At 37.9% G+C, this 49,370-nt stretch carries 46 protein-coding genes, 1 tRNA gene, 1 other RNA gene and 1 other annotated feature; of the genes, 7 read left to right on the top strand and 41 right to left on the bottom strand.

Annotation, left to right across the window (positions count from 1 at the left end; translation table 11 throughout):
- Window positions 1-535: 535 nt before the first annotated feature.
- Complete coding sequence (gene murG / locus IEV74_RS17815) at window positions 536-1,606, bottom strand: undecaprenyldiphospho-muramoylpentapeptide beta-N-acetylglucosaminyltransferase (RefSeq protein WP_188456723.1); 1,071 nt, start codon at window positions 1,604-1,606, stop codon at window positions 536-538.
- Window positions 1,607-1,724: 118 nt separating this feature from the next.
- On the opposite strand from murG, the gene IEV74_RS17810 reads away from it, so the two are divergent.
- Entirely contained in the window at window positions 1,725-3,095 is a 1,371-nt protein-coding gene (locus IEV74_RS17810; RefSeq protein WP_188456722.1) for an MATE family efflux transporter, read from the top strand.
- A gap of 452 nt (window positions 3,096-3,547) precedes the next feature.
- Here the strand turns inward: IEV74_RS17810 and IEV74_RS17805 are convergent, their stop codons facing one another.
- The 13 genes from IEV74_RS17805 to IEV74_RS17750 form a co-directional block, all read right to left on the bottom strand.
- Window positions 3,548-4,738 carry a NupC/NupG family nucleoside CNT transporter gene (locus tag IEV74_RS17805; RefSeq protein WP_188456721.1) on the bottom strand — a complete coding sequence of 397 codons (1,191 nt, stop codon included), beginning with the start codon at window positions 4,736-4,738 and terminating at the stop codon, window positions 3,548-3,550.
- A 267-nt stretch (window positions 4,739-5,005) separates the two neighbouring features.
- Window positions 5,006-6,295 (bottom strand): NCS2 family permease, encoded by a 1,290-nt coding sequence (locus IEV74_RS17800; protein WP_188456720.1) that lies wholly within the window; start codon window positions 6,293-6,295, stop codon window positions 5,006-5,008.
- A 301-nt stretch (window positions 6,296-6,596) separates the two neighbouring features.
- On the bottom strand, window positions 6,597-7,856 hold the full coding sequence (gene odhB, locus IEV74_RS17795) for a 2-oxoglutarate dehydrogenase complex dihydrolipoyllysine-residue succinyltransferase (RefSeq protein WP_188456719.1): 1,260 nt from the start codon (window positions 7,854-7,856) through the stop codon (window positions 6,597-6,599).
- On the bottom strand, window positions 7,843-10,707 hold the full coding sequence (locus IEV74_RS17790) for a 2-oxoglutarate dehydrogenase E1 component (protein WP_188456718.1): 2,865 nt from the start codon (window positions 10,705-10,707) through the stop codon (window positions 7,843-7,845). The genes odhB and IEV74_RS17790 overlap by 14 nt, the downstream gene beginning before the upstream one ends.
- A gap of 489 nt (window positions 10,708-11,196) precedes the next feature.
- On the bottom strand, window positions 11,197-11,670 hold the full coding sequence (gene trmL / locus IEV74_RS17785) for a tRNA (uridine(34)/cytosine(34)/5-carboxymethylaminomethyluridine(34)-2'-O)-methyltransferase TrmL (protein ID WP_188456717.1): 474 nt from the start codon (window positions 11,668-11,670) through the stop codon (window positions 11,197-11,199).
- A 43-nt stretch (window positions 11,671-11,713) separates the two neighbouring features.
- On the bottom strand, window positions 11,714-12,559 hold the full coding sequence (locus IEV74_RS17780) for an amidase domain-containing protein (protein ID WP_188456716.1): 846 nt from the start codon (window positions 12,557-12,559) through the stop codon (window positions 11,714-11,716).
- Between the two features lie 63 nt (window positions 12,560-12,622).
- Window positions 12,623-12,910, bottom strand: a complete 288-nt coding sequence (locus IEV74_RS17775) for a DUF5316 domain-containing protein (protein ID WP_188456715.1) — start codon at window positions 12,908-12,910, stop codon at window positions 12,623-12,625.
- 120 nt (window positions 12,911-13,030) lie between these two features.
- Window positions 13,031-13,249, bottom strand: coding sequence for a hypothetical protein (locus IEV74_RS19805; RefSeq protein ID WP_229683245.1), 219 nt, complete (start codon window positions 13,247-13,249; stop codon window positions 13,031-13,033).
- Window positions 13,250-13,262: 13 nt separating this feature from the next.
- Window positions 13,263-13,778 carry a methylated-DNA--[protein]-cysteine S-methyltransferase gene (locus IEV74_RS17770; protein ID WP_188456714.1) on the bottom strand — a complete coding sequence of 172 codons (516 nt, stop codon included), beginning with the start codon at window positions 13,776-13,778 and terminating at the stop codon, window positions 13,263-13,265.
- Between the two features lie 26 nt (window positions 13,779-13,804).
- Complete coding sequence (gene queG / locus IEV74_RS17765) at window positions 13,805-14,950, bottom strand: tRNA epoxyqueuosine(34) reductase QueG (protein WP_188456713.1); 1,146 nt, start codon at window positions 14,948-14,950, stop codon at window positions 13,805-13,807.
- A 20-nt stretch (window positions 14,951-14,970) separates the two neighbouring features.
- A complete protein-coding gene (locus IEV74_RS17760) occupies window positions 14,971-16,677 on the bottom strand; it encodes an ABC-ATPase domain-containing protein (protein ID WP_188456712.1) in 1,707 nt (568 codons plus the stop codon).
- 146 nt (window positions 16,678-16,823) lie between these two features.
- Window positions 16,824-16,897 (bottom strand) — tRNA-Gly (locus tag IEV74_RS17755).
- 224 nt (window positions 16,898-17,121) lie between these two features.
- Entirely contained in the window at window positions 17,122-17,811 is a 690-nt protein-coding gene (locus IEV74_RS17750) for a Crp/Fnr family transcriptional regulator (protein ID WP_188456711.1), read from the bottom strand.
- 176 nt (window positions 17,812-17,987) lie between these two features.
- Between IEV74_RS17750 and dat the strand changes: the two genes are divergently transcribed.
- The 3 genes from dat to IEV74_RS17735 all read left to right on the top strand — a co-directional run bounded on the left by dat (window position 17,988) and on the right by IEV74_RS17735 (window position 21,724).
- Window positions 17,988-18,863 (top strand): D-amino-acid transaminase, encoded by an 876-nt coding sequence (dat, locus tag IEV74_RS17745; protein ID WP_188456710.1) that lies wholly within the window; start codon window positions 17,988-17,990, stop codon window positions 18,861-18,863.
- Between the two features lie 261 nt (window positions 18,864-19,124).
- On the top strand, window positions 19,125-19,631 hold the full coding sequence (locus tag IEV74_RS17740; protein WP_188456709.1) for a DNA topology modulation protein: 507 nt from the start codon (window positions 19,125-19,127) through the stop codon (window positions 19,629-19,631).
- A gap of 95 nt (window positions 19,632-19,726) precedes the next feature.
- The gene (locus tag IEV74_RS17735) at window positions 19,727-21,724 is read left to right on the top strand and encodes a S9 family peptidase (RefSeq protein ID WP_188456708.1); all 1,998 of its coding nucleotides are present in this window, start codon (window positions 19,727-19,729) and stop codon (window positions 21,722-21,724) included.
- 128 nt (window positions 21,725-21,852) lie between these two features.
- Here the strand turns inward: IEV74_RS17735 and IEV74_RS17730 are convergent, their stop codons facing one another.
- From IEV74_RS17730 to IEV74_RS17665, 14 genes are all read right to left on the bottom strand, one after another.
- Window positions 21,853-22,809 carry an alpha/beta hydrolase gene (locus IEV74_RS17730; protein ID WP_229683244.1) on the bottom strand — a complete coding sequence of 319 codons (957 nt, stop codon included), beginning with the start codon at window positions 22,807-22,809 and terminating at the stop codon, window positions 21,853-21,855.
- Window positions 22,810-23,000: 191 nt separating this feature from the next.
- Window positions 23,001-23,540, bottom strand: coding sequence for a DinB family protein (locus IEV74_RS17725; protein ID WP_188456706.1), 540 nt, complete (start codon window positions 23,538-23,540; stop codon window positions 23,001-23,003).
- A 6-nt stretch (window positions 23,541-23,546) separates the two neighbouring features.
- A complete protein-coding gene (locus tag IEV74_RS17720; protein WP_188456705.1) occupies window positions 23,547-25,721 on the bottom strand; it encodes a YhgE/Pip domain-containing protein in 2,175 nt (724 codons plus the stop codon).
- Window positions 25,722-26,305: 584 nt separating this feature from the next.
- Window positions 26,306-27,418, bottom strand: coding sequence for an ABC transporter permease (locus IEV74_RS17715; protein ID WP_188456704.1), 1,113 nt, complete (start codon window positions 27,416-27,418; stop codon window positions 26,306-26,308).
- Window positions 27,415-28,683, bottom strand: coding sequence for an ABC transporter permease (locus IEV74_RS17710; protein ID WP_188456703.1), 1,269 nt, complete (start codon window positions 28,681-28,683; stop codon window positions 27,415-27,417). The genes IEV74_RS17715 and IEV74_RS17710 overlap by 4 nt, the downstream gene beginning before the upstream one ends.
- Window positions 28,684-28,697: 14 nt before the next feature.
- Complete coding sequence (locus IEV74_RS17705) at window positions 28,698-29,630, bottom strand: ABC transporter ATP-binding protein (protein WP_188456702.1); 933 nt, start codon at window positions 29,628-29,630, stop codon at window positions 28,698-28,700.
- 174 nt (window positions 29,631-29,804) lie between these two features.
- Window positions 29,805-30,443, bottom strand: coding sequence for a response regulator transcription factor (locus IEV74_RS17700; protein ID WP_188456701.1), 639 nt, complete (start codon window positions 30,441-30,443; stop codon window positions 29,805-29,807).
- Between the two features lie 12 nt (window positions 30,444-30,455).
- Window positions 30,456-31,535, bottom strand: coding sequence for a sensor histidine kinase (locus IEV74_RS17695; RefSeq protein WP_188456700.1), 1,080 nt, complete (start codon window positions 31,533-31,535; stop codon window positions 30,456-30,458).
- A gap of 19 nt (window positions 31,536-31,554) precedes the next feature.
- The gene (locus IEV74_RS17690; RefSeq protein ID WP_188456699.1) at window positions 31,555-32,853 is read right to left on the bottom strand and encodes a M20 family metallo-hydrolase; all 1,299 of its coding nucleotides are present in this window, start codon (window positions 32,851-32,853) and stop codon (window positions 31,555-31,557) included.
- Window positions 32,854-33,055: 202 nt separating this feature from the next.
- Window positions 33,056-33,913 (bottom strand): SAM hydrolase/SAM-dependent halogenase family protein, encoded by an 858-nt coding sequence (locus tag IEV74_RS17685; protein ID WP_188456698.1) that lies wholly within the window; start codon window positions 33,911-33,913, stop codon window positions 33,056-33,058.
- 59 nt (window positions 33,914-33,972) lie between these two features.
- Window positions 33,973-34,247: a binding site (T-box leader), on the bottom strand.
- A gap of 1,138 nt (window positions 34,248-35,385) precedes the next feature.
- Window positions 35,386-35,886, bottom strand: a complete 501-nt coding sequence (locus tag IEV74_RS17680; protein ID WP_188456697.1) for a DNA-deoxyinosine glycosylase — start codon at window positions 35,884-35,886, stop codon at window positions 35,386-35,388.
- Window positions 35,887-35,919: 33 nt separating this feature from the next.
- Window positions 35,920-36,495, bottom strand: coding sequence for a histidine phosphatase family protein (locus IEV74_RS17675; RefSeq protein WP_188456727.1), 576 nt, complete (start codon window positions 36,493-36,495; stop codon window positions 35,920-35,922).
- 32 nt (window positions 36,496-36,527) lie between these two features.
- Window positions 36,528-36,716 carry a hypothetical protein gene (locus IEV74_RS17670; RefSeq protein WP_188456696.1) on the bottom strand — a complete coding sequence of 63 codons (189 nt, stop codon included), beginning with the start codon at window positions 36,714-36,716 and terminating at the stop codon, window positions 36,528-36,530.
- Window positions 36,717-36,904: 188 nt separating this feature from the next.
- Complete coding sequence (locus IEV74_RS17665) at window positions 36,905-37,276, bottom strand: cytochrome-c oxidase (protein ID WP_188456695.1); 372 nt, start codon at window positions 37,274-37,276, stop codon at window positions 36,905-36,907.
- Window positions 37,277-37,439: 163 nt separating this feature from the next.
- On the opposite strand from IEV74_RS17665, the gene IEV74_RS17660 reads away from it, so the two are divergent.
- On the top strand, window positions 37,440-38,396 hold the full coding sequence (locus IEV74_RS17660) for a DMT family transporter (RefSeq protein ID WP_188456694.1): 957 nt from the start codon (window positions 37,440-37,442) through the stop codon (window positions 38,394-38,396).
- Between the two features lie 136 nt (window positions 38,397-38,532).
- On the opposite strand, the gene IEV74_RS17655 is transcribed toward IEV74_RS17660, so the two are convergent.
- The 3 genes from IEV74_RS17655 to IEV74_RS17645 all read right to left on the bottom strand — a co-directional run bounded on the left by IEV74_RS17655 (window position 38,533) and on the right by IEV74_RS17645 (window position 40,917).
- Complete coding sequence (locus IEV74_RS17655; protein ID WP_188456693.1) at window positions 38,533-39,378, bottom strand: deoxyribonuclease IV; 846 nt, start codon at window positions 39,376-39,378, stop codon at window positions 38,533-38,535.
- Between the two features lie 18 nt (window positions 39,379-39,396).
- Window positions 39,397-40,206, bottom strand: a complete 810-nt coding sequence (locus IEV74_RS17650) for an Fpg/Nei family DNA glycosylase (RefSeq protein WP_188456692.1) — start codon at window positions 40,204-40,206, stop codon at window positions 39,397-39,399.
- A 147-nt stretch (window positions 40,207-40,353) separates the two neighbouring features.
- Window positions 40,354-40,917 carry a beta-class carbonic anhydrase gene (locus tag IEV74_RS17645; RefSeq protein ID WP_188456691.1) on the bottom strand — a complete coding sequence of 188 codons (564 nt, stop codon included), beginning with the start codon at window positions 40,915-40,917 and terminating at the stop codon, window positions 40,354-40,356.
- A 217-nt stretch (window positions 40,918-41,134) separates the two neighbouring features.
- On the opposite strand from IEV74_RS17645, the gene IEV74_RS17640 reads away from it, so the two are divergent.
- Complete coding sequence (locus tag IEV74_RS17640) at window positions 41,135-41,317, top strand: aspartyl-phosphate phosphatase Spo0E family protein (RefSeq protein ID WP_229683243.1); 183 nt, start codon at window positions 41,135-41,137, stop codon at window positions 41,315-41,317.
- Between the two features lie 49 nt (window positions 41,318-41,366).
- Here IEV74_RS17640 and IEV74_RS17635 read toward each other — a convergent pair whose 3' ends face one another.
- From IEV74_RS17635 to IEV74_RS17615, 5 genes are all read right to left on the bottom strand, one after another.
- A complete protein-coding gene (locus IEV74_RS17635) occupies window positions 41,367-41,765 on the bottom strand; it encodes a hypothetical protein (RefSeq protein WP_188456690.1) in 399 nt (132 codons plus the stop codon).
- 70 nt (window positions 41,766-41,835) lie between these two features.
- On the bottom strand, window positions 41,836-42,207 hold the full coding sequence (locus tag IEV74_RS17630; RefSeq protein WP_188456689.1) for a VOC family protein: 372 nt from the start codon (window positions 42,205-42,207) through the stop codon (window positions 41,836-41,838).
- 157 nt (window positions 42,208-42,364) lie between these two features.
- Window positions 42,365-42,551, bottom strand: a non-coding RNA gene (gene ssrS / locus IEV74_RS17625) — 6S RNA.
- A 51-nt stretch (window positions 42,552-42,602) separates the two neighbouring features.
- Complete coding sequence (locus tag IEV74_RS17620; protein WP_188456725.1) at window positions 42,603-42,851, bottom strand: sporulation protein; 249 nt, start codon at window positions 42,849-42,851, stop codon at window positions 42,603-42,605.
- A gap of 25 nt (window positions 42,852-42,876) precedes the next feature.
- On the bottom strand, window positions 42,877-43,017 hold the full coding sequence (locus tag IEV74_RS17615) for a small, acid-soluble spore protein L (RefSeq protein ID WP_188456688.1): 141 nt from the start codon (window positions 43,015-43,017) through the stop codon (window positions 42,877-42,879).
- A 121-nt stretch (window positions 43,018-43,138) separates the two neighbouring features.
- Here IEV74_RS17615 and IEV74_RS17610 point away from each other — a divergent pair, with 121 nt between their 5' ends.
- Complete coding sequence (locus tag IEV74_RS17610) at window positions 43,139-43,315, top strand: glycine zipper domain-containing protein (RefSeq protein ID WP_188456687.1); 177 nt, start codon at window positions 43,139-43,141, stop codon at window positions 43,313-43,315.
- A gap of 159 nt (window positions 43,316-43,474) precedes the next feature.
- Here the strand turns inward: IEV74_RS17610 and IEV74_RS17605 are convergent, their stop codons facing one another.
- From IEV74_RS17605 to IEV74_RS17585, 5 genes are all read right to left on the bottom strand, one after another.
- The gene (locus tag IEV74_RS17605) at window positions 43,475-45,085 is read right to left on the bottom strand and encodes an acyl-CoA synthetase (RefSeq protein ID WP_229683242.1); all 1,611 of its coding nucleotides are present in this window, start codon (window positions 45,083-45,085) and stop codon (window positions 43,475-43,477) included.
- A 383-nt stretch (window positions 45,086-45,468) separates the two neighbouring features.
- A complete protein-coding gene (locus tag IEV74_RS17600) occupies window positions 45,469-45,678 on the bottom strand; it encodes a hypothetical protein (RefSeq protein WP_188456686.1) in 210 nt (69 codons plus the stop codon).
- Between the two features lie 746 nt (window positions 45,679-46,424).
- Window positions 46,425-47,369, bottom strand: a complete 945-nt coding sequence (gene rbsB / locus IEV74_RS17595; protein WP_188456685.1) for a ribose ABC transporter substrate-binding protein RbsB — start codon at window positions 47,367-47,369, stop codon at window positions 46,425-46,427.
- A 60-nt stretch (window positions 47,370-47,429) separates the two neighbouring features.
- Complete coding sequence (rbsC, locus tag IEV74_RS17590) at window positions 47,430-48,365, bottom strand: ribose ABC transporter permease (RefSeq protein WP_188456684.1); 936 nt, start codon at window positions 48,363-48,365, stop codon at window positions 47,430-47,432.
- Complete coding sequence (locus tag IEV74_RS17585) at window positions 48,362-49,258, bottom strand: sugar ABC transporter ATP-binding protein (RefSeq protein WP_308419013.1); 897 nt, start codon at window positions 49,256-49,258, stop codon at window positions 48,362-48,364. The genes rbsC and IEV74_RS17585 overlap by 4 nt, the downstream gene beginning before the upstream one ends.
- Between the last annotated feature and the right edge of the window lie 112 nt (window positions 49,259-49,370).

Here is a 49,370-nt window from a genome sequence, read left to right as displayed (position 1 = left end):
ATGTAAATTTGTTCATCAAAGCACCCCCATTTGTCAGTTGAGTGTCCAACAATTGGGGGCCAGTGCAACGCGCTCCGGGGTCTCACCGATGCCTCATCTCCCACAGGAGTCTCCGTGTATACGGGCTGCTAGTAAGTGTATTTATAACGTAATCATGATTTCTTAAAGATATTATAGATACTTTATATTTAATAATTACAATCTATGCATGTACCGATAATATTAATTCCACTTCACTAGTCCGGCATCGCTGCGGGCGGTGACTCCTGCTCAGAAAAGCACGAGTCCGAAGACACCAAAGAGTGGTTTTCTCGAGGAGGCTGAGGCCGTGCCCTAAGGTGCGCATCCGCCCGCAGCGATCCCGGACGGCGACCCGAGAATATTACGTCGCAGTTTACGTCAACTACATATTAAGATCCTGCCGTGGAAAACGTAACGTTCTACCCATTTTATTCTGTAATTGTTCTTCTTTTGAGCCAACGTTTTAGTTATGTCCCAGTCCCTTTTTTAATGGTGCTGCTTTATCCCATAATGTCTATTTACCCGTTTCTTTTATGATTTCAATCACACGCTCTTTTGCTTTTTCACTTTGATACTTTTTCATATGATCTCTCATAATTGGTGCACGTTCCTTAAGCTTGAACACTTCTTTTACTAAGCTATCTCGCGTCAAAGCTTCCTCTTCTAAAACACTTGCATACTGTTTTTCCGCAAACGATTCTGCGTTAATAATCTGGTCACCCCTGCTTGCCTCTTTAGACAATGGAATCAGCAGCATCGGTTTCTGTAATGCCAAAAATTCAAATATAGCATTGGATCCGGCACGAGACAACACTAAGTCAGTTGCAGCTAAAATATCTTTTAACGCTTCATTTACATATTCAAATTGTGTATATCCTACCCGATTAATCGTATCGTCTACTTTCCCATTTCCACAAATGTGGACAACTTGAAAAACTGTCAATAGTTCGTCCAGGCTTGAGCGAACAGTTTCATTAATTTTTTCAGAGCCTCCACTTCCACCCATAATGAGCAGCACAGGCTTTACATGGTTAAAGCCACAAAGCGCAAGACCCTTGTCACGATCACCTTGGAACAACTCTTCACGAATGACAGCACCAACATATTCAGCTTTTTCTTCCGGTAAATATTGCATCGTTTCTGGAAAGGTTGCTAATACTTTTCTTGCTAACGGAATTGCCAGCTTGTTTGCAAGACCGGGTGTATAATCTGATTCATGAATTATTGCCGGAACGCTGCGCATTTTAGCTGCCATTATAACAGGTACAGAAACAAAACCGCCCTTTGAGAATATAATGGAAGGCTTGCGCTTACCAATTATACGCCATGCCTGCATCGTTCCCTTTACTACTTTAAACGGGTCTTTTATATTTTCCTTTGAGATGTAACGGCGGAGTTTACCTGTTGAGATAGGGTAATAGGTTACATTTTCTAATTGCTCAATTAATTTACGTTCGATACCATTTTCTGAACCAATATAATCGATTTCCCATCCTTCATTTTGAAATACTGGAATTAAAGCCAAATTCACAATCACATGACCAGCAGTTCCACCACCAGTAAAAAGAATACGTTTCTTTTTCATTAAATAAAATTCCTTTCTATCTTAATACCGTATAAAACGGTATAATTGCTTTTATAACCCTTTAGAATGAATTATCTTCTCTATCCTATTAGAAAAACATAAAAAAAGGAAGAGTATTATGTATGAAACAACGACATTAAAAGAAAAACTAAAGCTATTTTCTATCATTTTAATTCCTATTCTTATTACCCAAATTAGTATGTATTTAATGAACTTTTTTGACACGGTTATGTCTGGACAAGCGGGTGCACAGGATCTTGCCGGTGTCGCGATAGGTTCAAGTCTTTGGGTTCCGATTTTCACAGGAATTAACGGTATACTGCTCGCCATAACCCCTATTGTTGCGCAATTAATTGGTGCAAAGTCAGATGAAGAAATACCAAAAAAGGTGCAGCAGGGAATCTATCTAGCAATCGCACTTGCATTGTTTGTCACAGCGGTAGGGGCGATTTTGCTTAACCCTATTTTACAGGCAATGGACTTGGAAACGGAAGTAAGACACACCGCAAAATTTTATCTTATATGGCTGGTAACTGGAATTGTACCATTATTCATTTTTAATACTCTAAGATGCTTTATTGATGCGCTTGGTCAAACACGTATATCAATGCTTATCATTTTAACTTCCTTACCACTAAATATATTATTTAACTACATTTTCATCTTTGGAAAATTTGGTGTACCGGCTTTTGGGGGAGTTGGATCAGGTATTGCAACAGCGATTACGTATTGGTTAGTTTGCGGAATTGCTTTAGCCGTTATTTACAAGATACGCCCATTTAGCGGATATCGTGTTTTTTCAAATTGGGTCAAACCATCATTAAAAGCATGGTTGGAACAATTGAAAATTGGAATTCCGATTGGCTTTGCGATATTCTTTGAAACAAGTATATTTTCTGCAGTAACATTACTGATGAGTGTATACAGCACATATACGATTGCGGCCCATCAAGCAGCAATCAATTTCGCTTCCCTATTGTACATGATTCCACTAAGTGTAGGGATGGCGTTAACGATTGCTATTGGCTTTGAAATCGGCGGAAAACGATTTGCGGATGCCAGAACGTATGGATACATTGGAATAAGCGGAGGATTGTTTATCGCAGCATTTGCCGGCCTCGTTTTATATGTATTCAATGACACGGTTGCAGCGCTGTATAACTCAAACCCTGAAGTAATTGAGCTTACAAAGCATTTTATATATTATGCAATTTTCTTCCAATTGGCAGATGCATTCGGTGCACCAATACAAGGAGCATTACGTGGCTATAAGGATGTAAATATAACATTAATTATGGCGCTGGTTTCCTATTGGATTATTGGATTGCCTACCGGATGGCTGCTAGCTAATTATACTGCATTGGAACCATTTGGCTATTGGGTAGGAATCATTGTTGGCTTAAGCTGTGGTGCAATAGCATTGTTGTTACGGCTATTGTATATACAGAAAAAATATATGCGAATTGATAAAGCAGTAAAAACTCACTAGCAGCACTAGTGAGTTTTAATTTGCTTTTTAGTTAACTCGTATCTGTAAACAAATGGCTGTAATACAAAGATACACAAGAGTACCCAAATAATCATCATTACCCAATTGAGCGTAAATGTATTTCGCAAAGCTATTAATGGAACAATGCATATTACTGTGAAGAGTACTTTAGAAAATCCCGTGGGGCGTAAATTGGCTGAACAATGCGGACAAGTAACATGATTAAAATTACCCTGCTTCATCAGGAAAGTAAACGAAAATTTATTATCACAATTACTGCACCTCTTGGTTAACACATGATCACACCTCATTTTCTTCATGATAGCATAATTTGGTGGGAAAGGGCAGATTTTCAAGCTCTTCCTGCTCTCCTGCCGATGTTTCTGCTCTCTTGCCTAATCTATAATGCCCTACAACAAAAGAACCGCCCAACATGGCGGTTCTTCCATTTCTTATAAAAATATTCCTGCAACGGTCGCAGACAAAATAGATGCTAAGGTTGCACCGATAAGAAGCTTCATACCAAATTTTGATACAGCAACTGCTTTTTTACTATCAATAGCTTGTACAGATCCAGCGATAATCCCAATTGATGAGAAGTTAGCAAAGCTTGTTAAGAAAACAGATACGATTCCGATTGTCTTCTCTGACATACCGCCAAGAATTTTTTGGAACTCAAGCATTGCAACAAATTCGTTTGTAACAATTTTCGTACCCATGATTCCACCAGCTTTTATTACTTCTCCAGGTGAAATCCCCATTAATATACCAATTGGAGATAGAATATAACCTAGGATTTCTTGCAATGTAACACCTGCAAAAACAAACTGGATTAGCCAATTAACCAGATTTAGAGATGCGATAAATGCAACCAGCATAGCAGCAACGATTAGTGCTATTTTACCACCATCAAGTGCCCCATTTCCCATCGCTTCAAAAATACTTTTATCCTGGGAAACGTCTTTTATGTCAACATGATCTTCCTCTTTTGGAACACGTACTGGTGCGATAACAGACGCAATCATTAATGCACTAAACATGTTTAATGGTAGGGCAACTAATACATATTCAGGCGGCAGTATCTGAATATATGCACCAACAATTGATGCTGAAACTGATCCCATTGCAGACGCACTAACGATATATAAACGATTTTTATCTAAATGATGAAACTGTGTTTTAATTGCAAGCAGTGCCTCTGATTGTCCAAAAAAGATACTGTTTACCGCATTAAATGATTCGACCTTTGGTAATCCTGTTATTTTTGATAAAAATCCGCCAAAATACTTTATAATTATTGGCAAAATTTTTAAATATGTCAACACGGACAGGATTGTTGAGAAAAAGATTATTAAAAGTAACACATCAAAGAAGAATACACTTCCACCTTCTTTAACTGCTATCCCGCCAACAATGAAATTTATACCTTCTGAACCAAACTCAATTAACTTGTTAAAACCAGCGGAAATACCATTAATAATATCTTTTCCTATTTCTGTACTAAACATGAACCAAGTTACTAAAAACTGTCCAACTAACATAACGATAATGCCTTTATAATTTATATTCTTTTTATCATTAGACATTAAAAATGCCAGCCCGAGGACAACAATGATTGCAACAATTCCTAGAAGAATATCCACGGATGAAGCCTCCCTTTAATTTTCATTTCCCATTGTAAATGCTTACAATATTATCGATTCCACAAGTGATTGTACCAGGTTGTCTGACGTCTTGCAAGTGGAAATTTTTCCTCGCTGCATTTAATGTTCCCTATTACGTATCGTTTTAACATAAAGACTCAAGCAGAACATCAAGCTTTACGACCACCTGATTCTCGTCAAATGTTCCTATGCAATTGAAAAAGACCACGGTATGGATAACCGTGATCTTTCAACTTTTATAACTCTTTAATGTGCTGGAAAAAATATCATCTGCAAAACAAAAATCACTCCAAATAAATATAAAATCCAGTGTACATCTTTCCCCTTGCCACTGACCAATTTAAGCAGTGGATACGTAATAAAACCGATTGAAATACCTGTTGCAATACTGGATGTCAATGGCATTGTCAAAATGATTGCAAATGCTGGAAATGCTTCATCAAATGTTTTCCAATCAATCCTTGCCAGCCCTTCCATCATAAAACAGCCAACAATGATAAGAACAGGTGCAGTAATTGCTGATAAATTTGAAATAGCACCGATAATTGGTGTAAAGAAGATGGATAGACCGAACAATACTGCTACAACCACTGAGGTTAGCCCCGTTCTTCCCCCTGCAGCTACACCGGATGTTGATTCGATATATGCGGTTGAAGGACTTGTCCCAAACATAGATCCAACAGTAGTTGCGGCTGCATCTGCCATTAGAGCTGATTTAGCACGAGGCAGCTTCCCATTTTTCATAAATCCAGCCTGTTCCGAAACGCCAATTAATGTTCCTGTCGTATCAAAAATTGTAACAAGTAAAAATGCGAATACAACCGTGTAAAGTCCATTACTGAATACTCCAGCTACATCGATATCAAAGAAAATTGGAGCCGGAGGTGCTGACATAACACCATCAAACTGTAATTGACCAGTGAAAAAGCCAATCATCCCTGTTATAATCATGCCTAGAAATAATGCACCTTTTACATTCCAAGTCATTAATATTAATGTAATGAATAATCCGGCTAATGTTAAAACCGTTACTGGTGCATGCAAATCGCCAAACCCGACCATGTTTGCTTCATTTGGCACAACAATTCCAGACATCTTTAATCCTAAAAATGCAATAAACAGTCCTATTCCAGAGGTAATTCCAAATTTTAATGAAGCTGGAATTGCCTCTATTAATGTTTCTCGCAAAGTAGTGAGACTCAATAAAATAAAAGCAATACCCGCTATAAATACTGTCCCAAAAATAACTTGATAGGATAAACCTTGTGTTGCAACAACACTGGCGAAATACGCATTCATCCCCATTCCAGGAGCAATCGCAATTGGATAATTAGCAAAAAACGCCATGTAAAGTGTTCCGACAACTGCAGAGATAACAGTAGCCATAAACACCTGATCAAACGGAACACCTGCCGAATGGAGTATGACAGGATTTACGATGATAATATATACCATCGTTAAAAATGTAGTAGTCCCGGCTAGTAACTCTGTTCGGATATTCGTGTTATTTTGTTTTAAACCGAAAAATTTATTCATATATTACACCTTGCTTTCCGAATCTTAAAATCAACATTTACTATATTATTCGTTTTTAGGTGTTTTTGCAATAAATAAATCTGCACTTTAAGTGATTTTGCCAGGCTTATAGGCGGTGGCTCCTTGAAATACTACACCCTTTTCTTCGTGTGATGTATCGTTCCCTAAGTACTCATTGTCCAGCGCAGTACCTTAAGTGAACATCTAAATGACTAAATTTCTCCAGTAAATAAATTATCAAACAAAAAACCCCGCAATGATAGTATTTCATCAAAGCGAGGTTTCATTAAGTTTCTATTTATTATCCCTCTAGTAATAAATCATACGGATCTTCAAGTAATTGTTTAATGCGTACTAAGAACTGCACTGCCTCTTTTCCATCAACAATACGATGATCATACGACAATGCCAGGTACATCATTGGGCGGACTTCGATTGAATCGTCTGGCATTACCATTGCACGTTTTTGAATGTTGTGCATGCCTAGAATACCTACTTGTGGAGCATTTAAAATTGGTGTAGACATCATAGAACCAAATGTTCCGCCATTTGTAATTGTGAACGTACCACCTTGCAAATCTTGCATGGTTAGTTGTTTATTTTTTGCCTTTACACCCAGGTTTCCAATTTCACGTTCAATACCTGCGAAATCTAAACGGTCTGCGTCTCGAACTACTGGAACTACTAATCCATCATCAGTTGAAACTGCAATACCGATATCATAGAATTTTTTCAATACTAGTTCGTTATCTTGAATTTCTGCATTAAGCAATGGGAATTCTTTTAAAGCACCCACTACAGCTTTTGTAAAGAACGACATAAAGCCGAGTTTCACATCATGTTTTTTAATAAAGTTTTCTTTGCGCTGACTGCGAAGTTTCATTACTGCCGTCATATCCACTTCATTAAATGTTGTTAGCATTGCTGCTTCATGCTGTACTTCAACTAGGCGATTGGCAATAGTTTGACGGCGACGTGTCATTTTCACACGTTCAACCGGTTTATCAAACTCGGTTTTCTCTGCTTTTTTAGTTTCGTCCTTCTTAGCAGGTTTTTCAGCTTTTTTATCATTTCCACCCTTAGCAGCTGCTTCCACATCTTCTGGACGAATTCGACCTAAAGGATCACGTGGACTAACCGCACTTAAATCGATATTTAATTCACGGGCACGCTTTCTAGCTGCAGGCGATGCAATAATATCCTGTTTGTTATCTTCTTTTGTCTCTTCTAGTTTTTCTGCTTTCTTAGGGTCTTCTTGTTTTTCTTCTTTAGGCGCTTCTTTTTCTTCTGCTTTTGGAGCATCAGATACATCTCCGCCAGATTCCCCGTTCTCATCTACCTTAGCAATAACATCACCAACTTCAACATCATCGCCTTCTTGTGCAACAACTTCCACAATAACACCAGCATAGTCAGTATTAACTTCAACATTTACCTTATCCGTTTCAAGTTCAACTACTGGGTCACCTTTTTCAATCTTGTCACCTTTTTTCACAAGCCATTCAGCAATTGTACCTTCTGTGATGGACTCTGCTAATTCTGGAATTTTAATTTCTTTCACTGGAATCTCCTCCTTTTGACTGATTTATTGCTCCGCGTATAATTTGATTTTGTTCTGTCTTATGAACATTCGGCTCTCCAACTGCAGGGGAGGAACGATCTGGCCGACCAATATATCTGAGTGTTTGACCTTCTTTTAATAATTCGTTTAAGTAATCATCAACAAAATTCCAAGCACCCATGTTTCTTGGCTCTTCCTGAACCCAAACAATTTCCTCTAAGTTAGGAAGTTCTTTCATCACTTTAGCCAATTCCTCTTTAGGGAATGGATAAATTTGTTCAAGACGCAATACCCTTAACCAATCCAGCTTTTCTTCGGATTTATCGATTGCCTCTTCAATATCTACCATTACCTTACCACTTCCAATTAACAATCGTTTTGCATTTTTCTTGCTAATTTTCAGGTTAGGCTGTGAACGTAATGCTTGAAACTTTCCTTCCGTAAATTCTTCCGCTGCTGAGGCAACGCGTTGATTTCGCAATAAACTCTTTGGTGTCATCAATACAAGCGGTCTAGCTTCCTCGCGGCCACGCATTGCTGCTTGTCTACGGATCAAATGGAAAAATTGAGCCGATGAAGTTACATTTGCAACAATCCAGTTATTTTCTGCTGCCAATTGTAAATATCGTTCCAAACGTGCACTTGAGTGCTCTGGTCCTTGACCTTCATAGCCATGCGGAAGAAGCATTACCATATTCGATTTCTCGCCCCATTTCGCACGAGCGGCGGCAATAAACTGGTCAAATATAACCTGAGCAGCATTTGCAAAGTCACCAAATTGTGCTTCCCAAATTACTAATGTATTTGGTGATTGTACACTATACCCATATTCATAACCCAATACTCCCGCTTCTGAAAGCGGACTGTTCCGAACATCAAACGATGCTTTAGCTTCATCTAAACCATGCATTAGACAATAGGAGTCATCTGTTTTTACATCATGTAATACAACATGGCGATGTGCAAATGTTCCTCGTTCAGAATCCTGTCCAGTCAACCGAATTGGAATGCCATCCTGTAATATAGATGCATAGGTTAGTGCCTCACCAGCACCCCAATCCGCCTTATTTCCTTCTTCTAGAACATTTTCACGGCGTTTCAGGATTTTTTCCAGTTTTTTAAATCCATTAAATCCATCTGGACGTTTTGTTAATCCTTTATTTAGTGCTTTCAATTGATCTAATGGTACGGCTGTATCAAACTTATCAATGCTATTTGTTAATGCTTTAGGCATTCCTTTTGCCTCTGCCTCACCACATTGATTTTCTTTCATACTATCGTAAATTCCGCGCAGGGTTTCTTCTACTTGCTCTTTGATCTTATCGAAATCCGAGCTTTTGATTACACCATTTTCTTTCAATACTTCTGCAAACACATTTGCTGCAGTAGGGTGATTGTCAATATCTTGATATAGCTGGGGCTGTGTTGTTCTTGGCTCATCCATTTCATTATGGCCGTAACGACGATATCCAACTAAATCTATGAGAAAATCTTTATGGAATGATTTCCGGTATTCATAAGCTAATTTAATAGCGGATACACAAGCCAATGGATCATCCGCATTCACGTGAACAATCGGGATTTCGAATCCTTTTGCTAAATCACTGGCATAACGGGTTGATCTTCCATCTTGTTGATTCGTTGTATAACCAACAAGGTTGTTTGCTATAATATGAAGCGTTCCACCCGTATTAAATCCTGGCAGGCCGCTCAAGTTTAATGTTTCAGCGACAACACCTTCCCCAATAAATGCTGCATCACCATGAATTAACACACCAAAAGCCTTGTTTACATCCTGTTTAGGGTAACCTTTTTCCGAACGGTCATCCTGTGCAGCACGTGTAAATCCTTCTACAACCGGGTTTACAAATTCCAAATGTGATGGATTGTGTGCAAGTGTGATGCGTGTTGATACGTCATCGCCTTCTTTAACATCTTTTGTTGCACCAAAGTGGTATTTAACATCACCAGTCCAGCCGTAATTAATTCCTGTAGAACCTTCTGAAGGAATTAATTCCTTATCTGGCGAATGGTGAAATTCCGAGAATATTTTATCAAATGGTTTTCCTAGAACGTGTGCCAGCACGCTTAGGCGACCACGGTGGGCCATCCCCATCATAATATTTTCAATTTTATCATTTGTCGCATGCTTTACGATTTGATCAAGCATTGGGACCATGGCTTCAAGGCCTTCGATAGAAAAACGCTTTTGCCCGACAAATGTTTTTTGTAAAAATCCTTCAAAACCTTCTACATGGGCAAGACGTTCCAATAGTTGCTTCTTTTCTTCATTTGAAAATGATAAGTAAAGCTTTCCAGATTCAATTCGCTCCAGCAGCCATTTACGCTCGTCATCATTATTAACATGATCATATTCAAACGTAATTGTTCCAGAATAATACTTTTTCAATTGCTGAATAACATCATATCCATTATCAACACCACTCGGGGCTTCCTCCCATAACCATGATGCAGGAATGTTCTTCAAATCCTCGTCGGTTAGTCCGTATGAATTAGGATTTACTAATTCCGACTTACGATTTTTATTACGCCCAACTGGATAAATGTCGGCTTCCAAGTGTCCATAACGACGAATAGCCTCAACAAGTTTCATCGCTGAGGTTAGCTTTTTAACATCGTTTATTGAAGTTGTACTTGATTGTGGTTGCACTGCACCGTTTGTTTGGTACATCCAGTTTGGGGCTCCATGCTCGTCAAAAATATTTTTTAAAGATGAATCTATAGCTTCTGGGTCCACTTTGTACAAATCATATTGTTCTTCAATATACCCCATATTGGGACCATGAAATTTACTCCAGAATCTAACGTTCGATTCTTCATTTTGTGCCACGTCTTATACCCCCATTAGAAGTTAACTTTCTCCGTTATGTAACGGTTATTTTAAAGTCCAGTATCCATTATAGAACTGTCGAATGACTTCATCAACTAATATACCCTATTTTATGTGTATAAACAATATTGTGTATAGTCTTTTGCGTTGAAAAAGTCCAAGTGTGAAAAGTCAAAAAAATGTAAGCGTTTCATTACGTCGCAGTATACAGACTACGGATATAACAAGCCGATTTTATGACATTTTGGCTAATTTACATTCTAACAGTTCACAATCGGAATTTTTTTCGGTATAATGAGGACATAATAATAGAAAAGAACTTTTTACATATAGTAATTATAAGGAGGCAACACACGTGGGATTAGCATTATTAATGGGAGTAGTTGTTGTATTTATCGTATCTATGTTCACTTCAGGCTATGAAGCAAAACCAGGAAAACCAACAAAACAATAACATTGAAAAAAGCTGACTAACGTACGTCAGCTTTTTTATGTTAAGTTTGGAAACGATTGTTGTCGTAACACCTCATAAATTAGAATTGCAGCCGTATTTGACAAGTTTAATGATCTAACCTTATCATTCATATGAATTCGTAAACATTTATCCTCTTTTCCGACCAATAGCTCCTTTGGGATTCCATCAGTCTCCCTGCCAAAAACAAAGAATAAATCTTCTTCATTGTTGCTATAATCATAATCTGTATAATACTTTGTACCGAAATTTTCAATGTAATAATAATTTCCGTTTGGATAAGTATTATATAATTCATCAATTGATTCATACTCACGAATATCTACATGCTTCCAATAATCAAGCCCTGCTCGGCGAACCATTTTGTCATCGGTTGAGAATCCAAGCGGGTGAATTAAATGAAGTGTAGTATCTGTCGCTAAACAGGTTCGTGCAATATTCCCTGTGTTTGCTGGGATTTCTGGTTGAAATAAAACAACATGTAAACTCACAATTCATTCTCCTTACTATATTAATACGAAGATAATTATACCACTACTCGCCAATTCGAAAAAACTTATACTGTATATTTGGTGTGTATGCTGTTGAATCTTCATACGACCAATAACGATTTCTGCTATTATACGTATGGGCATTTACAAGTGGCATTCCATATGCGTCTTTAGCAACTACGATTGTATTATGATTCCATCTGCCATCCCCTTCAAAATCATAACAAATTACGTCACCAGGAATAAGATCGCTTGCTTCTTGCATTTCTTTTCCCTTTAAGCCTTGAGTAGATCCACTTAAATACCACCTAAGCGAATGTGCTACTGCCCAGCTGTAACTCCAATTATCACCTTGATACCACCAGCCATTACCCCTGTTTGGTGCCCCCCTCATTGGCGCTCCTCCTGCATAAAGACACTGGGAAATATAATTGGTACAATCCACTTCGAATTTTCGGAATGCTGGATTGTAGCTATTCCACCAGCGTTCAGCGTATTTCACTGCCGCCAAACGGTCGTAGCTAAACCGCGATTCATCTTTGTTTCGGGGCTCATTCGGAGTAAATACACCTTTCTTATCCGCTATATCTGGCAGTTTAACCTCGATATGATCCGTAATCTTTCCATTTTCCAATCTAAATTGTATTGGAATGACTTGCTCTTCCACATAAAATTGATCCTTCTGTTTCATTAGCAGCGATAAATGGAGTAAATATTGATATGTGGATATATTGTCATATCGCAGTTCTTGATAGACATGTCCATTCCCTTTTATTCGAGTAATTTCAATACCCCGCTCATTGCAAAGCTCTTTTTTTCTTTCCCACCATTCCGATTCATTACGTTCCGATTGAAAAAAATCCAGCCACCAATCCGTTAATTTATTCATAAAAAATCCCCTCCACTAAAAATATATGGAGAGAAGTTTGTCTCAATGTTCCTGTGTATAATTTCACACCATAAATAAGAGTACACCAGCTGCAAAATTCGGTATTGCTATTACCCCCGAAATTAAGATTATTTTTTGCCTTTTGCCCCGATCCTCCTTTGTTTCAGTATGAAAATTTGCACGAAGCTGATTTCCATCTATAAATGCTCCACCTGACAAACCGCCAATAGCGAAAAAAATAAGACCAATTCCCATTGCGATCGAGCCAAATAAATGTGCATTTTTTAGAAAATATCCTAAAATGAATAGCAGAGAAGCAATACCAAATCCAAAATAAATAGCTTTTTTCATTTTTGGAAGCCCCCTTCAGTTCATAATGCGAAAGAACATTCCGAAAAGTTTCATCATTTAGTTTTCAGTATTATCCATATTATGTTATATCTACAAAATACGCTATATTTACCTTCCTGTTTATATTTTTTTAAATGTAATAGGATTTTTAAACCACAATGATTTTACACTACTCAGTATGGTGTGGGCCCAATCGAGTTCGGTGGGGCCTTGCTCGAATTCGGCTCGTTCCCGCTCGAGTTCAGCGGGTTCTCGCTCAAGTTCAGTGAACCCTCGCTCGAGTGCAGCAGGAACTAGCGCAAGTGCAGTGAATTCACCCTTAGTAAACCTGGATGCCACTCAAGAATTAAACTTAGTTTTGTTCATGTGCCAATAAAAATTCTTTCTTATCAAGTCCACCGTTATAGCCAACCATTTTACCGCTAGTTCCAATAACCCGATGGCATGGAACCACTATTGAAAATGGATTTTTATTAACAGCTCCACCAACAGCACGTACTGCCTTTGGATTACCGATTGTTACCGCAATGTCTTTGTACGATTTAGTCTCGCCATATGGAATTGTATCATATAACGCCTGCCAGACTTTTTTCTGAAAAGGTGTTCCATGAAAAACGAATTTGAATGAGAATTCCCGGCTTTTATTTCGGAAATAAGCATGCAGTTCCTTTTTTACGTGTTCTGTCTTTTCCGAAGCATGTTTAAAAACCGGGGTGCCAAAATACCGTTCAGACCATTTATTTAGCTGGTCTTTTAAATCATCCATTCTGCCGTAATCAATCCTGACTATTCTCTTCCCATCACTGATTAGCAGCAATGGCCCAACAGGTGAATCCATTTCATCGTAATACAGTATTGCTTCTTTCATATTTTGCACTCCCTTCCCCAAGAGTTTTACGTTGTTCGAAGCCGCTTTTGAAATTCTAGCCCCTTTTCCATTTCAACTAATACTTGATCATCAAGTTCTTTATCCATTGCCTCTTGAATCGCTTTAACAGCTTCCTCACTTCCAATTTTTCCAAGTGACCATGCTGCAGTACCGCGAATTACTGGACGCGGGTCATTTTTCATAATAGCAATCAAATCTTCTACAGCTGTTCGGTCTTTAAAATGAGCAAGTGCAAGTATCGCATTTCGCTGTAATGGTTTTTTGCCACGCCATGAGCCAGCAATATGGCCATACGTTTCCTTAAATTCGCGGTTGGTTATTTTAAGCATTGGCTTTAGTTTCGGTTTAGCAATTTCCGGCTCAGGTTCAACTTCCGAGTGCAAATGAAAGTCGATATGTTTATTTTTGGGACAAACCTGCTGACACGTATCACAACCATACACACGATTGCCTAATTCTACACGAAATTCATCTGCCATAAATCCTTTCGTTTGTGTTAAAAATGACAAGCAACGCTGCGCATTTAGTTGTCCCCCTTGTACGAGTGCACCGGTAGGGCAGGCGTCCAAGCATTTCCGACAATCCCCGCAGCTATCTTCAACAGGAGAATCAGGTGTAAATGGGATATTTGTGATTAACTCGCCAAGGTAAACATACGATCCAAACTCTGGGGTAATGATAGCGCAGTTTTTTCCACTGAAACCAATACCTGCACGTTCAGCAACTGCACGATCAGAAAGTTCGCCAGTATCAACCATTATTTTGTTCTGTGCATCTGGAACTTTTTCCTGAATAAATCGTGCAAGCTTTTCCAAGCGTTCACGCAACACCACATGATAATCGGTTCCCCAGGATGCCCGGCAGAAAATCCCTCTGCGCTCATCCTTGGTGCCTTTTGGCGCATTTTTGATTCGTGATGGATACGCAATAGCAATGGAAAGAATGGATTGTGCCTCTGGTAATAATCGATCTGGTTCCGTCCGTTCCTCGATTGTTCCTTTTTCAAATCCAGATTGATAGTTGAGTGACTGCTGTCGTTTTAACCGTTCTTTTAATTCGCTAAAAACATCGGAAGAGGCGAATCCGATTTTATCGATGCCAATTTTTTTACTGTAATCGATGATATCTTGTTTAAGTTGTGCCGTATTCATACAGTTTGCCTCCTTTTCCACTAATCTTGTCTTACACGTAAAGTTCGCATTCGATTCAATACAGCTGCAATCTCATATTTCCGCGGTCTTGCAATATCTCCAGGATGCTGGTTTGGAAAAGCTGTGAATGACGCTAGACCATATTGATTAAGTCGATTTTCAATTTTTTCAAGCAGTTGAATTAATGATGCTGTATTTTTTAAACCATTCGTCCGATCCAAATACTGAATGATTTCAGCAATCATTCGCGTTTGTGAAATGTCAACTAGTTGTTCAGTATGATTGAACGAAATATCAGTTCTTCCCATAATAATTTTTGTTAAGCCTTTTGCCTGTGTTTTCGATCGCTTGCCCTTTTGTGTTTGCAGGCTGCTCTGCTCAAGCTTGCGATTCGTTATCTCACCAAAGTCATCTGCAGCTATTAAATCTCGGTCCATCGGAAACTGTTCCATAATGGAGTTCGCTTGTTTTGTTACATTTTTCGGTATATATTCATCCATCATAATGACGTCATCTGCAACCGAAAAGTAATCACCAGAACCGCCCATTACAAGAATCGTTGAAACCCCTAATTTGTCCCGCATCTGCTTTACTTTATCAATAAATGGGGTGATCGGTTCCTGTTCTTTCTTTACTAGCAGCTGCATGCGGTGGTCACGGATCATAAAATTGGTTGCACTTGTATCCTCATCGATCAGGAGGGTGGTTGCACCTATTTCAAGTGCTTCCATTACATTTGCTGCCTGTGATGTACTGCCGCTTGCATTTTCAGTTGAGAAGAATTGTGTGTTTTGCTTATGCGGCAAATTAGAAATAAATGGGGAAATATTAACCCCTGTAATTTCTCTTCCATCCTCAGCCCGGATTTTAACAGCATCCGGATTTGTTAATACAAACTCACGCCCATCCCCGTTTGTATGCCGATAAACGCCACGTTCAATTGCCTGCAGAACAGTACTTTTCCCATGGTAGCCACCACCTGCAATTAGTGTGATTCCCTTTTTAATCGCCATCCCATTTAGTGGCTCCGTACGATGCGGAATGGTAATTTCAACTTCATTTTCTTTTGGGCTTTGAAATGGTATCGCCTGTGGCATCGGGCGATTACTTATACCACTTTCTCTCGGTAATATAGAGCCATTTGCTATAAATGCAATCCAATCATGGTTACGCATTTCATTAAGTATTGCCTCTTGCTGATCTGCCAGTTGAACAGCATGATCAATTTCCAGATCAGAGAAAGTAAATATAGACCTTTCTATTATAGATGGAATAAGCTGCATGAATAATTTTTCCGCTTCTCTTCCATTAATTCTTCTTCCATTTGCTGGCAGACCAATGGATATGCATGTCGTTATGTCTGATGAATCGATTTGTACAGCACTTCTTTCTATTATTTCCTGATCAGGTTTGTCGAAAAGAACTGAGCCACTTTTACCCGATCCTTTTACTTGACGTTTAACACCATCGACTGCTTTTCCAACAGTGCGTGCAATGGCATCTTCTGTCGCTGTTTTTCGATGGTAATTCTCCATCCATTCCTTTTTAATTGGGCGATGCTTCCGTGGTATGACCACTCGAATTTTTGATGGAGTGGCAAATGGATCCCCTTGAACGTAATCTATATATAAATTAAATTTATTATATGTGTAATAGCCTTGTATGCTTTTATAAGCCTTGTAGCCTTTTCCGTCTATTTGTTTCAATAACTGTGCAAGCTTTTTCATATTAATCCCTCGATTTTAATTGACTTCATCTTAAAGAATACTATCTAAAAACCCTGTAATTCAAGTAAAGAAAAAAATTAATCAAAATAAAAACGCAACGCTTCGTAAGTTTATGTTACGAAACACTGCGTTAAGACATATGTATATGGAGCGGGTGATGAGAATCGAACTCACATCATCAGCTTGGAAGGCTGAGGTTTTACCACTAAACTACACCCGCATAAAAATATTAAAATGGCTGAAAATGCATCTGCATTTTAGGTAAATCAATCTATAAGGCAAGCCAAATTTTACCTATCCTACCCACCTGTGAAAAGTCGGCTTAATTTTTCAACGTGCTTTTAATTATAGCAACTTCATTCTAATTAATCAATAGAAGATTGTCGATTTTTTATTTTTACGCGAATTACATTTATAAAGGGGTACATTAAATCTAAGTTACCCCTACAACACACAATTTTTGACACCACATTTTTCACAAAGCAGTATCTTCTTAAAATAAGTTATGTCTTTAATTAAATAGTACTTGCTTTCATTCGCCAAAATCCCCTGCCCTTTCCATTTATTGACGATTCGGCTAACTGTCTCTCTGGAAATACCAATATGCTTACTAATATCCCGAATTAGTACCGCTTCTGTAATTCGAATGCCTGATGGTGTAACAACTCCATACATATTAGCATACCGGACAAAGACAGAGGCAATAGCTCCCTCTGAACCAAACGCTAAAAAGTCACGAATTTTTGCTTTGCTTGCTTCTAAAGATTCCGCAATCCATCTTGTAAAATGCAGACCAAGTTTCCCATTTTGTGCTATAATCGATTCCATTTCTCTTTTTTCAATGTAATATAAAACACTATCCATCAAAGCTTGTGCTGAATTCGAATAGCTATTCCCGCTAAAGATTCCTATTTCACCGAAAGCATCCTTTTCATCACGTATGAAAATTGTAATTTCTTTATGCAATCCCAATTCTTTAAGCATACGGATTTGCCCTTTATGTATAAAATATAAATACTCGGCAGTGCTTCCCTCTTTAAAAATAAATTCATATTTTTTTACATGTTTTCGCTTAGAATTGGCAAGCAGCATATCATAATCATATGAGTCGATTCGTTGCAGTAAAGGCTCCACCTAAATCACGTCCTTTTTGTTAACTATTTCCATTATATATAACTTACTAAACCAATTCTGTGACGTTTATCACTATATATTGAAAAATAATTGTAAAAATTTTAACACTAGAAGTCCATTTACAAGGTGAAAAGGAAGTTATAAAATAGGCATATGCTTTTTTAGGAGGCGTCAGAATGTCTATCTATCCAATCATGCTGTCACAAACAAAATTCATCCAACGTGACAAGCTCAATTATCCGTTTGAAGAACGCGGATTACAATTTGGGGATGGCGTGTATGAAGTGATTCGTATCTATAGTGGAAACTATTATTTACTTAATGAACATATAACACGTTTATTCCGATCTGCGGAAGCAGTGAAAATTAATTTGCCGTTTACCAAAGAAGAAATTAGCAGCCTTTTAATGGATTTATTGAAAGAGAACAATGTTACTACAGATGCTAAGGTATATCTTCAAGCAACACGTGGTTCAGCACCTAGGGACCATGTCTTTCCGCTTGATGTTGCGGCAAATGTATATGCATATGTGCAGCCCCTTCCCCGAAATGTTGAGCTTTTAGGAAGTGGTGTTTCCACCATTACCCATCGGGACACGCGCTGGGAAAATTGCTATATCAAAAGCTTGAATCTATTGCCAAATGTTTTAGCAAAGCAGGAGGCAAAAGAACAGGGCTGTTATGAAGCAATTCTTCATAAAGATGGCTTCGTAACGGAATGCAGTGCATCGAATGTCTATCTAGTGAAAGACGGAGCGATTCACACCCATCCTATCAGAAAAAATATTTTACATGGCTGTGTAAGAATAAGTGTCGAAAAGTTTGCTAATGATTTGAAAATACCTTTTATGGAGAATGGATTTTCTATTGAAGACATTGGAGCAGCAGATGAATTATTTTTAACAAGCAGCACATCCGAAATCATGCCTATTATCCAAGTTGACGGTAATCTTGTAGCTGACGGCAAACCTGGAAACATTACGAAACAGCTTCAGACAGAATATGAAAGAGATGCGCATATCTCATCAGCACATAAGATGGCAGCTGAATAAAGTGGCTTTGATAAAAGTATTTTAGTCAAAAAGAAATCCGAACTATGAATTCTTGTATTAGTTCGGATTTTTCTTTTTGATAATAAAAATAGTATAAGATTTAGCACTATTTAGCATTCTTCTGAATCTTATGTTAAAATATTACTTCTTCATACATCCAATTCATATAAATGCATAACCACACACCATTTACGTCACAGATTTGTCCTTTTAATAAAGAAACAACTTTATCAAAAATAATTAACTAATAAGGGGGATTTTATGAGGAAAATTTTAATCATAGGTGGCAGCGGTGCTGGAAAGTCTACATTAGCCAGACAATTAGGTGACATTTTACATATCCCAGTACATCATTTAGACGCAATTTTTTGGAAACCAGGATGGCAACCAATCGAACGTGCTGATTTAATCTCGGAGCAAAAGAGAATTATTCAAAACGAAGCATGGATTATCGACGGCAATTATAGTGCAACAATGGATATACGATTAAAAGAAGCGGATACCGTTGTTTTTCTTCATTATAAAACAATTCGCTGTCTTTACGGAGTCCTAAAAAGACGCATTCAATATCACGGGAAAACACGGCCGGATATGGGGCAAGACTGCCCTGAAAAGCTTGATATTGAGTTCATTCAATGGGTATATCAATTCAACAGGAAAAAGGCTAAAGCCATATATGAAAAGTTAAATCAACTGAGTAACACGACAATCCACATTTTTACCACGCCCAAACAAACACATGAATTTGTAACTAATTTAATGAAATAATTCTAAAAATTTCTATCATTCCAATTGATTCGTAACTCGAAATAGTTTAGAATTAATGAAACTTGAAATCTATTTACATACATGGAGGTCTTCTTATGACAAATTTGAATCGTGCTCTAACAGTAGAAGATTTAACAAAAATCGCAGTATACAGCGACCCACAATTTGCGCCAAACGGGGAATCGTATGCATTTGTATCCACAACTGTAAATGACGAGAAGGAATATCAATCACAGATTTTTATTCAATCAACTACTACGGAACCACAGCAATGGACGTTTGGCCATGATAAAAACAGTCATCCACGCTACTCCCCGGATGGCAAAAGCATCGTTTTTCAATCTACACGAAGCGGCACTCCGCAAATTTGGCTAGTACCGGTAAATGGTGGTGAAGCGCGCCAAATTACTTTTTTCAAACATGGTGCTGTTAACCCTGAGTGGTCAAAGGATGGCAACTATATTATTTTTACGGCTGAGTTGAACGCATTAGACAATGTACAAGATCAAAAGGAACAATCAAAGGAAGAACGGCAACATGAAAAAGATCAAAAAGCACAAGAACCAATTGTGATTGACCGATTAAAACATAAATCCGATGCAAAGGGATTTCATGATCATAAAAGAGCTCAATTGGTGCTGTTTAATATTGAGGAAAAATCATTTAAACAATTAACATCTAATAATACAGACCATGGATACGAAGATATCTCTCCAGATGGAAATCTTGTATTATTTTCAGCAAACCTAGATGACGATGCCGATTATCAACATACAAACGATCTGTTTCTCTTAAATATATCAACTAAAGAAGTTACCAAATTGACTGACGGTAAAGGTGCATATGGTAATGCCAGCTTCTCCCCAAGCGGAGATAAAATTGCGTGCTTTGGCCATGAATATGCATACAGTGGTGCAACGTTAAGCGAGTTGTTCATATTTGATGCAGTGACAAAAGAACGAGCATGTTTGAGTGAATCGATCGATTTGCAGCTTGGCGATGTAATGATTGGTGATACCCGTATGGGCCAATCATCAGCAGGACCTGTTTGGTCTAAAAATGAGGATAAATTATATCTTATTGCCACTGACTTTGGTGCAACTGGACTTTATCAAGCAGATTTAAATGGAAATATTGACGTACTATACAAAGATAATAACCATGTATTTGGATTTACGTACGATGACAACACGGATACATTTATCTTGGGGATAAGCACCCCAACAAACCCATGCAATTATTATCTGCTTAAGAATTCCGAATTAACACGATTAACAAATGCTAACGCACAGCTGCTGGACGAGGTCAGTTTGGCTGATCCAGAAACAATAACTGTCACTGCTGAAGATGGCTGGGAAATTCAGGGCTGGCTTCTGCACCCATATGGATATGAGGAAAAAGAAAAATATCCGTTAATATTAGAAATCCATGGTGGACCGCATGCAATGTACGGCCAAACGTTTTTCCATGAACTGCAATTACTAGCAGCAAAAGGGTACGTTGTATTGTATACAAACCCGAGAGGAAGTCACGGGTATGGACAAGATTTTGTTGATGCATGCCGTACTGACTATGGCGGAAGTGATTATACTGATCTGATGACAGCAGTCGATTATGCACTTGATAACTATGACTTTATTGATAAAGACCGTCTTGGTGTAACGGGAGGCAGTTATGGCGGCTTCATGACGAACTGGATAGTTGGTCATACAAATCGTTTCAAAGCAGCTGTTACACAACGTTCGATCAGTAACTGGCTAAGCTTTTACGGTGTAAGTGACATTGGATATTTCTTTACGGATTGGGAGCTTGGTGAAAGTCGATTAAATAATCCTGCTAAACTATGGGAATTTTCCCCATTAAAATATGTCGATAATGTCGAAACCCCATTGTTAATTGTGCATGGCGAACAAGATCTTCGCTGCCCAATCGAGCAAGGAGAGCAGCTTTTTATCGCATTAAAGCATTTGAAAAAAGAAGTTGAATTTGTCCGCTTCCCGGGTGCAAATCATGAACTTAGCAGAAGTGGGAATCCTGCGATGAGGATGGAACGCTTAAATCACATTTGCGGTTGGTTTGAAAGATATTTATAATAAATGATAGATTGTTGGCTAATGCTTTATGCTTCAGACTTTAATTATGTATAACATAACCACTGATTCAGCTAAATGGTGCCAACTCTTTCCCTGCCTACAAAAAAATAAGCAGCCATAATGGCTGCTTATTTTACATACTCACCCAAAAACTCCATTAATTTATTTTCATACCGTTCCCTGTCTACAACAAATGCTTCACCATGTCCCGCTCCATCCACTGTCATGAGCTCTGCTTCACTTTTCGTATTTTCATAAAGTTTTTCTGACATTGCAGCAGGAACAAATGTATCCGAATTTCCGTGGACATATAATATTGGAGCTTCTGCTTTTTTAACTTGATCTAACGCCGACGCCTCAGACAGCGAATAGCCTGCCTTCATTTTCGTCACTACGCTCGTACTTGGTAGTATAGGGAATGTTGGTAAATGGTACATCCGCTTCATTTGATAGGCAAACATATCTCTAACACTCGTATATGCGCTATCCGAAATAATAGCTTTCACATTATTGGGGAGCTCTTCTCCACTAGCCATTAATACAGTCGCTGCCCCCATCGAAACACCATGAAGCACTATTTCTGTATCAGGTCCTAATTTATCAATCATTAAATTAACCCAGTCAACATAATCTAATCGATCATGCCAGCCAAATCCGATATAATCCCCTTCACTTTGCCCGTGACCACGTGCATCAGGCATCAGCACATTATAGCCAAGATTTTCATAATAAAATTGTGCGTATAAACCCATATCCTTGCCATTTCCGAGATAGCCGTGTGCAAGAATGACTGTTTTATTCGTTGGTTCCTTCGCTTCTAAGTAATAGCCTTGCAGCTTCAATCCATCATAGGATGTCATTTCTATCTCCTCGAACTGCTGGCTGCTTACCCAATCACGCCAGTCACCATCGAAAAACACTTCCATTGCCTCAGCAGAAACCTCTAAATCTTGGTTTCCCTGCAAAAAATCTTTTTGATTACGATCAATTGCTAGATTATAAAAGTAAAAACTAGCGATAACATTTATGATTAATAGGACAATTACTATCCCTATAGTAATTTTCAGCCATTTTTTCCGTTTCACAAATACTCCCCTTTCTAGCATTCTCTATATATAGTATATAAAACTTTCAGGTGTTTTTGGGAAAATTGACCTAGTAATTTACTGGTACTTCTTGACAATCTACTTTTTATAGGTAATTATACCCTTGATAAGTGCTGATTTCACGAATTTTAATTAAAGGAGCAGCCAATAATACGCTGCTCCTTTAATATTTAGGCTAATCCCAATTGCTCTTTGATTTCAATAATTTGCAATGTATGTCTTTTCTCATGCCATCCAACAAAAGGGATCCACTGTTTCAGACTCATTTGACCAAAAACTGGATGAGGAAAACCTTTACGCTTAAGCGCAATTTCGTCTGCATTAGCCGTTAATTTTAGCAGACCCTGATGGGAAGCTTCAAGTTTTAATTCCATCTCATCAAGTGTTGCAAATTCGTCGGATGGGACAGTATAATCAGGTGCATTAACCTTCTTGGTTCGATCAACTGTCAATTCAATTGGCCTCGCCTTGGCATTTACAACCTCACCATGTTCCAGCTGATCCTCAATCGTTTTCACAATTGCACCTTCCATGAGAAATAAATGTTCAAGTACTTGCTTCATTGACCAGCTATGTTCATCAGGCTTTTTATTTAAGTCATCATCTGAAACCCCAGTAACCTCTGCTAATAATGCCTCACGTGCTTGTTCATTTATCGGCAAAATGATCGCTCCTTTTTTATACATCTCTGTTTCTACTTTACTATACATGCGAACTTAATGAAATAATCCCGATTCCTTCGATTTTTTCATCAGCAATTTCGTTTTCTTATTGATTGGCTTTTTCAAAAATGTCCCAAGCAAAAGTGCTGCAATTCCAAAAATCATAAGGTACACGATATCTTTTAGCGCGCGATCCCAGACAATTCCTCCAACTGCTTCACGCATTAAATCAATTGCATACGTAAACGGCAAAAAGGGATGAATCATTTGGAAAAATTCAGGAAGCAGTGCAACTGGATACGTTCCACCTGCACCGGCAATTTGCAGCACTAGCAATATGATCGCTAATGCTTTCCCAACGTCACCAAACACCGAGACCAATGTATACACAATTGACATGAAAACAATGCTAATCAATAAACCAAACAAAATAAACCATAATGATTCATGAATATACACATCTAATAATGCTATGTCACCAATTGTTACAACCAACGTTTGCAATATACCTATACACATAAACGTTAAAAATCGTCCATAATAAATCTGTTGCGCTGAAAACTGTTCTGAACCAACTACATCCACAGACAATAAAGAAATAAGCAGCAAAGCTCCTACCCATATAGCTAATGTCGTATAAAATGGTGTCATCCCTGATCCATAATTCGGAATCGGATAAAGCTTATTTTCATTAAGCTTCACAGGCTCTGCAAAAAAACTGCGTTCAGCCTCAGGATCGTTCTGCAGCAATTCAATGATTTCATTGATGTCTGTTTCATCTTGTATATCACGAATACGATCGGCCAATTGATTAATTTTATTGCTTAAATAAGGAAATTCCCCCGAAATTGCTTCTAACTTCTCTTTACCCTCCCCTAAGTTGCCTTCTGTTCTTGCCAGAATATGCTTCATTTCAGGAATTGTCTGCTGAATATCTGTTAATATCCCCCTTGCATTCGCTAAAGTACTTTTCGCTTTTGCAACCTCTTTTAAAACAGTAGGTTCAATCGTTTCTTTGTATTCTTTCATGAATGCATCTATTTTTGTATGTGTGTTTTGTGTTAATTGCTGCAAATCAGCAAGTGTTTGATCAGCCTCCTGTTTTTTCTCTCCAATAAAAGCAGTTAATAATTTGGCATTTTCCTGGACCTTTTGCAAACTGTTTCTCAATGCTCCTAACTGTTTAAGTGCATTGTCAATCGTTGGTTGCTGGGTATTGTCAGGTTCCTGATTATTTTGATTTTGCTCTTGTAATTGTCTTAATGCTTTTTCAATTGTTTCAATAGTTTTTAGTTGTTCGTTAACCCGTTCATTTAACTGAGCAGCTATATCCTTACCTTGGCTAAAATCAACATTTTTACTTTGAATCTCACTAATAAATTTGTCCGCACTCTGGGCCATATCCCGAATTTTAATCAAATCGTTTTCAATTTTAGGGGCCATTTCATTCAATCGATTTTCAGCACTTGTTAAAAATTCTGTTGTACTGTCAATTGTCGCTAATCCGTTGTTTGTCACCTGTTTAGCTTTCGGTACGAGTCCCTGTGCTTTATTTATTATCTCTTGTGCATTTGCTGCATCTGTTAACGATTCGTTCAGCATGTCATGAATTGCCGGCAGATTTTTTTCGATTGTAAAAATGTACTCCTCAAATTGTTTAATGTCTGGCAAATTCGATTCTAATTCAATACCAAGATTATTGAATAGATCAAAAATGACACCATTAACTGTAGCTATAAAATTATTGCTGATTTGCTCAACAATAACGCTTGCTCCTTTTTCAGTAATTTTTGGGGCAATTGCATTTATTTTTTCATTCACATAATACTCTACTGTTGCTTTTTTAGGATTATCACTAATTACGGTACTCAACTTTTTGGAAAAATCTTTTGGTATCACGATCACCGCGAAATAATCACCATAATCAACCTTATCCATCGCTTCATCACGATCAACAAATTGCCAGTCCATATCGTTATTATTTTGTAATGTGTCTACTAAATCATCACCAACATGAATTTCCTGATCACGAACCATCGCACCCTGATCCTCGTTTACTACTCCAACGGGAATCTGATCGGTTTGACTGTATGGGTCCCATGAGGCTTTTATATTGAACCAGGCATAAAGGGAAGGCAGCAATATCAATCCTCCGATTAAAATAGCTGCAACCCAATTTGTACCGATATTTTTCCCATCAGTTTTAAAAATTCTAAAGATGTTTTTCATCAATTTCGCCCTCGTCTGTTCATTAAAATAATGAATACCTATTCACTTTGAAATAAAAATTATAATATAACATGATATTATAGCAGTATCCATCATCAGATTCCATATCAATAATAAATTAGAATTCTTCACAATTTTTCATGAAACACTTTTTTAAGTACTGTTTAATTTTTCTCATTAGACGTAAACTGCGACGTAAGGAATAATTCATATTCCGATAAATTAAAACTAGCTTGAGAATATTATAAAATAACCGACAATATCATATGTAGTGCATTATAATCTCATTGCAATGATGAGTAGAACGAAATAGAAAAATCATTTACCCTCATACTAGCAGCCCGTATACACGGAGACTCCTGTGGGAGATGAGGCATCGGTGAGACCCCGGAGTGCGTCAGCACGAGGAGGCTCATCAGCCGCCCACGGAAAGCGTAGTGTATACGGGATGCGGAATCGAAGAACATCATAAAATGTAATACTTATGTCGTAGTCTACGGAAACAACGATGTTTTAAATCAGCAAAATTACGAACAGGGGGCTTAAAAAAACGACTGACTTGTTTAAAGTCAATCGTTTTATTGTTATACATGTCTTTTTTCCATTAAATGAATCCCAATTCCTGTCATCACAACACCCATTAGCAAAAGAATACTAATTGGATAAAGAATTTCGCTAAATGAATATCCATAAATTGCAACCCCATTCAATACTTCCATCCCATACGTAATTGGCACCACCTTTGAAAGGACAAGCATAAGCTTAGAACTGACTATTTCAAGCGGCCAAAAGGCACCGCCAATCATGGCCATGCTAACAGCAATAATTGGAATTACCGCATTAAACTGCTGCACTGTTTTAACAATACCCGTAATTAAAATGGATAACGCTACAATTGAAAATACATAAGGAATCAGCACTAAGATAGCTTTTCCAAAGTTTCCACCGAACTCTATTCCGACCCAGAAACGAAATACAAGGAAAATAATCAATACTTGTAAAAAACCTGTGCCAAAGCTGTACATAAAGTTTGCAACGTACATCTCCCATTTTCTGGCAGGCGACAGAATTATCCGATCCCAGACACCGTTATTTTTTTCCTCTAAAATATGAAATACGTTGTAAGCAATTGTATAGATTACGAAAAATAATGTGAAACCGAATAAAGTATGGTACCTATTATCAATAATCACTGCATCCGATCCGCGAAAATTGTTTGCTTGAATGGAAAAAACAGGATCTGCAATTGCTTTTTCCAAATCCGTTTTTACCGCTTCTTTATCACTATCTGTAGTCGCATTCGCGGCAGCAAATAGTTGCTCGTATTGCAGCTTTTTACTATAGGCACCTTCAACCGTTTGCTTTACTAATCCAACATTAGGCGATTCAACACCGACTATTACACGGAAATCACCCTCATACAATTCAACGCCAATTTCTGCTTTTCCATTTGCAATTTTGTCTTCTACCTCATCTTTTGACATCGTTTCAAAATTAAATGCTTCGGAGTCATTTAGTATATCCTCAACAACTGTACCATGAATTGCTTCATCTGCTATATAAGTGGGTACATTGATCACGTTGCCATTTCCGCCGCCAATAAGAAGTGCAAAACCAATTGACATCACAACCATAGCAAGAAACGTTAACGGATATCGAATGAAAATTTTAATTTTAGCTAACAAAATTCCAATCATACGATTTGCCCCCTCTTTGGAAAACTAATAGCAGCTATGGTGACTAACACTGCTGCAAACATAATTAGGAAAGCAAATTGATCTAATACTGCAGAAATACCATCTCCGCGCAAAATCGCTAAATATGCTGTCAACGCTGCACCATTTGGCGTATAATTCCCAACTACCTGAATTGCCTTTGACAGGTCACCAATTGGAAAAAAGCTTCCACCTAAAAAGGCAAATACGGTAACGATAATCGAGCCGAAAAAATTCGTAATCATCTCTGAATTTAATCGGAAACAAATCGCGGTAAGCAATACTGATAATCCCCCAACCGATACTGCTAATCCTAAGGTAACAACAAAAAAGCCAAGCGGATTGGGCCACGACAAGCCAAAAAGTACCCAGGATACCCCATAGACTATGGACAAATGGAAAAATCCGACAATCGTCCCTGATATAAAAATTCCAATAAAATAAACCCATCTGGAAACATCCGCTAAAATGACACGATTGAATACATGCCTTCTTTTCTCGAGGAATGCAATTGAACCTATTGTCGAGGCAATGAACAAAACATTCATCACGGCCATCCCCACAGCATAATAATTCTTTGCAGTCACGGGGTTCTTTTGATTAATCGTAACTGTCTCTCCGATAATGGCATTTGGATCAACCTGCAATGCTTCTTCAGTAATCCCCTGTTTACCAGCAAAAGTACTAAACGATAATTGCTCCTGATATTCCTGTAAAATGCCAGTTACAATTGTTGAACCTAATTGATTTCCTTCATTTTTATAAACCTGAATTTCACCTGTTGTTCCCTTTTTTAAATAAATGCTTTTAAGTGTTTGGTAAGTGAAATTTTCCGGTACTTCAATAACAGCCGCATACTCCTTATTATTTAGCACGTTAGCCTTTTCTCTTGGCTTTATTATTTCTAAGTCAATAATATTCTTTAATTCATCACTTCCTAAAATATCTTCTTTCAAAATAGTTATCGGTGTCATTTTTTCCGTACTATTATTGATTGCTGTTATTGCATCTTTTGGTAGCTTGCTATTTTCCACTTCATTAAGAAATTGGTCAATCTGTGTTTGTTCATTACCATGTTCAATAAAAGCCACCTTCGCGTCGATTGATACCGGTCCACCTTCCATCAAGCCACCAAGTGAAGCACCCAATATAGCGATTAAAATGATTGGAAGTCCGAGTAACAATAGAAGCTGCTGCGGGTTACGCCAAAATACTAAGAGCTGCTTTTTTACAATAATCCATATCATCTTGTCCTCACCCCCTAATCCCTAAGTGCTCGCCCTGTTAAATGCAGAAATACATCTTCAAGGGTAGGTGTTTTTATATCCACAGAATTTAATTCAAGTTTTGCTTCTTCAGCCAGTTTTAGAACAGCTGGAAAGATATTTATTTCCTTTGGCACAATGATTGTTACCTTTTTCTCTTCGACTGTTACACTGCTAATTGTTGGATCTTGTCTCAACGATTCAATGAATATATCATTTAATCGGTCGGCTTTAATGACTATTGTCTTTTCTGCAGAAAGAATTCGTTTAATTTCATCCTTAGTACCGGAAGCAATTAAATTACCTTGATCCATGATGTATATCCGATCACATAGGAATTCTACCTCTTCCATATAATGACTTGTGTAAATTACTGTCATCTGCTTTTCCTCATTTAGACGTTTTACTGTTTCTAAAATATAGTTTCTTGATTGTGGATCAATCCCAACAGTCGGTTCATCCATAATAATCAGCTCCGGGTTATGCAATAGTGCGACACCTATGTTCAGCCGACGTTTCATCCCACCTGAAAATTTCTTCACAATATCTTTTCGTCTGTCAGTCAGCCCAATTAATTCCAATATCTCATCAATTTTCTGCTTAAGTTCAGCACCTTTAAGGCGATATATCCTTCCGAAAAACCTCAGATTTTCTTCAGCACTTAAATCTGTGTACAAGGCAATCTCCTGTGGAACCATCCCAATTATTTTCCTTATCGGACTTGGGTTTTTCAAAATACTTTTATTATGAAACCGCACATCACCTGTAGTAGGATCTACTAACGATGACAGCATCGATATCGCTGTAGACTTGCCCGCACCATTCGGCCCTAACAGTCCAACTATTTCGCCTTTTTCAATGAACATATTTAAATTCTTAACAGCGTATAATTGTTTAAATTTTTTGGATAGATCAATTAATTCAAGCATCGCGTATTCGCCTCCTATATTGTATAAGTTTACGTTCTAATGGGAATACGGCATACTGTCTTGGGTCACTAATTGAAGATGAAAGGGGTGACTTAAGTCATTTTTGTAATTTGGTTTGGCACCGATAGTTTGGATTTTATACAAAAAAAGTTCCCTGCCAGGGCAAGGAATCATTCACATTTCACTTATGTTATGTTTAACAGCATAAATTGCCAATTGAGTCCGATCACGCATTCCTGTTTTTTGCAGGATCTGTGTAATATGATTTTTCACTGTACCAATAGACAAATATAGCTCATCAGCGATTTCTTTGTTTGTCATTCCTTCGCCAACCAGTTTTGTTATTGCCAGTTCCCGTTCGGAAAGTTCAACATCCATACGAACAGATTTCGGCCGCTGCAGCAATCGAGGCATTACCTTAGCAGCAACTTCATCATGGATGGTAAGACCACCGTTCATGCAGCTGTGCACCGCTTCTATCAATTTACTGGACTCTGATGTTTTAAGCAAAAAGCCATTCGCCCCTTCTCTTAACGCCTGTACGGCATATTCCTCATCGTTAAAAGTCGTTAAAATTAAAATTTTTACGTCTGGCCATCGTTCCCTGATTTTCCTTGTTGCTTCAATACCATTCATGACCGGCATCCTTACATCCATCATGATAAAATCGATCATATGCTTTTCTAAAACAGCTAATGCTTCCTGTCCGTTTCCTGCCTGATGGGTCACAGCTATTTCATCATCCTGTTCCAGAATAACTTTTAAACCTTGTCTGACAATTTCCTGATCCTCAACTAACAATACCCGCAGCATACTTCCAGCCCCTTAATCACTTGGAATTGTCCCGCTTACGACAAATTGATTATCCGTTTGAAACACCTCTAAATCGCCTCCAATTTCCTCGACTCTCTGCATCATGTTCGTCAGACCAAAACCAAATTCAATTGACTTTACTGTAAAAATTGGGTTAACAATCTCAAATGAAACAGCACCAATGGCAGACTTTCCCAGGGTAATATGTACCTCCCTTGACCCAGCATGGCGCATAGCGTTTGTTAACGCCTCTTGGATCACCCGGTACAAAACGACACTCTTTTCATTTGATAATGCGATAGACAATATCCCTTGCTTCATTGTAAATTGCACGAGAATGTGACTTTCCGCCTCTAATTTGCGAATTAAATGTACTACTGTTGCAATTCCCTCGTTTTCTTCAGTTTGCAATGCCTTTACAGCATGACGGGTTTCCTCCAGACTATCTTTTGCCAATTGCTTTAATTCATCATATTTTGTATCCGTATTTTGTATAGTTAACATTTCCAATTTCATAATTAAAGCTGTTAAACGATGACCGACCGAATCATGAATATCCCGTGCTATTTTCGTTCGTTCCTCGAGTCGTGCATTATTTTCTGCAACCAGGTTCATTCGTTTTAACCGCCGATATTCACCCAGAAGCTCATCGTATATGGCTTTTTGTTCGTTTCTTGCAGTCGCCATCCGATTTAATGTCCATACGATAAAGTAGAAAAAAACACTAATAACCAGTGTTTCTATCATTCTGCTTTTATCTAGAATGCTTAATAGCAAGGATGATACCAGATTACTTATCAAATAAATCATAAAGCCTTTTTCTTTTAACTGAAATGCAGACACAATTGTTACGAACAGCAGCAGCAAAAACGTATATATAGTATTGTACATGATTAGCAAATCATGGATAACAATTATAACGGTTAGACATATGTATAGCAGAAACGATGCCTTTCTTATAGATAAGAAAAAATATAATCCTAAAGCACTTGTAAAAAATAACAAACTCACTGTTGCATTTTCACTATATTGAACAATCATGAATACCCATAAAAAACAGAACACGCTAAAACGCAGCCAAAAAATACGCACGCTAAGATTTCACCTTCTCCTAACCATGAGGCTGTAAACTTTCAATAAAGTGCTTTAATACATGTATGGACTGTACACAATCATTCAGATCCGACCACTCGTCGGGATTATGACTTATCCCATCTTTACTTTGCACGAATAGCATAGCAATCGGTAATTCCCCTCCAACTATCATCGCATCATGCCCAGCGCCACTTGGCAATTTATATGGGCGAATTCCTTTAGCCCTAAACGACTTTTCAAAGGCTAACTGAATTTCTTCCTTAATTGGGACGGGATTCACACGCATATTCTCCACTGATCCAACCAGGACATCATGCTTTTTAGCAATAACGGAGCCTAACGCTATAACCCGCTCAACTAATTCATCCCGTGTTTCTTTATATATATCGCGTATATCCACAGATAGTGTAACCTTTCCCGGTATCACATTAACGCCATTTGGCTTAACATCAAGCTTTCCAACCGTTGCAACAGCGGATTCACTGATCTGACGAGGAAGCTTGTTTATTTCAAGGATAAATTCGCTGGCAGCTACCAATGCATCATGACGGTCGTTCATCGGTGTGTTTCCAGCATGACCCGCCTTTCCATCAAACGTAAAATCCAGCCAGCAAGGTCCAGCAATCCCAGTCACAATCCCACAAGGAAGATTTTCCTTCTCCAAACGCTTTCCTTGCTCAATATGCACTTCTACAAACATTTCTATTTCATCTAAATTCCGTTTTGCTTTTTCATACCCTGCGACACTGAGACCAACATCATGCAGAACCTCTTCAAAACTCATTCCTAAAGCATCTCGCAATAGTAATTTTTCTTCCATATTACCTAATCCGAGCATTCCTTCACTTCCATTGAAACCGCCATTAAATCGTGCACCTTCTTCATCTGAAAAAATAACAACTTCAAACGGCTTTTCCGGTTGGTAGCCTGTATCCTTCCATGCTTCAACCACCTCTAATGCTGATAATACACCAAGAGGACCGTCGAAATGGCCACCATTCGGTACACTGTCAACATGTGAACCAGAAACTATGGAAGGCAAATAATCGCTTTTACCCGATAATCTGCCAAAAATATTCCCCGCACCATCTTGATAAACTGCCAAACCCGCTTGGCGCATCCATGCTGAAACCTTTTCCTTCGCCTGTTTCTCTTCCAAAGAAAATCCAGGGCGATTCGAACCGTTTTCAATTGTCCGTCCAATAGCAGATAGCTCTGCCAGTCGACTAGCTACCCGCTCTCCGGATAACCCATCATAATCATGTTTTTCATCATAGCCTTTCATTAACTGTTCCTGTATTGAATTTGCCGCCATCTTAAAGCCTCCTCATCATGCTGCTTGTTAAAACCATACCAAAAATTCGGACATTTGAAAATATAAAAACGGTAAATAAGACATAAGGACAAGCTAACGTCATGAAATCGGTTTGCATGCGGGGTGCACATAGTAACTGCGGCGTATGTGACGGTACATGATCAAACTTTCCCCCATCGAATTTTACTACCTTTAATTTTTTTTAGTTATAACCTACTTTCGCTGCCTTTCGTATCATAATTTTCCAATTAACCCCGGTATTTATATGATACGCTTTAGCAAAGGACCCCTGGTTAAGCGCTACCCCCAGATTATCTAATGAATTCACATACAAAAGTGGTTCACCCAATTGACTATCTGCAAATGATCGCCTAAATGTCATAATATTCTTGTACACTTGCTGCGTATTGTTTGCAATCGAAACCTCTAGTGAGTCACCATATTGAATTCCCGCCTCCTCGAATGTTTCCCTAGTTACATTCGTCCAAATATTTCCAAACCGAATATCCAAAATATCAATGTTACCCGAAATAACTCCCTGGTTAACAGTTACTTCCGGTTTCGGCAATTCTACAATATTATTCACCTCAACGATTGGTCCCACCTCCTCGTAAGTAATAACCTTAGCCGCAAGTCGTGCTCCAGTATATGCGTAAACGTCACGCCCATGAAATGTATAGGATTCTCCCGATTTCGGCAAACGATTAATATTTTCATCGATAATACGTGCCTCAACTATTCCAATATGATGTTTGATATGGGTTAACGTTCCATTATCTGGTGTAACAATATATTGATTGTCTGCTGTTTTTACAACAATGCTTAGACGCGATGTTCCCACACCTGGATCAACCACAGACACAAATACTGTTTCCTCTGGCCAATAGGATACTGTTTGATATAAACGATAGGATGCCTCCCATATATTGAATTGCGGAATATCGTGTGTCAGGTCAAATATTCTAAGTTTCGGATCAACTGATATGGCAACTCCATACATTGCACCCACTGCACCATCACTAATTCCAAAGTCTGTTTGAATAACTAAATTTCTGCTCATGTCATATTCCTCCTAGTATATTTTTGTAATTAAAAAAACCACGCCATTATCAAAAAATCGATAAGGACGTGGTTGGATATACGTGATACCACCTTACTTCACCGTATGCTCACACATACAGCCTCAACAAGTACGAAAGCCGTTTTGAACTTTTATACTGTGGCATGGATAACGAGTACCAAATCTCGCCGGAACCTACTAATACCCTAAAGCGGTACGTTCAGCACGAAACTCAGGGGCCATTGTTCAGATTCGTATTTTTGCTTCTTTTCAGCTGCCGAAGCTCTCTTGTAAAAAATAGCTGAATCCTACTTTTCCCCTTCAACGTTTTTCACATTACATTAATTAAATTAACGTAATTATACGGAATTAAAATTAATTATGCAAGGGGAATTTTTATGAAGATTATGATATTCCATTAGTGCTGCTCGTTCGTATGATAAAAGGATTTTAAAAAACCGGACAGCAAATCGAACGGCATTTAAGTTAACATAAATTTTATTTCTGTTAATCCGTTTAGATGTATAGAAAACCTAAAGGGAATTTCGAACCAGCAGACTATGTATTACGTGCAACTAGCTATCTAGCATTCCCCTTCATTTAGTGGGTAAAAATTATCATTTTCGTAATCATAAACCATTCAAAATAAGGCAAGAATATTATTCAGGTCCACTGTCGTTTAGAATAATCATGACTCTCGACAGATCATGAATAATGTATAATCTAACAAACAGTGCAAAAACGATACTTAAAAATATTCTAACCTATTGCAGTTACATAAACTGCAAGCAATATAATTTTACAATAGGGTAAATGGTATGATAGTAAAGGAGGAATGGAGGGTTTTCATCAAACTTACCGACTTCTATGAATATTGTACCATTTTCAAATAATTACAACCTTTTCCAGCTAATTTATTGTATAATGGTAAAGGACAGGTAATGCAGGGTGAGCTTCACTGAAGCTGCATAGGGAAGCTTCTTTAATCGGCGGCTTTAACCCCTAAGAAAGGGGCTGAAAGCAATTGATACCAATTGAAAAAGCAATTGAGTTGATGCTTATGTTTTCAACGCTTATATTGTTAGTTGTAAACAGCCGAGAAAAAAAGTAATCACCCTGTCGATGGAGTTATCGGGATAATTACTTTTTTCATTCCTTAACAAAGTCGCCGCACCTTGCGGATACTGTCCGAGTCGCAAGTTGCCCCTTGCGACTCACCTTTTTATTGTATTCAATCGTTTTAAGAAAAACAACTAAAAACACAAATACAATGAAATTAAGCAATTATTACTATTTCTCGTACATGTTAGCAGCTCTCTATCTATCTTTATTATACCTTAATAGAAGTTAAATTGTTAGCTTTTATTAGTAAGTACCCGTTTATCGTATCAATATAAACAAGACTGTTTGATAGAATTGCGGTTGGGGTGAAATGGTTTAGATTTAAGAGAGTTGCTAACTGCTCCAGCTTTTTATAAATAATCAAGAATCCTTTGCCATTCCTCTACCTTTCCAGCGAAAGTTTTCGTATATCGACCAGGAATTGGACTTGTTGAAGGCATCTTCCTAACATCAACATCCCTTAATTTTGATAGGTCAAAATACTTCTTAAACGTTTGAAATGATTTTGTCCCGTTACATGCAATTAACTGAATTGCAGGATACTCATCTAATAAACCCGCAATATCATTAGGCTCTTCATCCATTATAGCTGAATCCAAGCTGCCATCACGATAGCACGAACCAATTGTATCCCACAATGCAATACGATGCCGTTTTATAAACGCCAGCTTATCATCATACTCCAGCAATGGCTTCTGATTAAATATCTCAAAAAGAATATCCCAAAAGTGGTTTCTGGGATTCCCATAGTATTCTTGTTTTTCTAATGATTTAATGCTGGGCATTGATCCAACTATCAAGATAGCAGGATCCTTGGGCAGAATTGGAGCTAATGAGGTTAGTTTAGACATGTTATGAATCCTTCTTTCATTCTTCTAAGTTAACTATACGCCTGAGAGGTGTGAAATTTGATTAAAATTGTTTACCGACCATTGTTCTTCAAAAAATTGAATGTTACTGATACAGGCGTTAATCAGTTTTGTTTTTCCAGAACCGATTTCCCCTTTTGAAAGTGTGCCCAAAATAGAATTAATAACTGCTCCGTGTGCCACAAGCAATACTTTCTTATTACGATATTTTTCGTTAATCTTATGTATCCCTTTCATTACTCGTATCTTCAGTAATTTATTGTCTTCCTGATTTGGATAAGCATTATTGGGAAAGGCCTTCATTCTTTCTTCCACTGTCATTCCTTCTGCATCTCCAAATGATTTTTCAACAAATTCCCCCATCTCGATCAACGGTATTTGTAAACGTTTATTGATAATTTCTGCTGTTTGCTTTGCTCTTTTCAATGGACTGGTAATGACCACATCCCAATGTAACGTTTTTAGGAATTCCCCGCATTCCTCCGCTTGCTGAATTCCAGTTGCATTCAATGGTATATCGGTTCTTCCTTGTACTTTTCCCAGTGCATTCCAATCTGTTTCCCCATGTCTTACTATGCATATGGTTGTTATTTTAAATCACCTCCTAGGATTGTCCCCTATTTTTAATTATGTCTTGGTATATTTTTCGAAGCCCAAATACTTAAAGTGCCTAGAAAAATTGCAAGCACTGCTATGAAAAGTCCGATTCCCTGTGAAATTAAAGAAATTATTAATCCTATTATTCCGACTAATAGAACAAACAAACCTATCAAAAAAATAATACTTGAAAAGAATTCCAATACAGCATCCATAGCTACTCCTCCCTTTACATTCATCTATTCAGTATGATCCCGCTTAGCTAAATATCATATGTATATTTTAAACTTTCAACAAAAACAAGCAATTTTCCTGCTTTTTTTGAGGTAGTTTACTTTTGTAAAATGAATCAAGGATTTTTGTCTTTGCAAAAATCCTTGATTGCTTATTGCGATGATAATGATTAAGTATTTTCCAGGTTCTTCAGCACATTATACCCAAAACAAAAGATCCCAATTACTGTAACCGCACCACCAAGGGTTGCAATCGGAAAGAACAGCGGGCTTACTCCTAAAATTGCCATGGCAATACTAAACATCATGACTGGCAAGCCAATATTATGCATCCAGAAATGTACTTTAGCGGTCTTTGTTTCGGTAAGGTGTGGAAATAACGTGTACAGGATCCCTGCAACTGCCAGTGACATCCAGCCCAGCAAATTAATGTGCACATGCACTGTAGCTAGGGTGAAAACATGAAAAATTGACATATAAAGACCGAATGAAATTCCGATTAAAAAATATATGGCAGCAATTTTTATTAGCTTTTTACCCATTATATACCTCCCAATTTATAATTTGGCTGCTACTAATTGTATGCCGTGTTCACCTGTTACAGTATATATTTTTAGGAATTTCAGCCCAGAACAGCTAAATTTTCAATTATTGGATTTTTCCGCTTCTGATTTTGTTATGATTAATATGAATTGGGGTGATGTAATGAAAGCAACGCTAATCGGCGTTTTAGCTGCAGTATTTTTTTCAGTCACATTTGTTTTAAATCGTGCTATGGAGCTGGAAGGTGGAAGCTGGGTATGGAGTGCTTCTCTTCGATTCATGTTCATGCTGCCAATCTTATTAATCATTGTCGGTTATCAGAAAAATGTTCGTCCCGTTCTGAATCACATTAAAAAACAACCGCTCCCATGGTTAACCTGGAGCACGGTTGGATTCGGGTTATTTTATGCACCGCTTACCTTCGCAACAATTTATGGGCCTGGCTGGCTTGTTGCAGCAACCTTTCAAATAACAATTATTGCTGGATCGCTGCTCGTTCCATTTTTAAATAAAAAACAAAAACAGCGAATCCCAATCCAAAGTATATTTATCTCATTAATCATTTTAGCTGGAGTATTCATTATGCAAATGGAACACGCAACGGCTGTGCCAATTATGAGTGTCGTCCTATGTGTCATCCCATTAATCATTTCGGCATTTTCCTACCCGCTTGGAAACAGAAAGATGATGCAGCTTGTAAATGGTGAATTGAATACATTTCAGCGTATACTTGGGATGACTATTGCAAGCATGCCGTTTTGGATTTTCCTATCAATTTACGGAATTATTGTTCATGGTGGACCAGCCTCCAGTCAATTATTGCAAACGTTTCTTGTAGCAATCTCATCAGGAATTATTGCTACCGTACTTTTCTTCTATGCCACAGAGCTTGTCAGTCATGATAATCATAAACTCGCAGCCGTGGAGGCTACACAATCTGGCGAGGTCGTTTTTGCCTTATTTGGAGAGCTGCTGGTTTTAAGTGCACCAATGCCTAGTGGACTATCGTTTATAGGTATGGCTCTTGTTGTTATTGGGATGATATTACATAGTGTAGTGTCAGCGCTTGGGAATCAGAAAAAGGCACTGGTTTATAAGAAGGTTTCAGGTAATGATTAAAGAAATTTTTAAATTAACTAGCGAATTAAAAATAGGGAAACTACCACTAACATAGGAGGTAGTTTTTTTCATTAGTATTTCTTTTGGTAATTGAAATATCATACACATTAACAATATAGTTCTTTCACTTCAACCTTTATACCGACTGCCCACCCCACCTGCTCTTTAGCAGCTGTATTTCCTTTTTATGTGAAATCTCTTCTTTTGGTGTTTCCAATATAAATGGAATGTTCTTCAGCTGTGGGGTTCCGATGAGCTCTTCAAATTGCTTTTCCAAAATATAGCCGTTGCCAAAAATGTTTGCATGGCGGTCTTTCCCTGAACCTGTTTCATACTTTGAATTGTTAAAATGAATTACTTCTAAATGATCAAAGTACCCTAGCTCTGTTCCCCTCCCCAATACCTCATCCCAGTTTTCTCCATTCCAGAGACCACTTGCATAAGCGTGACACGTATCGAAACAAAACCCTATTTTTTCTGGATAATCACATAGGTTTCGGACCTGGACAAGCTCTTCCAATGTCGTTCCAATTGAGCCAGGAACTCCTGCATTGTTTTCAAGAAGCAGTTTACAATTGCCTTTCCACTGACTAAGAACCTCATTAAGCATCTCAATCATTAATTGGTAGCTTGCAAGAGGGTCATCCTTGCCGCTTGATTTCCCAAAGTGAACTACTGTACCAATTGATCCGCATAAATTGGTTATTTCCAAATCATTTAATAAAGAAGCAATAACATTGTTCCTTTTGTTATCATCTTTGGGTGTTAAACTTGTTGGATAGGGAGTGTGTGTGACAGAATCAATAGCATTTTCACTGCAAAACGTTTTACATAGTTCAGCATCTTCCCTGTTATATTCCTTTACAGATAGACTTCTGGGATTCTTGGGGAAATATTGAAAGGCAGAAGCGTTCATTGATGCAGCTTGTTTTGCGGCGCCTAAGTAGCCTTCTCTTATCGAAACATGACAACCAAATTTCATAACAATCCCCTTTCAGCATTAACGTTGACAACCTTTGCAATAAAATGTTTTTCGGGATGAAATTTCTTCCTTAACAATTAATGCACTGCATCGTTTACATGCCTCTCCCGCGCGGTTGTACACGTACATATTCGCCTCATACCCGCCTGTTTTCGTGTCTCCTATAAATAATGGCTGATCCATGTAGCCCCCGCATTGTATTGCCTGCTGAAGGATAAATCTAATGGATTGGTATAATTGTCTCTTTTCATTGCTATCAAGATCATTCATAGTTCGCTCCGGTAACAGTTGTGCATGCCAAGCGATTTCATCAGAATAACGATTTCCAATACCTGATAGGAATTCCTGATTGACGAGCGTTGTTTTGATCATGCCTCTTCTATTTTCGATAAGGTCTGAAAAAGTATCGAAAGTAAAATTTGCAGCAAGTGGCTCGGGACCTAAACCGGCCAATTCCTTTTTCACCTCTTCTTTTGTAAATAGATGCAAATACCCTAATCTCAGGCCAATAAAGTAAAGGTGCTGTCTGCCAAAGGATAATTGTATTTGAACGCTCCGATCTGGTTTATCCTTTACTGTTCCATAATACATCCAGCCGCCAAGCATCAGATGCAAAAGTAACACATAGCCATTATCAAGATACAAGAGTAAATGTTTAGCCCTTCTATCGACCGTTTCAATTTTCCGTTCTTTTACCTTTTTTAAAAATTCTGCTGCCTTTACATTAATTGATTTTTCCCGATTAATAATGACATTGGTTATTCTTTTACCGGCAATTTTTTGATTCAGCAGGATTTTGCAGTTCTCCATTTCCGGCAGTTCCGGCATATTTATACCTCCACCCAAAAGCTATTCAACCTATTTTCCCCCAATTAATAAAATTCATAAGTGAGAAGTGCATGAATCATAAACCGTAAAAAAACACGGATGAATGATCATCCATGTTTTTGTGCATCGCTTGTTTGTTTGTTAAACCTATTTCTCATACCCATTAACAACAAGATCCAGTTTACCAGTTGCAGGATCAATTACCAATCCATGAACTGCCACGTTCTTTGGCATCAGTGGGTGGCTGCGAATGGTTGATACACTATTTCGTACACTGTCTTCTACATTATCAATTCCATTTAAAAATTGTTCAAGGTCAACACCGGCACTATGTAATGTATCCAGTTTTTCCTGACTAATTCCGCGTTCTTTTACCTTTTCTAACATATTCTCCGGCTTCACACCAGTCATTCCACAATCATGATGTCCTACAACACACACCTCTTCTGCTGTAAGTGCATATACCCCGACAAGGATACTTTTCATTGTACTCCCAAATGGCTCCTCCACAAGTGCCCCGCCATTTTTCACCATTTTGACATCGCCATTGCGCAGATTCATTGATTTAGGAAGTAATTCTACTAAACGTGTATCCATACATGAAAGAATTACAAGTTTTTTATTTGGCAGCTTTCCCGTTTGATACGCTTCATATTCCTTATTTTCCACGAATTTTTCATTATACGCTAAAATTTCATCCAGTAGTGTCATAAAATCCTCCTATAAACTTTGTTTCGATAACTTAATTTTACTAGGACAATATCTAAATGAAAAGAAATATGTATAACAGGGATTATTCTATGTCTAGTTTTGTATTGTTTTGACTTCATTTGTAGAATCTATTGAATTATTTTGAAAAACTAGTCATAATATATTTCGTTGTGTATGAGTCTAATGACTTAAGTAATAGGGTGAGGGGAAGAAAAGAATGAAACAAGTAATAAGACCAATGCGTTATGATTTATCTACGGCTATTTTAGTGAAAAAGAGAGAAATGATTGAACTAGGAATGAAGTATGGGTTGGCGGATAAAAGAACAATTGAATGCAGTCAGCAGCTTGATGATCTCTTAAATAGACATGAAAATGTAAAAAAGCTTCGTTATGCCTGATTAATAAGGAGCAGGCGAAAAACGAGCCTTGTATTAGCGCTCGTTTTTCTCAGCCTTCTATTAAGGCAATGTAAAAATCTTTTTCTCCGTCGTTTTCGGCAATAAGTACTTTTCTATGTTCTTTCGTAGTATTAAAAATTTTAGTACCTGCTGGCAGTTTAGTGGCAGTTCCATTTCCGAACTCACTGCTGTTGGAGGTTTTCTTGGTTATTACACCAATTTGCTCCGCTTTTTGATAATCCTCCCCTTGCATCCATGCTAAGCGGGAGCCTTTCGCGTAAACCAAATTATTGAATTGGAAAATATCAGCATTACTGTTCTCGTTAAGTACATCTGCTGCAGTTGGATTTACCGTTGATTTTGGCAATTCTTCCGATTTATTAGTTGACGTTTCAGTGCAACCAGCTAAAATTATCAAACCAAATAAAATTAATATGAAGTATCGCATGAACAGCACCCCCTACAACAATAGACGTTGTCATTCTATAATAGTTGCAGAATCACATATAAATCCAATCCTATTCCATCCATTCTAAAAACTCCAGTCTATTTCCAAATGGATCATCTAAATAAAACCGATTTGCACCAGGTAATTTATCATCATTTTTAATCATTACATTGCGTGAATTTAAATACGTTTTCATTGCCTCAATATTTTTCACACGAAATGCTGGATGAGCTTTTTTTGCCGGGAGAAAATTATTTTCAACGCCAATATGTACATGAACGGTCCCGTACCTAAACCACACGCCTCCACGCTTGCGTAATGATTTAGGCTTTTCGATTTCCTCAAATCCCAATAAATCGTGAAAGAATTCCCGTGCATGATCCTCTCCCCCAACAGGCGCAGCCAATTGAACATGGTCAATAGTATCAATTTGATAAGTCATTATCAATTCCTCCTTTGCTCTGATTACATTATAGCTAATCCTAACAACTATATATAATATGAATTTTCTATCAAAATCCCCAAGTTTTACTTATACCCCAGCAAAATGCAAAAAGACCAATCTCAATTAAGAAACTGGTCCCGACGTTAATATATGTAGTACAGCCACGTTTGCCGTAATTTCTATCTAAAAAGTTTTAAACCACCACTTCGCAAAGTGGGTGTTTGCAGAAACCTTCCTGTCTTCCGCTCAGTGACGGCCCGACATTAGAGTTCCAATTTAAAACTCCCTATTCATACATTAGAGGTTAAAACTTATTATGATTACGAACATCGTAGCTTGTATTTATATACTACATCCTTAATAAATTGATTTCAATGGTATATTTACCCAAATTAGAACAATAATTCATAAACCTCATTTAGTTCTTTTACCCTATTATCATTCTGCACATTCCTTGCATAGTTTATTTCCCTGACCAACATTGAATTTAAATATTTCATTTCATCATCGTTCAATTCCTCAACGAATTCACCTTCACCATTATAATTTTTATATTCCAATTTTTGATAAATACCACCGCAAATATCGCTATCTATATAGTTTGAGAGCGATTCGCGCAAATATTGTAGTGTCTTATCGATTAGTCTCACCTTTTCTTACATACATTTATCGCTTCGTATTCGTTTTTTTAGCACGCTGCTGAAGCTGGGATTCAGGCTCTTGGTTAGCAGCATCTTCTGTTAACCCTTGTTGGTTTGTACTAGTGTTTACCCTTTTTTGACTCCAATTATTCTTTTTTTCGCTCATTGAAAACACCTCCAGTAGATAGTGTTTCAAAATCATGGTAATATATGCAGCATTAGACACAAGAACGTACAGCTGTAGCTAGCTGGAATCCGAACGATATAAATCGAATGAGGTGAAAACAATGCCAAAACAGGAGTATAAGAACGATACAAGTACTTGGATTGTAGTAGGTATAGCAATTGGTATTGCGGGTGGAATGATCTTTGATAGCATCGCCATTGGAATTGCAGTTGGACTCGCAATAGGGCTAGCCGTAAGCTTCAGATTTAATAAGGATAAGCAGAATAATCCAAAATAATTTCTTAACTGATTGGAATGGTGGGTAGTTTACAGTCATTAGAAAAGGGGAAGCCAGCGATAATGAAGGTCGACGTTTTTTTACGAACTTAATCTTTGTTTTAAAAAGGGAAAGATAAAGGTGAAGCAAAATATTTTGCTTCACCTTTATCTTTGCTCCTTACTCCTCGCTAAGCTCCTCATACTGCTCCCTTAGTGATCGCTTCAGTACTTTTCCACTAGGATTTTTAGGCAATGTTTCGGTAAAGTCAACATACTTAGGCACTTTGAATTTAGACAGCTTCGATCTGCAAAATTCAATTACTGCCTCTTTTGTCAAGCTTGCGCCAGCTTTTGGAACAATAATGGCAGTTACCGCCTCTATCCAGTATGCGTCCGGAATACTGACAACAGCTACCTCCGAAACACCATCAAGCTGATAAATGGTTTCCTCAACCTCCCTGCTGGATACATTGACCCCGCCAGTATTGATCATATCCTTTTTCCTGTCAATAATTGTTAAATATCCTTCCTCATCCATAATCCCAAGATCGCCACTATGGAACCAGCCTCCGCGAAATGCTTCAGCAGTCTTCTCAGGATCATGCAGGTAACCCCTCATTGCATGTGGGGTACGATGAACGATCTCCCCAATTTCACCCCGAGGTACTTCATTATCTTGATCGTCAACAATCTTTGTTTGGACATTTAGTGTTGCCGCACCTGCTGATCCAAGCTTGCGTAATTGATCAGCGGGCTGCAGTGCTGTTGCTAATGGAGCCACCTCGGTTTGTCCATAAAAGTTCCAGAACTTAGCATTTGGCAGACGCTCAGCTAATTCTTTTAAAATTTCCCGAGGCATAATTGCTGCACCATAGTAACATTTTTCCAAAGAGGAAAGATTACGTTTATCAAAATCTGGGTGACGCAACAGTCCAATCCAGACTGTCGGCGGGGCAAATAGTTGAGTTGCTGCTTCCTCTTCAATTGTCTTCAGAATAATCTCAGGGCTGGCAGTTTCTAATACGATTCCACTCGATCCAACATATATACTTGGACCTAAAAATACATGTAGTTGTGCACTATGGTATAACGGTAATGCATGAATTGCCACATCATGTTCCTCCATTTTTCCATTAACAATACAACTGACATATTCGCTTATTAGACTTTTATGAGTAAGCATTACCCCTTTTGGCCGAGATTCTGTACCGCTCGTATATAATACATGGGCAAGATCATCATCTGCAATTTCCACATCAACAAAATCAATCTGCTCTTCTTTTCGTATTGCAGACAATACCCCCCAGGAAGAGAGCTCATCCATTGGTTCATATGTTATAGGCAAGTCCATTAAATATTTATGCCTAATCTGAGCATTGCCAGCAGCATTTTCAAGTAATGGTGCATACTCCTCGGAAGCAATAAAACCAGTTACCTCTGCATGTTCTATAATGTATTGTACATCCCCGCCAGTCAGCATGTAATTAATCGGAATCATTACCGCACCAACCCTGGCCAAAGCAAAGTTCACTACAACAAAATCCAGGCTGTTCTTTGACATCACAGTAATCATTTCACCTTTATTCATACCCTGTGCAAGGAAAGCGTGTGCTGTCTGATTTACTAAATCATCCAGTTCTGCATATGTCAGACGCTGTTCTTTATAGCAAATCGCAAATTTTTCCGGCATTCGATCACGTGTCCTTGCAAGTAAATCCCCTAACGTGTTTCTGCGTGCACGTTCTAACATCTTGGAAAGCTCCATATTCTCATTTGCCTGTATACTCATACTCCCACTCCTTAGGTAAAATGTAATATATGCCATCCCATATGCTGAATATTTATTCTTTTATTTTAATTCAGAAAACTAATGTTGACAAGTGTTAATAGTGCTGTACTCCAAGCATTTGTTTCATATTTTGTCGATTTTTGGCTTGTATTTTTTATTCTTAAACACTTAATCTTCACAGAATACAATAAGGTTATGGAAGTGTTATCTCTAAATGTCCACCCAGAGATACTTGTCCTAATAATCCAAATAGTATAAAAGAAGACGAATAACATTACAAAATAAAAACCCCAATTTCTAATTATGATAAACTAAGAAATAGGATTTTTATTTTTGTTGGGAGTTTGAATTCAACATAGTTAAATATAAACAAAAAATTCATTTTATGATTTTTTAAAAAATATACGGTCTATTATAAAAATAACTACAATTGAGAATAATAGTGCGAGTGTAATATTTAATCCATTAGCTTCACCGAATAAACGAATTAATAAATTTTCATATGTAGGTAAACCAATCCAGTTTAAAATTGGTAACAAAATAAACAGCCCTATTAGAAGACCAGCTATACGAAATAAAAAATATTTATTCATATTTTGCTCTCCCTTGAATGTTTTTACTTCAATTGTACCACTGCTGAAGATTAATTAATTATTTATAATTATAAATAATAATCTTTTGTTTATTATACACTTATCCCCGTTTTCGGATCTCTTAACCTCTACTGCCTCCCGGTTGAATATTTCTATCGTTTGTCAAACCTCCTTCACCTCTCGATATAAATTCGATTAAAAAGGCTATTATCCTTTTTTTATTTTATATTGAATTTGTCATCCCCATTGTAAGTCATCAAAAAAACCCCTCTTTGCAAACAGACAAAGAAGAGCTATCGGAAGGGTTAAGGGGAAATTTTCCACATATAAAATTCACTTCTCGTACGAAATTTTCAAATTATTGGCAGCACCTCAAGACTAAAGTCCTGGGATTTTATGTAATCACTCTCCCTATCGCCCTGTAAAATTCTCGTATTGGTACTGGTTTCTTCATAATAAATTTCTAAACGTTCACTATTTGGTTTTTCAGGTAGTTGAGCGGTACTCGTAAATATTCCATCTTTTACTCTTTTTCTCTTGTTTCTTCTTTCAGCTTCCTCACTTCTTTAAGAATTGTTGAATAATGGGTCTTTTTGGTAGTTCGAGAGATTCTCGTATTTACGGACAATTAACAGTAAAGATTAAAAAAATCCGAACGAATACAAATTCTAATAAAAGAATTCATAGTTCGGATTTCTTTTTGGCTAAAATACTTTTACGCTAGCCATTTTCACTATTACTATCTACTATTCTGTCACTAGCTGCAGTTCAACTGGTATAAATTCTTCAACAGATTCATCACTGACCACCTTACCTGCAGCCTCAATAGCTTTTTGCCCAATTAATTCTGGCTGCTGAGCGACTGTTGCAGCCATTTTACCCTCCTTTACCGCTGCACGAGCATCGTCTGTTGCATCAAATCCAACAACAATCACATCCTCAAGCAGACCTTTTGATTCTAGTGCCTGTACTGCACCTAAAGCCATTTCATCGTTATGCGCAAATACTGCATTAATTTCTTCCGTGCTTTGCAGGATATTCTCCATAACAGTTAACCCCTCTGTACGGTCAAAATTCGCTGATTGTTTGGCAGCAACTTCAATTCCTTCGATACCATCGACGATATTATGGAAGCCTTCTCCTCGTTCACGTGTCGCGGACGCACCCGGAATTCCTTCCAATTCTACCACTTTACCTTGATCACCCAATTGTTCAGCAATGAATTTCCCTGCCATTTCACCACCAGCAACGTTGTCAGAGGCGATGTGTGTTACAACTTCGCCACCTTCCGAGCTTCGGTCAACTGTAATAACCGGTACATCTGCATCGTTAGCTAATTCAACCGCAGTCACAACTGCCGCTGAATCAGCCGGGTTAACTAATAGCACATCAATATCTTGCTGCAATAGATCTTCAATATCACTTAATTGTGTTGAAGGATCATTTTGTGCATCAGAGGTTAAAATTTCATAGCCAGCTTCCTTAGCTGCAGCTTCTGCGCCATCACGCAATGTTACAAAGAACGGGTTGTTTAATGTTGAAATGGACAAGCCGATTTTCACACTATCCTCTGATCCACTATCCTTTGTACCTTCTGATTCATCTGATGATGAACCTGGTGCTTCTGTTGAACAAGCTGTCATAACTAAAATTAAAACGAATAGACCTAATGTTTTTATCCATTTACTCATTTGTTTTTCCTCCCATGGAAAATTATTATTTTAGATGCTCCAATAGAACATCGTCAAACCTTATTTAGATCTGCGGTCCAGCAAGACAGCAAGCAGGATTACGCCGCCTTTTACTATTTGCTGATAAAATGATGATACGTTTAATAGGTTCAGGCCATTATCAAGCACCCCAATGATTAAGGCCCCAACAAGTGTCCCAGCAATTCTTCCGCGTCCTCCCATCAGACTTGTCCCACCGATAACTACAGCGGCAATCGCATCCAATTCATACATTGATCCAGCGGTTGGCTGTGCTGAATTTAATCGGCTAGTTAAAATAATCCCTGCTAAAACAGATAACATACCTGCTAATGAATAAACCCAAATTTTTACCCGATCCGCTTTTATGCCTGAAAGTGTAGATGCTTCTTCATTTCCACCAACAGCATATACTTGTCTGCCAAAAACAGTTTTACGCAGCACAAAGAATAAAATCAGGAATACAACAAGCATTAGGATAACAGGGAAAGGAACGCCAAATACATATCCCCGGCCAATCATTTCAAATGCAAAACTATCAGATAATCCTGTAATGGGTTTACCATCTGTATAAACGAGTGTTGTCCCACGGAAAACAGTCATTGTTGCAAGCGTCGCAATAAATGGTGCTACTTTCCCCTTCGTAATAATTAAACCATTCACCGCACCTAAAGCTAGTCCGATTATTAATCCAACAAATACAGCCAAAAGGGGATCCATGCCACTTGAAAGCATCCCGGCGGTTAATGCACTGCCTAACGCCAAAATGGACCCAACGGATAAATCAATCCCCGCTGTTAAAATAACAAACGTCATTCCAAATGCTATAAGTGCATTTACGGAAACCTGGCGTAATAGATTAAGAATATTGTCGAGTGTAAAAAAATTATCACTCAATAAGCCTAATATAATCAGAATCAAGATCAACCCGATAAATGGACCGATTTTAGCAAAGTTTGTTACGAATAAGCGTTTCATGCGTTCTTACCTCCTCCTGCTGCAGCAGTCATAATCTTCTCCTGATCAGCATCCTCTTTATCTAAGATACTTGCAATCTTCCCTTCATGTATGACCATAATCCGATCACTAACACCTAGAATCTCTGGAAGCTCGGAGGAAATCATAATAATCGCTACACCCTTTTCCGTAAGTTCATTCATAATCGTGTATATTTCCTTTTTCGCTCCAACGTCAACACCGCGGGTCGGTTCATCCAGAATTAAAAGCTTTGGATTTATTCCAAGCCATTTTGCAATTACAATTTTTTGCTGATTTCCACCGCTTAAATGTTTTACCTCTTGCTCAGCGCCAGTTGTCTTAACCCGAAGTCTTTCAATTAAATTATTAATCAGCTTATTTTCCTTCGATGAGGAGATAACTCCATTGTTCGAAATCGCTTTCATATTTGTTAAAGATATATTTTCGCGGATGGATGAATTCAAAAGTAACCCCTTTGCCTTACGATCCTCCGTAATAAAGCCAATTCCAGCTTTTATTGCATCTCTAGGGTGGTGAATGGATAACGTATTTCCAGCTAATTTAACCGTTCCATTATTTTTCTTTTTGAATCCAAAAATGGCCTCCATTATTTCCGTCCGTCCTGCCCCCATTAATCCAGCTACTCCAAGGATTTCCCCTTTTTTCACGTTAAAACTGATATTCTTAAAGATTCCTTTTCTCCTAAGGCTATTCACTTCAAAAACAATAGCACCGGCAGTACCTGTTCTCGCCGGGAATCGTTCTCCCAGCTCACGGCCAACCATCATTTTTACAATCGCTTCAAAGCTTGTTTCACTAATGGTTTCCGTACCTATGTACTGTCCATCACGCAATACAGTAATTCGATCACAAATTTGAAAAATCTCTTCCATTCTGTGTGAGATGTATATGATGCTTACACCTTTTTCCTGTAGTGATGTAAATCAGCACATTATCCCAGACATCAAATATCAAATTAATCCAGCTTAAAATCCGAGATAATGT

The sequence above is a fragment of the Virgibacillus oceani genome, assembly GCF_014638995.1.
GTDB classification, from domain to species: domain Bacteria; phylum Bacillota; class Bacilli; order Bacillales; family Amphibacillaceae; genus Virgibacillus_E; species Virgibacillus_E oceani.
The sequence above is the reverse complement of the archived record's forward strand: the minus strand, read 5'-3'. Positions and strand labels throughout refer to the sequence as shown.

Coding starts and splice junctions, on each gene's coding strand:
- murG (WP_188456723.1), bottom strand. CDS start 1,606: ATGAAAAAGAAACGTATTCTTTTTACTGGTGGTGGAACTGCTGGTCAT.
- IEV74_RS17810 (WP_188456722.1), top strand. CDS start 1,725: ATGTATGAAACAACGACATTAAAAGAAAAACTAAAGCTATTTTCTATC.
- IEV74_RS17800 (WP_188456720.1), bottom strand. CDS start 6,295: ATGAATAAATTTTTCGGTTTAAAACAAAATAACACGAATATCCGAACA.
- IEV74_RS17780 (WP_188456716.1), bottom strand. CDS start 12,559: ATGAATAAATTAACGGATTGGTGGCTGGATTTTTTTCAATCGGAACGT.
- IEV74_RS17775 (WP_188456715.1), bottom strand. CDS start 12,910: ATGAAAAAAGCTATTTATTTTGGATTTGGTATTGCTTCTCTGCTATTC.
- IEV74_RS17770 (WP_188456714.1), bottom strand. CDS start 13,778: ATGAAAGAAGCAATACTGTATTACGATGAAATGGATTCACCTGTTGGG.
- queG (WP_188456713.1), bottom strand. CDS start 14,950: ATGAATACGGCACAACTTAAACAAGATATCATCGATTACAGTAAAAAA.
- IEV74_RS17760 (WP_188456712.1), bottom strand. CDS start 16,677: ATGAAAAAGCTTGCACAGTTATTGAAACAAATAGACGGAAAAGGCTAC.
- dat (WP_188456710.1), top strand. CDS start 17,988: ATGTCTATCTATCCAATCATGCTGTCACAAACAAAATTCATCCAACGT.
- IEV74_RS17740 (WP_188456709.1), top strand. CDS start 19,125: ATGAGGAAAATTTTAATCATAGGTGGCAGCGGTGCTGGAAAGTCTACA.
- IEV74_RS17735 (WP_188456708.1), top strand. CDS start 19,727: ATGACAAATTTGAATCGTGCTCTAACAGTAGAAGATTTAACAAAAATC.
- IEV74_RS17725 (WP_188456706.1), bottom strand. CDS start 23,540: ATGTATAGTAAAGTAGAAACAGAGATGTATAAAAAAGGAGCGATCATT.
- IEV74_RS17720 (WP_188456705.1), bottom strand. CDS start 25,721: ATGAAAAACATCTTTAGAATTTTTAAAACTGATGGGAAAAATATCGGT.
- IEV74_RS17715 (WP_188456704.1), bottom strand. CDS start 27,418: ATGATTGGAATTTTGTTAGCTAAAATTAAAATTTTCATTCGATATCCG.
- IEV74_RS17710 (WP_188456703.1), bottom strand. CDS start 28,683: ATGATATGGATTATTGTAAAAAAGCAGCTCTTAGTATTTTGGCGTAAC.
- IEV74_RS17705 (WP_188456702.1), bottom strand. CDS start 29,630: ATGCTTGAATTAATTGATCTATCCAAAAAATTTAAACAATTATACGCT.
- IEV74_RS17700 (WP_188456701.1), bottom strand. CDS start 30,443: ATGCTGCGGGTATTGTTAGTTGAGGATCAGGAAATTGTCAGACAAGGT.
- IEV74_RS17690 (WP_188456699.1), bottom strand. CDS start 32,853: ATGGCGGCAAATTCAATACAGGAACAGTTAATGAAAGGCTATGATGAA.
- IEV74_RS17685 (WP_188456698.1), bottom strand. CDS start 33,913: ATGAGCAGAAATTTAGTTATTCAAACAGACTTTGGAATTAGTGATGGT.
- IEV74_RS17680 (WP_188456697.1), bottom strand. CDS start 35,886: ATGTCTAAACTAACCTCATTAGCTCCAATTCTGCCCAAGGATCCTGCT.
- IEV74_RS17670 (WP_188456696.1), bottom strand. CDS start 36,716: ATGGATGCTGTATTGGAATTCTTTTCAAGTATTATTTTTTTGATAGGT.
- IEV74_RS17665 (WP_188456695.1), bottom strand. CDS start 37,276: ATGGGTAAAAAGCTAATAAAAATTGCTGCCATATATTTTTTAATCGGA.
- IEV74_RS17660 (WP_188456694.1), top strand. CDS start 37,440: ATGAAAGCAACGCTAATCGGCGTTTTAGCTGCAGTATTTTTTTCAGTC.
- IEV74_RS17655 (WP_188456693.1), bottom strand. CDS start 39,378: ATGAAATTTGGTTGTCATGTTTCGATAAGAGAAGGCTACTTAGGCGCC.
- IEV74_RS17650 (WP_188456692.1), bottom strand. CDS start 40,206: ATGCCGGAACTGCCGGAAATGGAGAACTGCAAAATCCTGCTGAATCAA.
- IEV74_RS17645 (WP_188456691.1), bottom strand. CDS start 40,917: ATGACACTACTGGATGAAATTTTAGCGTATAATGAAAAATTCGTGGAA.
- IEV74_RS17640 (WP_229683243.1), top strand. CDS start 41,135: ATGAAACAAGTAATAAGACCAATGCGTTATGATTTATCTACGGCTATT.
- IEV74_RS17635 (WP_188456690.1), bottom strand. CDS start 41,765: ATGCGATACTTCATATTAATTTTATTTGGTTTGATAATTTTAGCTGGT.
- IEV74_RS17630 (WP_188456689.1), bottom strand. CDS start 42,207: ATGACTTATCAAATTGATACTATTGACCATGTTCAATTGGCTGCGCCT.
- IEV74_RS17615 (WP_188456688.1), bottom strand. CDS start 43,017: ATGAGCGAAAAAAAGAATAATTGGAGTCAAAAAAGGGTAAACACTAGT.
- IEV74_RS17610 (WP_188456687.1), top strand. CDS start 43,139: ATGCCAAAACAGGAGTATAAGAACGATACAAGTACTTGGATTGTAGTA.
- IEV74_RS17605 (WP_229683242.1), bottom strand. CDS start 45,085: ATGAGTATACAGGCAAATGAGAATATGGAGCTTTCCAAGATGTTAGAA.
- IEV74_RS17600 (WP_188456686.1), bottom strand. CDS start 45,678: ATGAATAAATATTTTTTATTTCGTATAGCTGGTCTTCTAATAGGGCTG.
- rbsB (WP_188456685.1), bottom strand. CDS start 47,369: ATGAGTAAATGGATAAAAACATTAGGTCTATTCGTTTTAATTTTAGTT.
- rbsC (WP_188456684.1), bottom strand. CDS start 48,365: ATGAAACGCTTATTCGTAACAAACTTTGCTAAAATCGGTCCATTTATC.
- IEV74_RS17585 (WP_308419013.1), bottom strand. CDS start 49,258: ATGGAAGAGATTTTTCAAATTTGTGATCGAATTACTGTATTGCGTGAT.